The sequence below is a fragment of the Paenibacillus sp. FSL H7-0756 genome (assembly GCF_038006765.1).
GTDB lineage: Bacteria > Bacillota > Bacilli > Paenibacillales > Paenibacillaceae > Paenibacillus_AQ.
Genome location: NZ_JBBOVT010000001.1, coordinates 230,687 through 288,357, shown reverse-complemented (window position 1 = coordinate 288,357; position 57,671 = coordinate 230,687). Strand labels below are relative to the sequence as shown.

General features: G+C 52.0%; 46 protein-coding genes, 1 tRNA gene and 2 riboswitches (2 of these 49 running past the window's edge). Of the genes, 37 read left to right on the top strand and 10 right to left on the bottom strand.

Going from position 1 to position 57,671, the window contains the following annotated elements; translation table 11 throughout:
• From NST04_RS01240 to NST04_RS01195, 10 genes are all read left to right on the top strand, one after another.
• Positions 1 to 1,502, top strand: partial view of a cellobiose phosphorylase gene (locus NST04_RS01240; protein WP_341182841.1) — the 3' portion only. Its footprint begins 1,726 nt before the window's first position; the window shows 1,502 of its 3,228 coding nt (coding positions 1,727-3,228); the start codon falls outside the window, past its left edge; the stop codon is at positions 1,500 to 1,502.
• Between the two features lie 213 nt (positions 1,503 to 1,715).
• Positions 1,716 to 2,381, top strand: a complete 666-nt coding sequence (locus tag NST04_RS01235) for a hypothetical protein (RefSeq protein WP_341182840.1) — start codon at positions 1,716 to 1,718, stop codon at positions 2,379 to 2,381.
• Positions 2,382 to 2,542: 161 nt separating this feature from the next.
• Positions 2,543 to 3,532: an ABC transporter permease gene (locus NST04_RS01230; RefSeq protein ID WP_341014930.1), complete on the top strand. Its 990-nt coding sequence runs from the start codon at positions 2,543 to 2,545 to the stop codon at positions 3,530 to 3,532.
• A gap of 18 nt (positions 3,533 to 3,550) precedes the next feature.
• Complete coding sequence (locus tag NST04_RS01225) at positions 3,551 to 4,441, top strand: carbohydrate ABC transporter permease (RefSeq protein ID WP_341182839.1); 891 nt, start codon at positions 3,551 to 3,553, stop codon at positions 4,439 to 4,441.
• 99 nt (positions 4,442 to 4,540) lie between these two features.
• Positions 4,541 to 6,223, top strand: coding sequence for an extracellular solute-binding protein (locus NST04_RS01220; protein ID WP_341182838.1), 1,683 nt, complete (start codon positions 4,541 to 4,543; stop codon positions 6,221 to 6,223).
• Positions 6,224 to 6,290: 67 nt separating this feature from the next.
• Complete coding sequence (locus NST04_RS01215) at positions 6,291 to 8,189, top strand: cache domain-containing sensor histidine kinase (RefSeq protein WP_341182837.1); 1,899 nt, start codon at positions 6,291 to 6,293, stop codon at positions 8,187 to 8,189.
• A complete protein-coding gene (locus NST04_RS01210; RefSeq protein WP_341182836.1) occupies positions 8,186 to 9,769 on the top strand; it encodes a response regulator in 1,584 nt (527 codons plus the stop codon). Before NST04_RS01215 ends, NST04_RS01210 begins: the two co-directional genes overlap by 4 nt.
• Positions 9,770 to 9,981: 212 nt before the next feature.
• Positions 9,982 to 10,785 carry an aminoglycoside N(3)-acetyltransferase gene (locus NST04_RS01205; protein ID WP_341182835.1) on the top strand — a complete coding sequence of 268 codons (804 nt, stop codon included), beginning with the start codon at positions 9,982 to 9,984 and terminating at the stop codon, positions 10,783 to 10,785.
• 93 nt (positions 10,786 to 10,878) lie between these two features.
• Positions 10,879 to 11,514, top strand: coding sequence for a histidine phosphatase family protein (locus NST04_RS01200; protein ID WP_341182834.1), 636 nt, complete (start codon positions 10,879 to 10,881; stop codon positions 11,512 to 11,514).
• Positions 11,515 to 11,655: 141 nt separating this feature from the next.
• On the top strand, positions 11,656 to 11,970 hold the full coding sequence (locus tag NST04_RS01195; RefSeq protein ID WP_341182833.1) for a hypothetical protein: 315 nt from the start codon (positions 11,656 to 11,658) through the stop codon (positions 11,968 to 11,970).
• Between the two features lie 9 nt (positions 11,971 to 11,979).
• Here NST04_RS01195 and NST04_RS01190 read toward each other — a convergent pair whose 3' ends face one another.
• The 3 genes from NST04_RS01190 to NST04_RS01180 all read right to left on the bottom strand — a co-directional run bounded on the left by NST04_RS01190 (position 11,980) and on the right by NST04_RS01180 (position 15,765).
• Positions 11,980 to 13,110, bottom strand: a complete 1,131-nt coding sequence (locus NST04_RS01190) for an IS4 family transposase (RefSeq protein WP_341182832.1) — start codon at positions 13,108 to 13,110, stop codon at positions 11,980 to 11,982.
• A 472-nt stretch (positions 13,111 to 13,582) separates the two neighbouring features.
• Positions 13,583 to 14,854, bottom strand: coding sequence for an MFS transporter (locus NST04_RS01185; protein ID WP_341182831.1), 1,272 nt, complete (start codon positions 14,852 to 14,854; stop codon positions 13,583 to 13,585).
• Between the two features lie 5 nt (positions 14,855 to 14,859).
• Complete coding sequence (locus NST04_RS01180; RefSeq protein ID WP_341182830.1) at positions 14,860 to 15,765, bottom strand: ArsR/SmtB family transcription factor; 906 nt, start codon at positions 15,763 to 15,765, stop codon at positions 14,860 to 14,862.
• A gap of 169 nt (positions 15,766 to 15,934) precedes the next feature.
• Between NST04_RS01180 and NST04_RS01175 the strand changes: the two genes are divergently transcribed.
• Positions 15,935 to 16,537, top strand: a complete 603-nt coding sequence (locus NST04_RS01175; protein ID WP_341182829.1) for an RNA polymerase sigma factor — start codon at positions 15,935 to 15,937, stop codon at positions 16,535 to 16,537.
• Positions 16,524 to 17,675 (top strand): DUF4179 domain-containing protein, encoded by a 1,152-nt coding sequence (locus NST04_RS01170; RefSeq protein WP_341182828.1) that lies wholly within the window; start codon positions 16,524 to 16,526, stop codon positions 17,673 to 17,675. The genes NST04_RS01175 and NST04_RS01170 overlap by 14 nt, the downstream gene beginning before the upstream one ends.
• 185 nt (positions 17,676 to 17,860) lie before the next feature.
• Here the strand turns inward: NST04_RS01170 and NST04_RS01165 are convergent, their stop codons facing one another.
• A complete protein-coding gene (locus NST04_RS01165; protein WP_341182827.1) occupies positions 17,861 to 22,990 on the bottom strand; it encodes an S-layer homology domain-containing protein in 5,130 nt (1,709 codons plus the stop codon).
• A gap of 905 nt (positions 22,991 to 23,895) precedes the next feature.
• Entirely contained in the window at positions 23,896 to 25,167 is a 1,272-nt protein-coding gene (gene serS / locus NST04_RS01160) for a serine--tRNA ligase (protein ID WP_341182826.1), read from the bottom strand.
• 417 nt (positions 25,168 to 25,584) lie between these two features.
• On the opposite strand from serS, the gene ssuE reads away from it, so the two are divergent.
• The 8 genes from ssuE (at position 25,585) to NST04_RS01120 (ending at position 32,135) form a co-directional block, all read left to right on the top strand.
• On the top strand, positions 25,585 to 26,133 hold the full coding sequence (ssuE, locus tag NST04_RS01155; protein ID WP_341182825.1) for an NADPH-dependent FMN reductase: 549 nt from the start codon (positions 25,585 to 25,587) through the stop codon (positions 26,131 to 26,133).
• Between the two features lie 306 nt (positions 26,134 to 26,439).
• Positions 26,440 to 26,697, top strand: coding sequence for a hypothetical protein (locus NST04_RS01150; RefSeq protein ID WP_341182824.1), 258 nt, complete (start codon positions 26,440 to 26,442; stop codon positions 26,695 to 26,697).
• Between the two features lie 59 nt (positions 26,698 to 26,756).
• Positions 26,757 to 28,148 (top strand): radical SAM protein, encoded by a 1,392-nt coding sequence (locus NST04_RS01145; protein ID WP_341182823.1) that lies wholly within the window; start codon positions 26,757 to 26,759, stop codon positions 28,146 to 28,148.
• Positions 28,145 to 29,242, top strand: a complete 1,098-nt coding sequence (locus tag NST04_RS01140) for a radical SAM/SPASM domain-containing protein (RefSeq protein WP_341182822.1) — start codon at positions 28,145 to 28,147, stop codon at positions 29,240 to 29,242. The genes NST04_RS01145 and NST04_RS01140 overlap by 4 nt, the downstream gene beginning before the upstream one ends.
• Entirely contained in the window at positions 29,218 to 29,988 is a 771-nt protein-coding gene (locus tag NST04_RS01135) for an ABC transporter ATP-binding protein (protein ID WP_341182821.1), read from the top strand. The genes NST04_RS01140 and NST04_RS01135 overlap by 25 nt, the downstream gene beginning before the upstream one ends.
• Positions 29,989 to 30,224: 236 nt before the next feature.
• Positions 30,225 to 30,617: a hypothetical protein gene (locus tag NST04_RS01130; RefSeq protein ID WP_341182820.1), complete on the top strand. Its 393-nt coding sequence runs from the start codon at positions 30,225 to 30,227 to the stop codon at positions 30,615 to 30,617.
• Between the two features lies 1 nt (position 30,618).
• Complete coding sequence (locus tag NST04_RS01125; protein ID WP_341182819.1) at positions 30,619 to 31,302, top strand: hypothetical protein; 684 nt, start codon at positions 30,619 to 30,621, stop codon at positions 31,300 to 31,302.
• 17 nt (positions 31,303 to 31,319) lie between these two features.
• A complete protein-coding gene (locus NST04_RS01120) occupies positions 31,320 to 32,135 on the top strand; it encodes a S41 family peptidase (protein ID WP_341182818.1) in 816 nt (271 codons plus the stop codon).
• A 274-nt stretch (positions 32,136 to 32,409) separates the two neighbouring features.
• On the opposite strand, the gene nrdG is transcribed toward NST04_RS01120, so the two are convergent.
• Both nrdG and NST04_RS01110 read right to left on the bottom strand, forming a co-directional pair.
• Positions 32,410 to 32,937 carry an anaerobic ribonucleoside-triphosphate reductase activating protein gene (gene nrdG, locus NST04_RS01115; RefSeq protein ID WP_341182817.1) on the bottom strand — a complete coding sequence of 176 codons (528 nt, stop codon included), beginning with the start codon at positions 32,935 to 32,937 and terminating at the stop codon, positions 32,410 to 32,412.
• Positions 32,934 to 34,919, bottom strand: a complete 1,986-nt coding sequence (locus NST04_RS01110; RefSeq protein ID WP_341182816.1) for an anaerobic ribonucleoside triphosphate reductase — start codon at positions 34,917 to 34,919, stop codon at positions 32,934 to 32,936. The genes nrdG and NST04_RS01110 overlap by 4 nt, the downstream gene beginning before the upstream one ends.
• A gap of 309 nt (positions 34,920 to 35,228) precedes the next feature.
• A riboswitch (cobalamin riboswitch) is annotated at positions 35,229 to 35,459 on the bottom strand.
• A gap of 340 nt (positions 35,460 to 35,799) precedes the next feature.
• On the opposite strand from NST04_RS01110, the gene NST04_RS01105 reads away from it, so the two are divergent.
• From NST04_RS01105 to NST04_RS01090, 4 genes are all read left to right on the top strand, one after another.
• Complete coding sequence (locus tag NST04_RS01105; RefSeq protein WP_341182815.1) at positions 35,800 to 36,108, top strand: MTH1187 family thiamine-binding protein; 309 nt, start codon at positions 35,800 to 35,802, stop codon at positions 36,106 to 36,108.
• 47 nt (positions 36,109 to 36,155) lie between these two features.
• Positions 36,156 to 36,935: a sugar phosphate isomerase/epimerase family protein gene (locus NST04_RS01100; protein WP_341182814.1), complete on the top strand. Its 780-nt coding sequence runs from the start codon at positions 36,156 to 36,158 to the stop codon at positions 36,933 to 36,935.
• Positions 36,936 to 37,033: 98 nt separating this feature from the next.
• Positions 37,034 to 37,105: transfer RNA gene (locus NST04_RS01095), tRNA-Thr, on the top strand.
• A gap of 148 nt (positions 37,106 to 37,253) precedes the next feature.
• Positions 37,254 to 38,402, top strand: coding sequence for a hypothetical protein (locus tag NST04_RS01090; RefSeq protein ID WP_341182813.1), 1,149 nt, complete (start codon positions 37,254 to 37,256; stop codon positions 38,400 to 38,402).
• On the opposite strand, the gene NST04_RS01085 is transcribed toward NST04_RS01090, so the two are convergent.
• Positions 38,381 to 39,130 (bottom strand): YukJ family protein, encoded by a 750-nt coding sequence (locus tag NST04_RS01085; protein ID WP_341182812.1) that lies wholly within the window; start codon positions 39,128 to 39,130, stop codon positions 38,381 to 38,383. The genes NST04_RS01090 and NST04_RS01085 overlap by 22 nt on opposite strands.
• A 99-nt stretch (positions 39,131 to 39,229) precedes the next feature.
• On the opposite strand from NST04_RS01085, the gene NST04_RS01080 reads away from it, so the two are divergent.
• Positions 39,230 to 39,652, top strand: a complete 423-nt coding sequence (locus NST04_RS01080) for an ASCH domain-containing protein (protein ID WP_341182811.1) — start codon at positions 39,230 to 39,232, stop codon at positions 39,650 to 39,652.
• 362 nt (positions 39,653 to 40,014) lie between these two features.
• Here NST04_RS01080 and NST04_RS01075 read toward each other — a convergent pair whose 3' ends face one another.
• Complete coding sequence (locus tag NST04_RS01075) at positions 40,015 to 40,392, bottom strand: hypothetical protein (RefSeq protein WP_341182810.1); 378 nt, start codon at positions 40,390 to 40,392, stop codon at positions 40,015 to 40,017.
• 748 nt (positions 40,393 to 41,140) lie between these two features.
• A riboswitch (cyclic di-GMP riboswitch) is annotated at positions 41,141 to 41,234 on the top strand.
• A gap of 82 nt (positions 41,235 to 41,316) precedes the next feature.
• On the opposite strand from NST04_RS01075, the gene NST04_RS01070 reads away from it, so the two are divergent.
• From NST04_RS01070 to NST04_RS01015, 12 genes are all read left to right on the top strand, one after another.
• The gene (locus NST04_RS01070) at positions 41,317 to 43,446 is read left to right on the top strand and encodes a choice-of-anchor A family protein (RefSeq protein WP_341182809.1); all 2,130 of its coding nucleotides are present in this window, start codon (positions 41,317 to 41,319) and stop codon (positions 43,444 to 43,446) included.
• Complete coding sequence (locus NST04_RS01065; RefSeq protein WP_341185153.1) at positions 43,422 to 44,336, top strand: LPXTG cell wall anchor domain-containing protein; 915 nt, start codon at positions 43,422 to 43,424, stop codon at positions 44,334 to 44,336. Before NST04_RS01070 ends, NST04_RS01065 begins: the two co-directional genes overlap by 25 nt.
• Positions 44,337 to 45,065: 729 nt before the next feature.
• Positions 45,066 to 46,031 (top strand): alpha/beta hydrolase, encoded by a 966-nt coding sequence (locus tag NST04_RS01060; protein WP_341185152.1) that lies wholly within the window; start codon positions 45,066 to 45,068, stop codon positions 46,029 to 46,031.
• A gap of 516 nt (positions 46,032 to 46,547) precedes the next feature.
• On the top strand, positions 46,548 to 48,062 hold the full coding sequence (locus tag NST04_RS01055) for an HD-GYP domain-containing protein (protein WP_341182808.1): 1,515 nt from the start codon (positions 46,548 to 46,550) through the stop codon (positions 48,060 to 48,062).
• A 299-nt stretch (positions 48,063 to 48,361) separates the two neighbouring features.
• Complete coding sequence (locus NST04_RS01050) at positions 48,362 to 48,751, top strand: NusG domain II-containing protein (RefSeq protein WP_341182807.1); 390 nt, start codon at positions 48,362 to 48,364, stop codon at positions 48,749 to 48,751.
• Entirely contained in the window at positions 48,735 to 49,298 is a 564-nt protein-coding gene (locus NST04_RS01045; protein ID WP_036700635.1) for a Gx transporter family protein, read from the top strand. The genes NST04_RS01050 and NST04_RS01045 overlap by 17 nt, the downstream gene beginning before the upstream one ends.
• A gap of 19 nt (positions 49,299 to 49,317) precedes the next feature.
• Complete coding sequence (locus NST04_RS01040) at positions 49,318 to 50,184, top strand: ATP-binding cassette domain-containing protein (protein ID WP_341182806.1); 867 nt, start codon at positions 49,318 to 49,320, stop codon at positions 50,182 to 50,184.
• Positions 50,160 to 51,068, top strand: coding sequence for an energy-coupling factor transporter ATPase (locus NST04_RS01035; RefSeq protein ID WP_341182805.1), 909 nt, complete (start codon positions 50,160 to 50,162; stop codon positions 51,066 to 51,068). The genes NST04_RS01040 and NST04_RS01035 overlap by 25 nt, the downstream gene beginning before the upstream one ends.
• On the top strand, positions 51,061 to 51,852 hold the full coding sequence (locus NST04_RS01030; RefSeq protein WP_341182804.1) for an energy-coupling factor transporter transmembrane component T family protein: 792 nt from the start codon (positions 51,061 to 51,063) through the stop codon (positions 51,850 to 51,852). Before NST04_RS01035 ends, NST04_RS01030 begins: the two co-directional genes overlap by 8 nt.
• A 21-nt stretch (positions 51,853 to 51,873) precedes the next feature.
• Entirely contained in the window at positions 51,874 to 53,799 is a 1,926-nt protein-coding gene (locus NST04_RS01025) for a peptidase U32 family protein (RefSeq protein WP_341182803.1), read from the top strand.
• A 124-nt stretch (positions 53,800 to 53,923) separates the two neighbouring features.
• A complete protein-coding gene (locus tag NST04_RS01020) occupies positions 53,924 to 55,207 on the top strand; it encodes an aspartate aminotransferase family protein (RefSeq protein ID WP_341182802.1) in 1,284 nt (427 codons plus the stop codon).
• 17 nt (positions 55,208 to 55,224) lie between these two features.
• Complete coding sequence (locus NST04_RS01015) at positions 55,225 to 56,109, top strand: UbiA-like polyprenyltransferase (RefSeq protein WP_341182801.1); 885 nt, start codon at positions 55,225 to 55,227, stop codon at positions 56,107 to 56,109.
• Positions 56,110 to 56,950: 841 nt separating this feature from the next.
• Here the strand turns inward: NST04_RS01015 and NST04_RS01010 are convergent.
• Positions 56,951 to 57,671 carry the 3' portion of a polyprenyl synthetase family protein gene (locus tag NST04_RS01010; protein WP_341182800.1) on the bottom strand. It continues 260 nt past the right edge of the window, so the window shows 721 of its 981 coding nt (coding positions 261-981); its start codon lies off the right edge, out of view; it ends in the stop codon at positions 56,951 to 56,953.

The following is a 57,671-nucleotide window of genomic DNA, read 5'->3' as shown; positions in this document are numbered from 1 at the left end:
TCAGCGGCGGCAAGGTACGGCAGTTCGGAGCCCTGCTGGAGGACGAGGAGAAGCTGCACAAGCTGAAGCGCAAGGCATCCGGTACCGAGTGGCTGCGCACGCAAGGCGGGCACGGTGAGATCTACCGGACCAGCCTATTTGTGAAAATGCTGTCGCTCGCTCTGAATAAATTCGCCACGCTTGATCCCTACGGTATGGGCGTGGAGATGGAGGCGAACAAGCCGGGCTGGAACGATGCAATGAACGGGCTGCCAGGCCTGATCGGCTCCGGGATGAGCGAGACGCTGGAGCTGAAGCGGATGCTGGTCTTCATGGCGGAAGCGCTGGAGAACAGTGCGGAGCTTCCGTCCACAGTTGCCCTCCCATCGGAGATCGCGGCGCTGCTGACACAAGTAGGTCAGGCTGTAACGGAAGTGCTGGACGGCTCGCTGGACCCATTCGCGTACTGGGACCGCGTGGCCTCGGCGCGTGAGGCATACCGCGCGGACATCCGTTTCGGGATTACTGGTGAGACCAGCGATGTCTCCCTTAAGGTGATTCGCGGAATGCTGGAGCAATGGCTGCGCAAGACCGATCAGGGGATCGCGCGTGCGGTGGAGATGGGCGGCGGACTGGTTCCTACCTATTTCCGGTTCGAAGCCACGCGCTTCCGGCCGGTCACGGATGCAGCCGGCGAGCCGGTCATCAGCGGCTATGGACTGCCGAAGGCAGTCGTAGAGGAATTCGAGGCCTCGGCGCTGCCGTATTTCCTGGAAGGCCCGACCCGCTGGCTCAAAACGCTAGATGATCTTGAGACGGCCAAGGACATATACAGCAAGGTGAAGCAGAGCGGGCTGTTCGATCCGGTCACCTCGATGTACCGCACTTCGGTATCGCTGGAGGAAGAGGGGCATGAGATCGGCCGCATCCGGGCGTTCACCGCAGGCTGGCAGGAGCGGGAATCGAACTTCCTGCACATGTCGTATAAATACTTGCTTGAGCTGCTGAAGGCGGGGCTGTATGAAGAATTCTACAGTGAGCTGAGAACATCGCTGATTCCCTTCCTTGACCCTGAGGTCTACGGACGCAGCACGCTGGAGAATTCCTCGTTCATCGCAACGGGCGGCAACCCTGACCCGCATACACACGGACGGGGATTTGTAGCGCGGCTGAGCGGCTCTACGGCCGAGTTCCTGAGCATGTGGAGAACGATGATGGCAGGCAGCAGCCTGTTCGCTATGGAGGATGGCGAACTAACACTGGCGCTGCATCCGGCCCTGCCCGGCTGGCTGTTCGACGGGCAGGGAGAGGTCTCCTTCAAGCTGCTGGGCAGCACGGAAGTGACGTACGTGAATCCGCGTCATGCGGATACCTTCGGCGATAGCAAGGCGGTTATTCAGCAGATGAAGCTGGAATTCCGCAGCGGCGAGGAACGCAGTGTATCCGGCGGCCTGCTGCGCGGCGCAGATGCCGAGGCCTTGCGGCGCGGGGAGATTGCCGCGATCCGTGCGGTGATGGAATAACGGTTATAGAATGTATGGAGAGGAGGTCCTTGGGGGCCTCCTTTCTGATTGTCTGTTGTGAATAAGGCGAGTAGGCCGAATGTACTTGGAAAACCGATCACAATCGCAACGTGCTGACGCGGAGGCCTGCATAAGTGCAAATCCTGTCAAGCAAACAATTAGCTTATAATAGTGGGTATATATCTGTTAACAGGAGAGGAGCAGGATGAAGAAATGAGCGAGCTTAAGATGGGACTGATTGAGAAATACTCTATGATTGTTCCGGCCGCGCAGCGGGAGGAGTGGGAGTCAAAGGGCTGGGTGGAAGAACCTGCGTTCAGGGATTTCCACTATGAGGCGGAAGAAGGCGAGGCGATGATGACCGCCAGACCTCATACCCTGACAGAGATTGACACGGACTCGCTGCTGGGCAGCAGGGCAGTGGGATTCTCTACCCATTTGGGAACCTATGGCATGGGCGGTCCCGGGTTCTTCGGATTGTTGCTGGAGAAGGAGGGTATCAGGCAGTATCTTGTGTATGCCGTCTGGGCATCGGGCCAATATATTATGCTGGACGGCAGAGTGATTGAATGCCACCTGAGATATAACGGGAGCCACCGGCCGTGGTTATCCAGCTGGGCAGGGGAGCCTGAGGAGCAGCAGTGGGATGAGCTTACCGGGAGAGTGACGGAGAGCGTGGTGTCCGCTGTCCAGCTGACGGATGAGGAGCTGCGGCTTGAGCTGACGCAGGAAGGCACGCGATCCCAGCTTATTTTCTACAAATACCATCAGGATCTGCCGCCGCTCGGAAACGGCCAGCCGCGCAAGCCTGCCTTTGAGGACAGCGTGATCGGTGATTATATTGTACTATCGGAGGAGCAGGCGGTTCTGCATGTGTAACTGGCCCCGGCTTGGGGAGTTCAGAAGAATGCTCCAAGCCGAAAAATGAGCCCCTAAATACGAAAAATGAGGCCTTTTACCGTATACCTAAAACGCATACAATACTTACATAGAGATGAAAACGCTTCACAATAAAGATAGGTATTTTGGAGGTCCATACGATGGAGAACAAACGTAACACCAAGCCGAATCCGGCTATGGGGCCGCTCATTCCGGCGTCAATCGAAACCGGTTCAGGTCGCAAAAACACACTGTGGAGAAAGTTTGTAGCCCAGCGTCATCTGCAGACCATGGCCCTGCTCGGCGTAGTCTGGATGATCATTTTCAACTACATCCCGATTTATGGCTTGATTATTTCCTTCAAGGAATATAACATCGTCAAGTCGATTGCCGAAGCCCCATGGGTAGGGCTGGAGCATTTCAGGGAGTTGTTCGCTGACGAGGATCTGCCGAATGTCATCCGTAACACGCTTGGCATCAGCTTGATTAAGCTGTTCATCGGTTTTCCGCTGCCGATCATATTCGCCCTGTTCCTCAATGAGGTCCGTTCCATCAGATACAAGAAGGCTATTCAGACGATCTCCTATCTGCCGCATTTCCTGTCCTGGGTTGTGCTTGGCGGGATTCTGGCCACCTGGCTGGCTGATGTAGGGATTATCAATAATATTCTGCTTGCACTCAATCTGATTGACAAGCCGATTACCTATCTGGCTGAGCCCAGTTACTTCTGGACCATTATTATTACTTCCGACATTTGGAAGGAGCTTGGCTGGTCCGCCATTATCTATCTCGCGGCCATCGCCGGCGTATCTCCGGAAATGTACGAAGCAGCAACGATTGACGGAGCGGGACGCTTCCAGAAAATGTGGTTTGTCACACTGCCGGCAATCCGGGCAACAATCAGCATTCTGTTCGTTCTGGCCGTCAGCGGGGTACTGAATTCCAACTTCGACCAGATTTTGGTCCTGCGGAACTCACTCAATGACAGTGCTTCTAATGTAATTGACTACTATATCTATCAAACGGGTATTGTCTCCAACCGCTTCTCCTATTCTGCGGCGGTCACCCTGGTCAAAGCGGTTATAGCACTGATTCTGCTGCTGATTGCCAACCAGGTATCCAAAAAAATCAACGACACGTCGCTGTTCTAGGACAAGGAGGACCTATATATGTTCGCTCTAAAACGTAAAACCAAAGGTGAAGCCATCTTTGATATCGTCAATAATCTGGTCATGCTCTGCGTCTGCTTCCTGACGCTGTATCCGATCTGGTATGTGCTGGTCAATTCCTTCAATGACGGGAACGACGCCATGCTGGGCGGGATCTACTGGTGGCCGCGGATGATCACGCTGAAGAACTTCGAAGCGGTATTCGCAAGCCCGGGCATTATGCTCGCCATGGGGATTACGGTAGCCAAGACCGTGCTTGGTGTCGCTGTCCATGTATTCTTCACTGCAATGGTGGCGTATGCTTTATCCCGCAGGGATCTGGTAGGCGGCAAAATCTACATCCTGATCGGCACTATTACGCTGTTCTTCAACGGCGGTCTGATTCCGACCTTCCTGCTGAACCGCGACCTTCATCTGCTGGATAACTTCCTGGTCTATATCATTCCGGTGATGTTCAGCTTCTTCGATCTCATTATCTTCATGACCTTCTTCCGGGAGATCCCCGAGGGTCTGGAGGAAGCGGCCCGGATTGACGGGGCCAATGACTGGTCTATCTTCCTGCGTATCGTTCTTCCGGTCTCCATGCCGGTCATTGCTACCATTGCGCTGTTCCACGGCGTGTATCAATGGAATGATTATTTTGCCGGAATTATCTATATCAACAATGTGGATCTGCAGCCGATTCAGACGTATCTGTTCCGTGTAGTCGCCCAGTCCAGCTCCAATACCATGATGGTGGCTGTCCAGGGTAACGCGGCAACGAGATCGGTAACGTCCCAGTCCATCAAGCTGGCAACCATGGTTGTCACTACGCTGCCTATCGTATTCGTCTATCCGTTCCTGCAGCGTTATTTCGTCAAAGGCATGATGATCGGCTCCATCAAGGGCTGATGATCTCCTTGCTACCAGGTAACTCCTCCAGCGCCCGGGTGTCTTATGGGCAACGGGGTTGAGCTTATAATTATTATTTTCTAGAAAAGGGGTAAACAAATGGGTATGAAACATAAGCCAAAGAAAATGGGCCTGCTGCTTGCAGGGCTAATGCTGACCTCCTTGGCGGCAGGCTGCTCCAGCAGCAATAACGCAAGCGGGAGTAATACACCGGCGAATGCGGAAGCTACCAAAGCACCAGCCACAGAAACAACAGCACCTGCACTGAACGCAGATGAGCCTGGCTGGAAAAGCGATACTTCACCGATCACCTTCGACTGGTACCTGAACTTTGCCTGGTTCGCCAACAAGTGGGGCGTTGACCCGACTTCGCAATATATTACGAAGAAGACCGGCGTTAACGTGAACTTCATCGTTCCTGCCGGCAATGAGAATGAAAAGCTGAATACGCTGATTGCTTCCGGCAAGCTGCCAGACTTCATCACGCTCGGCTACTGGGAAGATGCAATCAAAAAAATGGTGGAAGGCGAGCTGGTGCTTCCGCTGAACAAGCTGGCTGAGGAATATGACCCGTACTTCTTCAAGGTCTCGGATAAAGATAAGCTGGGCTGGTACACACAGCCGGACGGTAACGTCTACGGCTATCCTAACTCCTCCTCTTCTCCTGCCGACTACGAGAAATATGGTGATACTTATATCTCGAACCAGACCTTCGCAGTCCGTAAGGATATCTATGAAGCGATCGGCAGCCCGGATATGCGCACACCTGAAGGCTTCCTCGGCGCTCTGAAGGCAGCCCAGGAGAAATTCCCAGAAGTGAACGGACAGCCGCTGATTCCGCTCGGTCTGCATGAGTTCACCGAGAACGGCAATGATTCCCTTGAAGGCTACATTCAGAACTTCCTGAATATCCCTTGGGAAAAAGACGGCAAGGTCTATGACCGTGAGACGGACCCTGAGTATGTCCGCTGGATGAAGACCCTCCGCCAGGCGAACCAGGACGGACTGATTGCGAAGGATATCTTCATTGACAAGCGTGCTCAAATGGAAGAAAAGATCGTACAGGGCCGCTACTTCGCCATGCTCTATCAACGTACGGACTTTGCTTCCCAGCTCGGTACGATTTTCCAGAAGAACCCTGAGCAGGTGTACATTGCAGTAGACGGTCCGGCTAACACCAAGATGGATCAGCCTGCACTGAACGGCCCCGGGATCTCCGGCTGGACGGTAACCCTGATCTCGAAGGATGTTAAGGATAAGGCGCGTGCGATTAAATTCCTCAGCTATCTGAACAGTGAAGAAGGCAACAAGGATCTTTATCTGGGCGAAAAAGGGGTCAGCTATGATACAATTGACGGCAAGGACCAGTTCCTGCCTGAAGCGCATAAGCTCATGAACTCAGACCGTGCAGCCTTCGATAAGCAATACGGCTCCTCCTTCACCTTCTGGATGCTGCAAAATACGAATATTACCGACCAGTGGAAACCGGAATCCGTTGAACCGTTCAAGCAACTGGAAGACTGGACCAAAGGCAAATCGATCAATACTTCAGAGTTCCAGTTAATCGATCCTACGGGTAACTCACCGGAAGGCATTATCGCCACCAAGCTGAAACAGCTCCGCGGCAAGACGATGCCGAAGCTGCTGATGGCTGATTCCGATGCGGAATTCGACAAGATCTGGACGGAATATATTGCGAAGAAGGAAAAAGAAGGCCAAGCGACCTTCGATGCTTACCGCCAGACGAAATATGAAGAGAACAAGAAAAAACTCGGAATGTAAGTTTTAAAATATAAGACCCAAATGGCCCGCATACTGCGGGCTTTTGGGCTATTTTCAAGAGGTGGGCATGAGAGAGAGAACAGGGGCATTATGGAACTCCTTCCACTACTGGTGGGGGCGGAGGTCACTGCAGAGCCGGCTGATTGCGGCCTATATCTTCATTATTCTGGGACCCAGCCTGCTGGTGTCCTTCTATTCGTATAAGGAAATCAACAACACCTATATGCGGGATTCAATTGAGAAGAACAGCTATCTGCTGCAAATGGAGAGAATGCATGTACTCAACCAGATTGAGGCCATGGAGCGGGCGCTTCAGATGGCGTATAACGATAAAAGTGTGCGCGATTATCTGATCAGTGAGGATGACCCGACCCTGGGCGAGCTGATTGATTTCAATACGACTACCTTTTTGAATTTCAGCCAGATCCAGTTCAATAACCCCAACATCGAGCATCTGTATCTGTTCTCTGCCAGTCCGAATGTATATGAGATATGGCCGGTTATTTTCCGTGAATCCCGGGTGTCGAGGGAGCCCTGGTTCCAGCAGGCCATGAAGCTGGAAGGGAGGCGGAATCTCTGGTCCTTTCAGAATACGGACATCGATCTGATGCAGCGCTCCTCGGGGGGATCCGGACAAGGTCAGCCGAAGGTATCCGTGCTGCGGGAGATCAGTATTCCGGCAGGGAATCATATCGGGATGGTCCAGGTGGATATGCTGCTGAGCAAATTCACGCCCAAGACCTATACCTCTGTACAGGATAACGAATCCCAGATGGTCATTGTCGATGATGCGCTGAATCTGTTCACACGTACCGACAACTCCTTCCTGACCACTGATTCCGGGCTGAGCGCAGCGATCAAGGAGCGGCTGGCCGTCTACCGCAAGACCGGGGAATGGGAGATGGATTACAAGGAGAACGGGAATTCGTACCTGCTGATTCAGGCGCCGGTGGAGCAGATCGATGCCTCCCTGGTCACGGTGGTCTCGATGAAAGGTCTGATGAAGGATATTTCGCGGACCCGCAATTTGATTATCGGGGTAAATATCGGTTTTATTTTCCTGGTTACGGCGATTACGTATGTGCTGAATGCATTCATTCTGAAGAATCTCCGCCGTCTGACAGAGACGATGAAGAAGGTACGCCGGGGCGAGCCGTATGGCAGCATTAAGGTCAGCGGAGGCGGAGAGGTCGGAGAGCTGGCGCATCATTTCTCCAAGCTCATGAATACGATCAATACGCTGGTTGCCCAGGCGGTCTATAAGCAGGCCCTGTCCAAGGAGGCAGAGCTGCGGACCCTGCATAATCAGATCGATGCCCATTTTCTCTATAATACACTGGAGAATATCAAGATGCTGGCCGAAATTGAGAACCAGCGAACCATCTCGGATGCACTAACCCGGCTGGGCGGGATGATGCGTTATAATTTCAAGTGGACCGGGGAATATGTGAAGCTGAGAGACGAGCTCCGCCACATTGAGAATTATATAGAGGTTATGAATATCAGGTTCGAACACACCATTCAATTGGAGCTTCATATTGACAGCGCTTATCTGGAAGTGGAGGTGCTTAAGATGTCATTGCAGCCGATTGTTGAGAACAGCGTGAAGCATGCCTGGAATGCAGACGGCGTGGAGTTAACGGACCGGATTGTGAAGATTGAGCTTACAGAGGCGGAGGGCGATATTTTCATTGTCTTGCGCGATAACGGGCTGGGGCTGACGCAGGAGCGGCTGGTAGAGCTGCATGAGGCGATCTATGCGAAGGAAGAGCCTGGAGCAGACGCTTCCGGGATCAGCAGCGGAGGATATAAGGCGGGAGGCGTCGGGCTGCGCAATGTGCATCAGCGCCTGCAGCTCTTTTACGGGGAAGCCTATGGACTGGAAGTGCAGAGCGAAGCAGGGAAGTGGACAGCGGTGTATATGTCTCTGCCCAAAGTTCTATTGACGGGGGATAATCAGCGATGACAAATCTGATGATTGTGGATGATGAGAGAATGATCCGTCAAGGTCTGAAGGCGATGATCGAACGGGAATATCCGTCGGTCTACAATATAGCGATGGCGGGAAACGGTGCAGAGGCACTGGAGCAGCACAAGCGGGAACGGCAGGATGTGATTATTACCGATATCCGGATGCCGATCATGGACGGGATTACGCTGCTGGCTCGGCTGTCTGCGGAAGCAGGGGCGGGCGGAGCTCCGGCTGTCATTATTCTCAGCGGCCATGATGATTTCGAATATGCCAAAAGCGCGATCCGCTACCGCGTCAAGGATTATCTGCTGAAGCCGATCCGCCGCGAGGAGCTGTTCGAGATTCTCGAACGCATAGCCAAGGAGGGGGAGGAGCGGGAATCCAGCAGCCATAAGCAGCTGCAGGAAGCAGAGGGCTACCGCCGCGAGCTGCGGGCGGCCCGCCTGCGCAGCCTCCTGTTGCAGCAGGAGGGCGAGGTATCGGCTGCCCAGCAGGAGGAGCTTGCGGGGCTGACGCTGCCTTTTACAGTAGGGGTGCTGAACTATTATCACAGTGACGGTACACGGATGAAGCCGGCAGAAGTGCAAGGGCTGCTGGAGCAGCTGGGCGGACCGCTGGAGCACAAGTTCACGGAGATTCTGACGGACGGGGACGGGAAGCTGGTGCTTGTCGGAGAGGGGGAGAGCTTCCTGGAGCTGGCAAGTAAGGCAGAGTCCAAGGAGCTTACGCGGCTGCTGCTCGGAATCAGCAGGGAGAGCCGCAGCGCCGACCAGTTCCGTGCCTGTTATCTGGAGGCTTGCCGGGCGCTGCAATATACCTTCCTGTCGCCGCAGGCCAGCTTCGTGGACTATGCGGATATTCAGGCTGGACGGCTGAGCTTCCCGCACCCGGAGGAGGAGCTGCGTAAGCTGCTCAATATGCTGGGAACCGGGCGCGAGAAGGAGATCAAGGCGTTGCTTGCGGTTATTTTTCAGACGGAGCATCTGCTGAGGCTGGATCTGAGTTACCTGGAGAATGTAGGGCGGAGTATGAATGAAAGAGTATTGGATGAGGTATTCCGAACACACGGCGAAGCTTCGGTGGAGGTACTGAAGCTCTACCGCCAAGTGGGCAACCTGCATAATTTCCGCCATTTCCACGACTATTACCGTGCGCTGGAGCATCTGCTCCTAAGCGTTAACGATTATATTATAGGCATCAAATCCGCTCACACCGAGCATGCCGATATGGAGGAAGCAATGGCGTATATCGAAGCGAACTACGCCCGCCCGCTGAACATGGCGATGGTCAGTAATTACGTGTCCCTCAACTATTCTTATTTCAGCGAAGCATTCAAGGCTTATACCGGGGAGAGCTTCGTGCTGTATCTCAAAAAAGTCCGCATCGGCCACGCCAAAGAGCTGCTGGCCGATAACCGGGTCAAGCTGGCCTCCGTCTCTGAGTCCGTTGGCTTCGAGAACAGTAAGCAGTTCGCGCGGGTATTCAAGGAGCTGGAGGGCATCTCTCCCGGGGAATACCGGGCCAAGCTGCTGATGGGACGTTATCCCGGACAGGCTGAGGATAAGGAGTCTTAACGCTGGAGCAGGTGCAAGTGCAGGAGTAAGGAGCAGGTGTAGGTGCAGGAGCAGGAGCAGGAGCAGGAGCAGGTGCAGGTTCAAGTGCAGGAGCAGGTGTAAGTGCAAGTGCAAGTGCAGGAGTAATCACGGGCGTAAGATGTGGGCCGGGTGGCAAGGCTGCCGGTTCTGGTCTATGATAGGAGAGATGAACGGCTGGGAGGTGACTTACCATGGAGGAAGTACAAGGAACATTGATTACAGTAGATAGGCTCGCCGCCGATTTCCGGCGGTTGGGTGTGCAGGAGGGAATGACGCTGCTAATGCATTCCTCCTTCAAATCTCTCGGGCAGTGGGTGGCAGGCGGCCCCGTTGCCGTGATCCTCGCGCTGGAGCAGGTGCTGGGTGAGGAAGGGACACTGGTGATGCCAACGCAATCCTCGGATTTGACCGATCCGTCAGGCTGGAGCAGACCGCCGGTGCCGGAGGAATGGTGGCCGGGCATCCGCGAGCATATGCCGGCGTACGACCCGGACCTCACGCCGATTCGCGGCATGGGGATTATCCCGGATTGCTTCCGCAAGCAGCGGGGGGTGCGGCGCAGCAGTCATCCGATTGATTCTTTTGCCGCCTGGGGGAAGCACCGGGATGTCATTATTGACGGGCATGGCCTGGAATATGCCTTCGGAGAGCAGTCGCCGCTGGCCCGGATCTATGAGCTAGGGGGAAGCGTTCTGCTGCTAGGCGTGGACCATGGGAACAATACCTCGCTGCATCTGGCGGAGCACCGGGCGAATTATGCCGGGAAGCAGGAAGTGATCGCAGGCGCTCCGATGCTGGTGGACGGTGCGCGTCAATGGGTGGAGTTCAGTGATTACAACTGGAATTCGGATGATTTCGCTGAGCTTGGCGCGGACTTTGACAAGGAGACCGGGCAGATTGCCAAGGGCTTCATTGCAGCATCTGCGGCGCAGCTTGTCCCGCAGCGGGAGATCGTCGATTATGGGGTGAAGTGGCTGGAACGCAGCCGCAGGTAGACCCTACGGATACGGCGGGCAGAGGCTGATGTGATGCCGGAGCGGGACGATGTAAACATCGATACATACTTGGGTAAAGGGGAATCAGAATTCATGACTACTACGGTGTATATTACAAGACACGGGCAGACGGAATGGAATGTGCAGAAGCGGATGCAGGGCCATCAGGATTCTCCGCTTACGCCGCTGGGGGTACAGCAGGCAGAGTGGCTGGGCAAGGCGATGCAGGATGTCCATCTGGATGCGGTATATGCCAGCTCCAGCCCGCGGGCGCTGCGGACGGCAGAGATTATCCGGGGAGACCGGGAGATTCCGCTTACCGCCTATGACGAATTCAAAGAGATTAACCTCGGCGTCTGGGAAGGCCGGGAGGCCGGTGAACTGGAGGAGCAGTACCCGGAGCAGCACCAGTTGTTCTGGGGCGACCCGGCGCTGTTCAGCATCAAGGGCGGCGAGACCTTCGCCGCCGTGCAGGAGCGTGCGCTCGGCAAGCTGCGTGAACTGATAGACCTGCATGAAGCTGGCACGATTCTCATTGCCACCCATACGGTGGTGGTGAAGGTACTGATGGCTTATTTCGAAGACCGGGCGATGGAGAAGCTGTGGGATCTGCCCTACATTCACCCTACCTGTCTGTGCAGAATTGATATTACAGACGGCGAGCCGGAGATTGTGCTGCACGGAGATACCAGTCATTATGTGACTAGTGAGGGCGGCCTAGAGTCCTAAGCAGCAGTTACTGGATAGCAGCACAGCAGGTGCAGTTACGATAAACAGGCGATGCGCATGTGGCATCGCCTGTTTGGCGTGGGGCGGCTTGCGGCGTGTGACAGTTGCAGCGTGTGCGGAAATCCTGCATAAAATGCAACAATGGGGCTAGATAGGGGCGACCTGCGCAGAAATTCCTGCACGAAATGCAACAAACCAGCTCCCGCCAGCGCAGAATCGTCTGAATTCCTGCAAAAGTTGCAACAATCCAGCTCCCGCAGCGCCGAATCGCCGGAAATCCTGCAAAATGTGCAACAATTCGCCATAACCAGTAACAAATTTAGTGAAATCCTGCAAAATATGCAACATTATGGATTGATAGGGGCGACGTGTGTAGAAATGCTGCACGAAATGCAACACTGTGGCTCGATAGGAGCGGCGTGTGCGGAAATGCTGCACGAAATGCAGGCGTGTTGATTACCTATATTATGGGATTTCAAAAACACCTATATGATCTTTACGCCTGAGCAGACTCAACTGAATCTGCCACTCCAGCGGAAGATTAAATATACGCCAGTACTGCATAAATTCCCAAAGAGTCAGCCTAGCAAAGACCGGTACCTTCGGATGAATTTCATCAAAAATGTATTTCAGAAGCACATACGCGGTAAGGGCCACAAACAATTGGCTATATACTGCATTTTCGGTGGTTCCAAATAGACATGGGACATTCAAATGCTGTTTCACCCAGCGGAAAAAGACTTCAATCTCCCATCGTGCTTTGTAAATTTCAGCAATCACCTGAGCGGACTCTTTTCTCAAATCGGTCACGACACGTACGACTTCACCCCGGTCATTTTCAAATTCAACGACGCGGTGGCGCTGGGCGGATTGGTGTTTCCCTTGACCAATATAACAGGTGATATCGCGTACGATTTGGGTGTCTCCCTCCGCCGGTCGCCGAAGCTTTCGCGGCATCACCAAATGGAGGTTGTCTTTCAGACGAATCACAAAGGACTGACCTTGCTGCACATATTGATCCAATCGACCGATTTTGCCATACGCCCGATCCTGAACTAAAAGGTAGTCCTTATCGGCCAAGACTTCTCCAAATGGAGCGTCATTACGCCGGGCAATCGATTCGACCACCTTCACGGGTGAATGCTGTCCCTGCGAAAAAGCAACGTGCAGTTTAATGCCACCTCTAAATTTTTTATACGGAGCCCAAGACATGCGGGAGTTGGCTGCCGTAACCGTCGTAGAGTCAATCAGCAGCAGATCTTTAGGCAGATTCAGGTGCCGCCGGGTTTGCCGGTTACATTTCTGGACGAGCATTTGAAACAAACGCTTGAAGATATCGTAAGGCACTTCACCGGCTTTGCCCGAAAGGGTGGAGTAATGAACCTTGGGCAAACCGTAGTTCGAGCCCACCCGAGCACTTTGACGAAAGCCATCCCATTGGTGGTAGCAGGCTTGGACAAAGTAGTCGAACAACACACCGACGGTCATTTTGGTTCCCGTATCCTCGTAGTCCTTGGTTTGCCCGCTTACCTTTTGGACTTCTTCCGAAGTTAATACTTGTTTGAACACGGCCAAGAATGGGGTATATTTATTCATGAGGTCGCCTCATTTCGGTTTGGTTTGGTCGTACTTACCATTACCCGAAATGGCGGCCTTTTTTGTCCCTTTTTATGGGAAATCAACACGCTTACACGAAATGCAACACTGTGGCTCGATAGGAGCGGCGTGTGCGGAAATCCTGCATGAAATGCAACACTGCGGCTCGATAGGGGCGGCGTGTATGGAAATGCTGCATGAATTGCAACACTGCGGCTCGATAGGGGCGGCGTATGCGGAAATGCTGCACGAAATGCAACAAACTAGCTCCTGCCAGCGCAGAATCGTCTGAATTCCTGCAAAAGTTGCAACAATCCAGCTCCCGCCAGCGCCGAATCGCCGGAAATCCTGCAAAATGTGCAACAATGCGCCCTAACCACCAGCCGCAAACGGTAATCACTATAGAATCCCATCCGCAGACCGTTCTCAGTGCGCCGCCCCAAGCCCATAACCCATAATAAGTGTGTTTAATTTACAAAGAGATATTGCCTGTCAGTGCAGCCTCCTGGCGCTGGCGGTCCCGCTGCTCCAGCACAGACAGGTCGCCGTCTAGCATTTTCAATCCAGGCAGGCGCAGAGCCACTCCGGCGTAGAGCACCGGAAGCAGGCCTGCGGCAAGCAAAAGCACAGGCACCCCATACAGCTCGGCGACCGTACCGGCGGCCAAGGCGCCAACCGGGGACAGGCTCCCGCCAATCAGGAAGCGGACCGAATTCACCCGGCCCTGAAGCTGACCGGGCACGAGACGTCCGTGTAGGGAGGAGCTTAAGGAACTGAAGAACGGCCCCATCAGTCCGGCGGCGAATACGGCGAACAAGGCGAAGGCATAGCTGGGGATGAAGCCCCACAGCATGGTGACGATGCCCGAGCAGCCCAGGCTGCCAAGCATGACGGCGCGCCGCTGCTTAATCTCGCCCATGAGGGAGATGGCCCCGAGTCCGGCAAGGTAGCCAAGCGCAGACACTGTAGATAGCGTGCCTACAGCCGCCGCATCGCGGTGCAGCACCTCGCGGACATAAGGGACCATCATCGTCCATATGGCAGTGGAGCTAAGGTTACTGACGGCAGCCATCATCATGATCGTCAGCATAGCGGGGAAGCGCCGGTAGAACGAGAAGCCTTCGGCCACCTCCCGCAGATAGCCGGACACGGAGATGCCAGCGGCAGGCGGCCCGGCGGGCTTCCCCATCCGGGGCAGCCACAGCAGCATGGCAATTGCAGCCATATAACAGACGGCGTTGACCCCGAGCGCCGGCAAGGCCCCGCTGGCCGCGGTCAGGATGCCGGCAAGCGCCGGTCCGAGCAGCGCAGCGGCACCCTTGCAGCCGTCAATGATGGCGAAGGCGCGCATCAGCTTTCCGGTCCCTGCGATTCCGGGGATGACAGCCATGGCCGTCGGCAGGAACAGCGCGGAGCAGGCGCCGCTCAGGCTGGCGGCCGCGAACAGCTGCCAGAGCTGGAGATGGCCGGCAAGACCCATGCCGAGCGGAAGCAGGAGTGCCAGCAGCCGCAGCACGGCGAGGCAGGCCATGAACCGCACACGGGGCAGCCGGTCGGACAGCGGCGAGCCGAGCAGGCGCAGCACCTGCTCGGGAATCATGGAGCTGAGGGCAAGCGCCCCCATCGCTACCTTGGAGCCGGTCAGGTCATAGACCAGCCACTCCATGGCCAGCAGCCCAAAGGCATCGCCGAAGGCGCTGAGTGAAACTGTGGATAACAATCCGTAATAGCTCCGTTTCTGCAACCCGCTCACCCCTTCAGATAGTCCTCAATTTGCCCGGGCAGATCATCCAGCGCCTCCAGCCGCAGGCTGTAGGAGACAGTTTTGCCGCTGGTGTGAACGATGACCAGACCTGCTGCGCGCAGCGCGATCAGGTGGTAGTGAATCGTGCTTTTGGACAGCTGGACCGCCTTCACGATCTCCGTGAAATTCATCTGACGTCCGGTAAGCTGCCGGAGAATGAACAGCCGGGTCTCATCCGATAACGCCCGGGTAAGCCGCAGGAGCGCGGCAGCAGGCCGTCCTTCTCCGGGAGGGAGTGCATCGCAGGAGTAGCTGGTGAACACAAACTCATCATATTGAGAGGAGATGACCAGCGGACGGGCATGATACTGCGGAGTGATAATAACCTGCTTCAGCGTCTCCGACGGATAGAGCCGCATCCCTCCGGTAGCTGCCTCGTACACTGACATATCATTCTTGCCGTCCAGCATCGCTGCCCGTACTGCGGCCTCCTGCCGCAGCCCTTCTATAATGGCCGGATCAATACTGCTGAAATAGCTGTCATTCCACACCCGGATTACTTCAGCCGCTGCATCCCGCAGACCGGCAAGATTCGCAGGCACACTCTGCCCGAACCGCCCGGCAATGTCGTACAGCTCTCCCGGAGACAACCCCTCGAACCAATCCAGAAATTCCTCTGCCGTACGTTCTCCGGGACAGCTCCAAATGTAGGGAGAAAGACTGAAATTATCGGTGAGCTTCATCACTTCCTTCATACGCTGGAGCATGACAGGGGCGAACTGCGTCTGGACCTGGCGGACCCAGAGGGTCCCGGCATCCATAGCCGTATGGTTTTGCTTGCCGATAAAAGCGTTAAGGCTGGTAATGCATTCATAGATAGGCGCGAAGTCTACGGTTACTTTATAATCCATAAGGTATTCCTGCTTTCTGGTGTAGTAGAGTTAATTGTTCTATAAACATAGAACTTAAATTTGTTTTATCATAAACGAACAATTCGGGTTTGGCAAATAATTCTTTTTGGCGGGAGTGTCACAAAACACAGCTTTTTGCAGTTATACAGGCAGAGAGGAGAGAGAAGCTGTGGAACAAGCAGAAATCAGCGGGCCGGATAAACGGCCAGAGCAGGAAGCAGCACCGGAGCCGGCAGTGGAGCAGACGGTAAAGCAAATCCAGCAGGGGGATGTACAGGCATACACCGTGATCATTAGACATTTTCAGCGGCCGATCTACTTGTACTGCTACTACTTGCTGGGGAACCGGGAAGAGGCGGAGGATGCGCCGCAGGATATTTTTATCAGGGCACTAGAGCGGCTGCAGCAGTATTCGGAGGAAGTCTCTTTCTCGGCTTGGCTGTACACTATTGCGCGCAACCATTGCCTCGACCGGATTAAGCGCAGGAATAAGAGTTTCAAGCTGCTCAGTCTCTACAGGCAACATCAGCAGGAGGAAGAGCAGGCCGGAGACACAAGATATACAGAGATTGTCCACGGTCTGCTGGAGAAGCTGAGTCTGGAGGAGCGGCAGATTCTGCTGCTGCGGGCGCTGGAGGAGCATAGCTTTGAGGAGATTGGGATCATCATGGACATGAAGGCCGGGACGGTCCGCAAAAAATATGAACGGCTGCGCAAAGAGCTCGGACGCCGTCAAAATAGTGGAGGGAGAATCGCCCATGAACCAAGTTAAACGGGAGGAAGCCGAACTGGAGCGGATTGGACGCATGATCCGGGAGACCCCGGTTCAGATTGATCTGGAGGAACGCATCATGCGCCGGGCGCAGGGCGGGCAACGGTCAGGCATGAAGGCAGAGCCTAGAAGGCTAAGAAGAACAGGCCGGATGCTGCGGAAAAGCGCGGGGATCGCAGCGGCTGTACTCCTGCTTACCCTGCTGATTGCAAGCACTGAATGGATCTCGCCTACGCTGGCGGCATCCATTAAGCAAATACCGGGGATGAACTCAATCTTCCGGCTTGCCGGGGATCTGGGGCTGCAGAGTGCGGATGAGCAGGGGCTCGCAGCAGTACCGGAGCGCAGCGATACCCACGGCGGGTTAACGCTCAAGGTGTCTGAGGTGATGTACGACGGAATCCGCGTATCCCTTGGGATGGAGCGCCAGACGGATGTGAAGAAGCTGCAGCAGGGCGATATCAGCGGCCTGATGACAGATATCAAGCTGTCGGTGGACGGCGAAGATATTAACACCTATGGTCCGCTTGGCGGCAGCGGCGGCGGTTCCTTTGGTCCGTTCCTGCTGCGCGGGAAGGATGCCGATTCCAGGATCATTCAGTTCACGGATCTGCAGAATCAGGGCGGGCGGGCCTTCCCGGACACCTTCGATCTGACGCTGACTGTTGATATCCAGGGCATCGCGGAGCCTTTTGAAATCACGTTGCCTGTGGTCAAGAAGACCTATCGTAACAGCATTGCGGAGCCCATTGTCCGCAGCAGCACCGGCATGACCTTCACGCTGGAGACGCTGGAGCTTACGCCGATTACTACAAGACTCAACACACGGATTGAACGGCCTGCGGGGCAGCCTGTCGATGCGGTGAAGGACTTCTTGGGCTATGATCTTGTAGATGATGAGTGCAACGTATTGCAGGAGATTAATGGGGGGACCGGCTGGAGCGCCACGGGAGGAAACACTCTGCTGTCAGCAGCCCTATTCGAACCGCTGAAGCATCCGGGCGGACAGCTTACGGTCAAGCCCTTCCGGACACTGTCCATCAACAAGGACGGAGTGCGGGAGAAGGAGTATATCCCGGAATTTGAAGTGACTGTGCCGGTATCAGTGCCAGTACCATTGCCGATCACGGAGAAGTAGTCTTATGCTTCACAAAATAACCACAAAGCGGAGCTCCAGCTTCGATGATGACTCAGGTACTTTGCGGGGACCCCAAACATAAAAATTCTTATCTATCAAAAAAGGCGGTTCCCGCCAGCGCATCATGCGCCTTGGGAACCGCCTTTACTGATTTAAACCTCGTATAACGCTGTGGCGTGCGTGTGTTAGTTAATGAATTGCAGCGACTTCAAGGTCTTCTCCAGCATCGTAGCCGCTTCCGCACGGGTAGCCAGCTTCGCCGGAGCGAACGCACCATCAGGGGTTCCCTGAATGATGCCTGCTGAGGCGATCTCCGCTACCGCTGCTCTGGACCAGGCCGGGATGCTTGAGGCATCACGGAACTTAGCCAGCACAGCCGGATCTGCCGTCAGGGTCTTGCCGGTGTATTTCATGGCTTTGGACAGAACGGCTGCCATCTCCTGCCGGGTAATCGGACTGCCTGGCTTGAAGCTGCCGTCTGTGTATCCGGTAATCAGACCTGCGGCAGCGGCTGTCTGTACGGCCTCTGTATACCAGGCACCTGCGCTAACATCCTTGAAGGAGGTTCCAGAAGCTGCCGGGGCAAGGCCCAGGGAACGGGTGATCAGTGCCGCGAACTCTGCCCGTGTTATGGACTGTGCAGGCGAGAAAGCAGTATTGCTGGTGCCGGTAATCACCAGCTTCGAGGCCAGCAATTCAATGGCGGATTGTGCCCAGTGCCCGGTAGTGTCACCGAAGGTCTTGGACGACTTCACCACAGTATAATAGCTGTTGCTGTTGCGCTTAATCGTTACTTCCGTATGTCCGTCTGCCGGACTACCAAAGACGGAGGGCACGAAGGATAGCTTACCTGTGGCCGGGTCAAAGGCGACACCAGTCGCACCCTTGGCATCAACTGCACCAGTGGCCGTGATTGTCCGCTTCACATAAGTGCTGCCGAAGCTGTTCAGCGGAACGCTGGTGGTACCTGCCTGGGCACTGATGCTGAATTCAATGACGGGCGCAGCAACAGTGATCGTACCTGCCTGCGCGGCGATGGCCTTGTTCAGGCTGTCCAGTATAGCGGTATCTGCCTGAAGCAATGAGACCGTAATTGTGAAATCACTGGTGCCAAGCCGGGCGGCCAGAGCCGTTCCGTTAATTAGACTTAGCGGCAGGGAATAGGAAGCACCGCCGGTAGAGATGAAGGTCAACACTGTGTCCGGATGTGCCGCCGCCTGCTGCACCAGCACACTGCCTGGCAGTACAGCCTGCGCGCCGCCAGCTGAAGCCGTGAGCGGGAGCTTCAGCTCATTAGTACCGGCAGGCAAGGCTGCAAACTGAGCGGTGAGATCCGCTGCAGTGAATGTGGTAACCTGCGGCGCTGCTCCTGCGCTTGGAGCAGGGGTGGCCGATGGCGTTGCCGTAGGAGTCACTCCCCCGGTTCCACCTGGATTAGATCCACCCGGATTGGTGGTTGGTGCTAGTGTTGTAGTCGGACTTGGGTTTGGAGCGGCACCCTTCAGATCAGTGATCCGTCCTTCAACGCTGGAAGTCACCTTAAGGTGCTTCTGGAGATAGGCCAGCAGAACTTCGAAGTCGGGAAGACCCAGTTCGTAGTAACGTCCGTCTGCCTTGGCAGAGGCCAGCGCGCGGTAGAAGTCTCCACCACCTGCCATGAAGGAGTTCGTAGACAGAATATAATAGGCTGCCGGATTAATCGGCAGGTAAGAACCGTCTGCCTGCTTGATATCAACGGAGATTATGCGTTCTCCCGCTTGCGTGACCTTACCGGTTAATGAATCGATAATCTCCGGCTTCTTGGTAGAGTCATACGTGTATTTCATCCCCGAGACATGGGCGAAACGTCCCTGGTCGGATTCCAGGCCGCTGACTGCGTTCTCCAGGGAGGAGATGATCTCTGCGCCGGTAACCTTCAGGGCTGCCAGGCTGTTATTGAATGGGAGTGTGGTCAACACCTCACCCATCGTAATATCGCCCTTGTCGATCGCTGCGCGGATACCTCCGCCGTTCTGGATAGCGACGACCCCTTTGATCGTACTTTGGTCCTCCTTGGACACAAAGTTAGGCATTAGCTCGGTTACTTTCTCCGCAATACTGTCAGCAATCATATTGCCGATTGGCGTCTCTTCCTTACGCACCACGCGGACGGATTTCCCGTCAATGTCGCGGTTGGTGTAAAGGTCAACGTCTGAGTAGCCTACTACCTGGCTGCGGACCGTTGCCAGTTCGGCATCGTATGGGGCAAGAATTTTTTTGGCAGCAGCATCTTCACCGAACAGATTGACATCCAGCAATTTGCCTTGATAAGCCTTGACCTCGCCATTCTTATCGAAGGTAACATCAAGCTCACCCAGGAACTGGCTGTATTCACCAGTCTGTACAATCAGGACCTTCTTGTCCGTACCTGCAATCACCACAGGAGTTGGAGGGTTATCGATCTTCGTATGGGAATGTCCGCCGACAATAATGTCGATCCCCGGAACGGCCTTGGCCAGCTCCTGATCCACGGTGTAACCCAGATGGGTGACGGCAATAATCTTGTTGATGCCCTGGGCTTCGAGCGCCTGGACAGTCCGCTTCGCGCTTTCTATATGATCTTTGAAAATAATCTTGTCGCCAGGAGACGCGAGGCCAACAGTATCCTCAGTCGTCAAGCCGAAGATACCGATCTTCTCTCCATATACATCCTTGATGACAGAAGGATAGATGTGGCCGTCTTTTGCGGTACTTGTGGACTCATCCGTCTCAAGGATACCGGTCATCTCTTGATACAGATCGGCAAGCTCACTGTTCTTCGTAGTGAAATCAATATTGGAGCTGGCAAAAGGGAACTTAGCCGCCGTCACGAAATTCCGCAGGATTTCCGGATTCTCCTTATTCATATCAAACTCATGATTGCCGAAGGTCATCGCATCATAGCCGATATTATTCATGAACTTGATGTCTGCCTGACCCTTGAATTGGTTGAAATACAGAGTTCCTGAGAAGACGTCACCCGCATCCAGCAGTACCGTATTGCCTGTACGTTCGCTGCTGATGGCGGAGGTCCGCTTGGTGATATTCTCCAGATGGCTATGGGTATCGTTCGTATGCAGGACCCGCAGATTGAAATCTGCCCCGCCGAAATTAATCTGTGCGAGCAGCGGATCATGGTCACTGATCCGGATGCCGTCGGCATCCGATACAGTGCCTTGCGGATAATCTCCCGGATCTGCAAAATCGGCATTAATATGCACGATATCAAGCTTGCTGGCAGAAGCCAGCCGGTTATTGACGAGGATATGATCCAGCGTCTGGGAGTTTCCCTGGAAGTTGTAGGAATACCGTTCATTCAGCGGCAGGGTATTTACAAGATTCGTAAGTGCACTGCCCTTGAGGATATTCAGCGTGTCTGAGAACTGGAAGTCGTTCAGATCGCCGAGCACGACAAGGTTGGCATCAGGGTTCTTCTGAAGCACATCCTCAGCGAAGCTGCCAACTACCTTGGCGATCTTGGCTCGCTGAACTTCAGTCGAGAAGACTGGCGGCTGAACGGAGCCGAATAGATAGTTGTCGCTGCTCTTGGAGTTGAAGTGATTGGCAATCACGATGATTTCTTGGCCCCCGAACAGGAACTCGGCAGCCAGCGGCTTGCGCGACTCCTTGAAGGCTTCATTACTTGGGTCAATGCGACCCGGATTCAGACTGAGCCCAGAATCAGCAGTGTAGCTCACAGCTTCAGTGGCTGTACCGGGAGTGCCTGGTTTCAGTGAGACACGGTTCATATTGTACAGGAAGCCGGAGCGGATATTGCCGTCGGGAACGCCGCCATCCTGGTTGTTCTGCGGTGCGATATCCGTGTAACCATAGTTAGATGCACCGCCGTCAATAGCTGCAATGGCAGCAATCAGCGCTGTGTAGCTTTCGCTGGCTTCTGTTCCGCCTTTGCCGGTTCCATCATTATCCTGCACTTCTGTCAGGCCGATAATATCGGGTGTTTTGAGATTAACCACGATATCTTTGGCGACATTGGTGATTTTGGCCGGATCATTCTGCTTGGAGAAGTTCTCAATGTTAAAAGAAGCGATGTTCAGCTTATCCGCATCTCCCGGGGAGAGCGAGGTCACTTCTCTCTTCAGTTTGCTTGGGGAGACATCCGGCAGGCCGTCTGTTTCCGTAGAAATCAGGAATTTGCCGTAATCATAGGTCAGAATACCATTGACATTGCCCAAGAATTGTTGGCCTGTGGTGAGTACCGGAGCGGTCTTCACCGAGAGAATCAGGCGCTGCGGGTTGAAGTCGGCCCCTGTCAGTACCAGTCCACCGGCAGGGGAAGTCACTTCAGTCGTGTTGCCCGTACCGTTGATGGTCACCACCGGGATTTCAAAAGTATTGCTGGAAGCATAGTAGACTGCCGGGCCTACAGTGGTTGGCTTGGCAATCTCCAGCCGCATGCCTTCCAGACTCTCGTAGAAGTCTATGGCATCGGTGGCGGGCTCGAACTTGGTCGGATTCAGGCCATCATCGTCGATTACAGCCGTTGGGATGAGGCGTCCGCCGGTGCCCAGCAGGGTTGGGGCCGGAAGCGGATTACCGCTGCTGACAACCGTGGTTTGGCTGGCGGTAATCTGTGTGGTAGATAATTGTCCGGTGCGGCCGAATTCCTTGACAACTCCGTCTACCGTGACAGCATCGCCTGGTTTAACGGCACTGCTTTTTCCCTTCTGATAGATTTGAATGGCTTCCGAGGTCTTGATATCGTTATCCATATCAGCGGCTGCAGACTGGATATAGAAGCTGTCCGCATCCTTAATGTAGCTAACAATCCCCTTGACTTCAGTGACCATAGCATCCACATAAGGGGAGATATGTCCTGCGCCTTGAATTTGGTTAATCTTCAGACCTGTGATTGCAGGGGCGACACTGTATTCAAAAGTGGATGTTGGACCTTTCTCAGAATCGGGTAATGAGGCATAAGCTGTAATCTTAAGCGAGGTAATATCGGAGTGAACGGTGATTGGGGCAGTATACAGCTGGTCTGCCACTTCTGCAGTAGTACTCTTGTTGGCGTAGACGCTGTAGTAGACGCTTGCCGTTACAGGGGTGCTTAAAGTAACTTTAGATCCTGCTCCGATCTTAGTGCCAGAGACAGGGGATGCCGTAACCGGTGGAGCTTGGATGGCGGCAGTGACCGCAGCAGTGTCGGCTGCTATGATCGGCTCTGCCGAGGCCGTCCCTGAGCCTGTGGACAATCCCGGGAAGATCCCGGTTAATAGTAAGGCTACCGCCAGGAATAGACTAAGCGGCTTCCTGCATTGTGAAGAAAGTTTCATGTGAGTATACCTCCCCATAAAATATCATTCGTACTCTATTATAATAGAGATAATATGAATCTAGCGCAATTTTTCGTCAATATTTGTTAAATGCGCATAAAATCATAGTAAAAGATAATGAATTATATAAAATTTTAAAATTTTTTTAGAAAAATTTAGCCATACTTTCTGAAAAATATGTAAACTAGATGTTACTTATATGCTGAAAGATATGCTCAAAAACGGCTCTTATCTCCTGAACGGGAGGAGAGGCGTTTTTTGTTGAGTGCGCTTTGAATCATCCGCAGGATAAATGTGTTGGATGTAGGAAGGGAGGGAAAGAAACCTTGTGTGTGCCGCCGGGAAGCCAGGGCCGTGTGAAAAACCAAATACAATGTGCTGGCGTGAGGGTGAGTGGGCGGGATGCGAGTATCGAGTATAAGGGCTTGTGCGAAGGTTAGTAGGCCGAATATATGCGAAAAACCAACCGGTCGCTCCTAGCGAGTCGCAGTGTTGCACTTTTTGCAGGATTTCACTAAATTTGTAGCTGGTTATGGCGAATTGTTGCAACTTTTGCAGGATTTCGGGCGAGTTCGGTGCTGGTGGGAGCTGGATTGTTGCATTTTGTGCAGGATCTCCGCCTAAGTCGTTCTTAACTAGCTTCAAGGTTGCATTTCGTACAGGATTTTCTCCCAAGTAGCTGCTGATGGGGGGAGGTCCAATGTATTCGAAAACCGAATACAATATGCTGATGCAAGGCTGTGAGTGCGGGATGTGAGTATAAGGGGCTTATGCGAAAAATCGAATACGAGCGATGTGCTGGCGGGAAGGTGCGGGGCGCGGTATGCAGCCCAAAGGGAAAAAAGGGGCAGAAGTGCCCCTGATTTCGCCGGGTGCCCCGGAATTGGGCGGATGGGAAGGGGAGGTTACTTGGCTTCGATCCGCTCTAAGCCGCCCATATAAGGCCGCAGCGCCTGCGGAATATAGATCGAGCCGTCCTCCTGCTGGTGGTTCTCCAGCAGTGGGATCAAAATGCGGGGCGTGGCCACCGCTGTGTTGTTAAGGGTATGGCAGTATTGCAGCCGCCCGTCTTCATCACGGTAGCGGATGCCCGAGCGGCGGGCCTGGAAGTCGAGCAGATTGGAGGCCGAGTGGGTCTCTCCGTAAGCTTCTCTGCCCGGCATCCAGGTCTCGATGTCGTACTGCTTGTGGGTCTTCATCGCCATGTCTCCGCTACAGACGGCGACTACCCGGTAAGGCAGCTCCAGCAACTGGAGAATATGCTCGGCATTGCCGAGAATCTCCTGGAGCATCTGCTCCGATTCTGCCGGATCGTTCTTGCACATGACCACCTGCTCGATTTTCGAGAACTGGTGGACCCGGTACAGCCCGCGCACATCGCGGCCTGCCGAACCCACCTCGCGGCGGAAGCAGGCCGACATCCCGGCCAGCCGCAGCGGCTGAGCCAGCTCCAGAATCTCATCGCTGTACAGTGAGACCAGCGACACCTCCGAGGTCCCGGCCAGCCAGCGCTTCTCGCCGGTCAGCTCGTAGGTCTGATCCCGGCCGCCGGGGAAGAACCCGGTCCGCTCCAGCGCCTCCGGCCGGACGATCACGGGGACGTCCATCGCGGTGAAGCCGCGCTGCATCAGCACATCCAGCGCCAGCCGCTGCACAGCAAGGTGCAGCAGCAGTCCGGCCCCCTTCAGCACATAGCTGCGGGGCCCGCCTGCCTTGACGCCGCGCGGAAGGTCCATAAGGTCGTGCAGCTCTCCGAGCTCGACATGGTCCCGTGCGCGGAAGCCGAAGACCGGCGGCGCGCCATGCCGCCGCAGCTCCACATTCGCGCTGTCATCCGGTCCGATGGGCGTATCCGCCGACACGGGATTCGGCGCGAGCAGCAGCAGCTCTCCGCAGCGGCGTTCTGCCTCCAGCAGCTCCGCCTCCAGCAGAGTCAGCTGGCCGTTGATCACCCGCACCTGCTCCTTGGCCAGCTCGCCCCCCGAAACGTCGCCCCCGCGCAGCAGGCGCTCCACTTCCTTCGTCAGCGCGTTGCGCTCCGCCCGGCGCTGCTCGGTCTCCCGGCGGGCCAGCCGCCGCCGGTCATCCCACTCCAGAAGTTCCTCCAGGGGGAACTTCAATCTTTTCCATTCGGCAGTCTTCCGTACAATGTCCTCATTCTCCCTGATCCAATTCATATCCAACGTATGCATCCGCTCCTTAAGTTTGGGTGAAAAACGCAAAAAACGCCCTCATCCATGGGACGAGGAGCGTCAGCTCGCGGTGCCACCCAGGTTGACCCGATTCACATACAGCAGCCTTCGCTATGCGGAAATGGGGTCCTCTTTGGTCTTCGCGGTAACGGGCGAAACCCGGTAAACTTAGGGAACAGGAAGCTGCTCCGGTCGCAGACGCCTCGCGGTTGGATGCCGGTCGTTGGCCTGGTCGGGATATAGGTTTGCCGTTTATTATAACCAGAGAGGCAGCGGTTTGCAAGCAGATATGGGGTTTGACAATATTCCTTGTACTCTGCTAGGATTATTACTAATTTAAAGTATTGGCGCCCGGCGAAACAGCCCGGCCCAGCCTATCATGCGGACGGAAGAGGTGCGGAAATGGCCAAAATAGTCGTAATTAACGGAACACCCTCCTTGGTCTCACGGATCAATGCCGTGATTGAATATGCAGAGGACGCTCTGCGGGAGCGCGGGTATGAAGTGGAGCGGATCAATGTGGCAGAGCTTCCGGCGGAGGATCTGATTCACACCAAGTTCGAGAGTGAAGCTATCGTCAAGGCGAACGGGCTCGTGGCAGAGGCCGATGCGGTAATTGTAGTCAGTCCGGTGTACAAGGCGTCTTATACGGGAGTGCTCAAGACCTTCCTGGATCTGGTACCGCAAAAAGGGCTGGCCGGCAAAATCGTGCTGCCGCTCTTCATGGGCGGAAGTCTCGCGCATCTGCTGGCGATCGACTATGCGTTGAAGCCGGTACTGTCCGTGCTTGGCGCCCGCTACATTCTTGGCGGCGTCTACGCCGTAGACTCCCAGGCGGTGCGAAATGACCAAGGTGTAGTTGAACTGGCGGAAGAGCTGAAGCTCCGCCTAGACAGTGTGCTGGAAGAGCTGGCGGAAGAGACGGAGCATAAGGTGGGGCGGAAATCTTAAGACAAAAAGCAAAAGAATTATAAATGGTAGTAAAGAACTCTTGCATATTATGCAAGAGTTCTTTGCGTCGGAAATCAAAACTTATAGTTCAGTAGATTGAAAATCTTTTTTTATTAAATATATATTTTAATATTTCAAACGAATAAAAACATAAATATTATAGTTAATAACATTATTTGTAAAATAGATAAAAAAGTCACATCTAAAAAAGTAGTTATATGTAATATTTGAGTTGTCTTTAACATTAAATGTATTTTTAAGGCAGTTAGGGAGGGCTAAGGGAATACATATCAAGGAGGTGAGAAAATGAATCAGGATGATTATTTCTCAATTTCTAATCTAGGTGAAGAATTTCAGATTGGTGAAAAAGAAGAAATTGCTGCATGCATAGCCTGTTTAGGATGTGCAGCTTGTGCAGCCTGTTTAGGGTGCGCAGTTTGTTTTGCATGTCTCATACTAGGTCCTGCAACTGCAATCGTTACTCTTGCGGCAGCGGGTGAAGTAACAACGGTTGCAACAGGTGCAAGTGCTGCTGCTGCGGTTGCCATCGGAGTAAATTCATAGGATCTAGAGGGGAGGGGAGAACGAAGAGCTTTCCTCCCCATTTTAAGGAGGATAATCGAATGAAGGGTATCCATTTTGAAAGCAGAAGGAAGAATAAATACTATTATGATGATGAAACCGGACAAATTGTCAGTGCTGATGATGATCCGGGATTACTCGTTCTAAAGGATAAATTTAATTTGCCGTCACAACAAAAAATTGAAAAAATTGAGAGTTCGCAGCTTAATCAATATTTGTACGTTGAAGCAAATGGATTCAAACAATTAATTCTGGAAATATCTTCAGCATGTAATCTTAGATGTAAATATTGTATCTATTCCGAGCACTATCCTTATACACGAGAACATGGAACAAGCAGGATGACTTGGGATGTTGCAAAAGCTTCAGTTGATTTTTATTATTATAATTTCAAAAAAATTTATGAGCGAAATCCGATGAGAAAAGCAATTATAAGTTTTTATGGGGGCGAGCCTCTTACAAATATCCCCTTATTAAAACAGGTCGTAAACTATATCAACCAGGAATATGGTGAATATGAGGTTCTCTATAATATTACAACCAATGGTCTTCTGCTTACACCTGAGATTCAAAAATTCCTTTTTGAAAACCACTTTTCTGTGCTTGTGAGCCTGGATGGATATCCTGAAAATCATAATAGAAATAGAGTAGATGTTAAAGGAAGAGATACGGCGGATATAGTTTTAAAGCATATCGATCAATTTAGGGGAACTTATCCAGATGCAAGCTTATCCATTGCAACCTGCTTTGATTATAAAACTGACTTTGAAGAAATGGCTGATTTCTTTGATAGTAATCAGTTATCTGTAATTCATACTGGTCAAGTTCAAACACAAAACAGTACGTATTATTCACAGTTTAACGAGTCGGACGAAATTGTTTTTTTTGAAAAATATAATAAGTTGAAGGAAGAGTTTTTTAAGAAGAGCGTTTCAAATGATATAGATAAAAGTAAATTTTTATATCGTTTTTTTGGGAGTATATACGCAACCCTTGCATTTCACCCAATGATTAGAGAGGCATCACCGTTAATTAGACCTTATACAGGAACGTGTGTACCAGGAGAAAAAATATATGTTACAACTGAAGGGAAATTTCAAATATGTGAAAAAATCAATAGTGCTTATGAAATAGGGAATGTTCATGATGGGCTGGATCTGGAGAGAATTACTAAAGTTTTGAATGACTATAATCAGAATATTTGTGTTCAATGCCAGGAGTGTCCCATATCTAGATTGTGTAATCTATGCTTTAAAAATTTTGAGACGGAGAATGGTTTCGAAAGTAACTCTGACATATGTCTGCAACAGAGAAAGACTATGGAAAACCTATTAGGCGAATTTGTAAGTATGCTGGAGGATAATCCTAGACTTTATGATGAAGTGACATCCGATTATTTTAAAACTATGAGTGAAGTAGGGGAGTGTATATGAGTTATTTTAAGTTGAAACCAGAGGTCTACTTAATTACTGGGAAAAAAAAATCAACATTGCATAACTTGGTAGATGAAAAGTTGCTTTGGATTGATAACCGTTTGGCGGAAGGCATTAGAAAGGCAGAAAGGGGGGAAGCCATAACAGAGCTTGAATTTGAGATGTTGAAATCATTTTTTGCTAAATATAACTGGGGAGTATTCTCCGACAAGCCTGTTTTTATGGATAAATTCAGATCTATCAATATATACAATGAGAAAAAAATGCACAAAAACACCCCTTTTATTGAGACTGCTACGCTACAGCTTACAAATGAATGCAATCTAGATTGTGAATTTTGCGGCAAACTTTTTTGCCCCAGCTGCAGAATAGTAGAGGAGAGAGAAGCAGCATTGAGTCTCGAAGACTGGATGCTGGTTGTAGATAAGCTAAAAGGATTTGGGGTGAAAACTATTCTGCTGACAGGTGGGGAGGTTGCGACAAGTCCTTATTTTAAAATATTGGCAGAATATGTTATTACTAATGGTATATCTCTTTCTGTCCATACTAATGGTATGGTGAAAAATAATGATTTGCCTGAAGACAGTCATCTTATTATATCTGTATTTCAGCGAAATCAGTTAGAACATATTATTAAAAAATACAAGAAGAAAAAATTGGTTTCCATTATTCTTTATGATTTGGTAAGTAAAGAAAAACCGAAATTGATTCCGGAATCCTGGCAAGTTGTTTTTTCAAGAACTAGCCCCATTCCTATTACCAACAAAAGTATGGTTAATGTGGATTTTGATTCGTTTTTTTCAAGGAAATTAGGGGATCACTGTCTTGATAAAAAATTATTGGTGACTTATGATGGTTCTATCTATCCTTGTATGGAATTGAGATACAAAGTTGGCAATTTCAAGAACAACGGATTTCATCTGGCAATACAAAAACTTGTATCAGAATACTGGAAGAAGGGTGTAGACAACTACAACAATAAATGTACCAGTTGTGAATTTCGTTATGCTTGCAGTTCTTGCTCATTTTTTGATACTGAGAATTGTCAATATGATTTGGAGGAAGGGAAATGGATATCGTCATTAACCAATTAAGTAAAACATTTGGATCATTCTCTGTTCTTGAGGATATTAATCTAACGGTTAAAAAAGGACAGGTTTATGGTTTGATTGGCCCAAATGGCGCAGGTAAAACAACCTTGACCCGAACTATTCTTGACATCTACAGACCAACGAGCGGAACGGTTATTGTTAATGGAGTAAACAGTATTGATTCTTCGTTTAATGAAATCAGAAAGCAAATAGGTTGTGTCCTTGATCAGTTAGGATTATATAAAGGCCTGACAGCATGGGAAAATATAGAGTTTTTTCATCGAGTGTTCTTTCCTAAAGCCTCCAGACAACAAAGAGAGAAAGACATCATTGAATGTATAAGAATGGTTGATTTGGAGCAGCACAAAGATAGCAAAATAACTTTTTTCTCCCGGGGGATGAGACAAAGACTAGCTTTGGCCAGAGCTTTTATCGGTAAGCCGCAATTATTAATTCTGGATGAACCGACCAGGGGGTTAGATGTGGAAGGTAATTATATGCTAAGAAAATACATTACAGAAATGAAACATAGAGGTCTAACTGTGTTAATCAATTCACATCATTTAAGCGAACTGAAAAAAGTTTGTGATCTGTATGGTTTTATTAAGAACGGGAAGATGATGGAGGAAGGGACCTACTCCGAACTTGCTTCAAAGTATCTTGCCGAAAATGAAGAAGCGGATATGGAAAAATTATATCGAATTATATTTGATATTGAAGAAATGAATGAAATGATGGAATCATCATGAGACTATTTCATAATCCGGTGCTTTGGCTTTGTATCAAAATGTTCAAGCGAAGATGGGTTACCTTTGTATTCTATTTCTTTATACTCATAAGCCTTCTCCAGATACAGACCTATTTTAAATCAATTGTGTTATTGCCTTATTTGTGCTTTCTTGCTGTGTTGAAAATGCTCAGTAATGAGTACTTGCGCGGGCATGAGGAGACGCTGGTCATTCTTGGATTCACGATAGAAAAAGTGTTGATCAAAACCGTTCAAGCTGTATTTCTTTGTTCTTTTTGTATGAGTATTGTAGCGATCCTGGTATCATTAACGATTTTATACAATACGGGTAACATGCCTGAAATAAATATCTTGGAAATTATGTTTATTGGCGGATTGTATATGCCGTTATTACCAGTGGGGAGATTCCTTCTTAAGAGGCTGATTTTGCATAAATCTAAAGGGGGCGGCGGCTGGAGTTATATAGTTGAAATTGGTCTTGCCCTTTTCATCGTACTCTTACATGAATTGCTTCCAGTGGTCTTTTGTTTAATAATTTTTCTTGTATCATCTATTCTTGTTCTTGGTTTCGAAAAGCGTCTTTTTCCAAAACAGGAATGGAATATGTACTTTGAAAGGAGTATGAGATAGAATGAATGCTCTTTTATGGAAACGGTATAAAGAGATACGGAAAAATAAAATAAAATTGTTCATTGCTCTTGTTTTTCCGATTATTTATTTCATCTTATTAAAGGTTTTCTCCGTTCCCGACTATATAATAGTATCCTATTTCTCAATGTCGTGTATGTTAATTGGGAATCTGGCGCATTGGAACGTTGAGGATCTGGTGCATGGTGAAACTTTGCTGACAACTCCCCTGACACCGTTTAAACTTTGGCTTGCCAATTGGATGCTTGTAACCATATCAGGATTTATCATTGCACAACTGTATTTACTAATAATTTCACTTGGAAGCCTAATGTTTGAAGGACGACTTTATTCGGTTTATCTTCACCATTTTGGGAATAATATTTCTATTTCTTTTCTAGGATTTTCACTCCTGGCCGCAGCGACAGTACATAATGTGGATTTTACCAAATGGAAGCAATATTTGACTAGTGTGTTCAGTATATTTAATTTTGTGTTTCCTTTTGCCCCCTTTCTATTTGCTCATTATTTGCCTACAAGTGTTATATTCACCATAGAAGCAGTAGCTTTAAGTACATTATTGATAGCCTGTTCCTTATTTATTGCCAGAAGTGCAAGAAGGGAACGATTAGTCATGAACATTCAGAAGCTCTCTGAAGCTTACGAAGTTCAACTGATCAATGACTGAACAAGGGGGGGCAAACGATGTTGTTTTCGCATAAAAATCATGATGAATTAGAGATAATTAAGGATTGTCTGGAATATTATGAGTTGAATGACCTGTTCCTAAATCAAGATCAGCGTTACCAATATTTAAAAATGGAGCTGCTCAATTCAAATGTAGTGGACTTCAAGGCATTTAAAGAGTTTATTCAAAATACCAGGGGGAATAATTATACTGATTTTCTAATAGGAACAGCCTATTCAAATAGCATTAATATAAAAGAGCATAAGCATTTCGAGTATAGATTGTTAGAAGAATTTCTTTACATAAAATTTTCATTTTTCACAAAAAAATCAGTTGAACAGGCTTTAAAGATCATAAATCAGTATAAAGACCGGCCATATTTAATTTTAGATTTAAGAAATTCTCCAGGTGGATATATTGATGCATGTATGGCTTTCTGCAGATTTTTCATAAAAGATATAAAGGAGCTAGTCACCCTTTACTATAAAAATAAAAATACAACTTATTATTCAGAGAATAGGACACCCGTAGGGTTCAAGAGAATAAATATCTTTGTTAACGAACAGACAGCTAGTTGTAGCGAAATTACTGCCTTGACATTAAGGACAAATTTGGATTCGGTTCGGCTGATTGGTGGAAGAACAAAAGGAAAAGAGTGTGGCCAGGAAATCATCGTAAACAAGTCTAAAAAGTTTTCTTTAATTATAGCCTCTTTTATTTGGAAGTGTGAGAATAATGGGATTAAAGAACTTCAACAATTAATTCATAACGATGTTGAGGATTCAGTGCAGTTTGTTACAGAAGATGATTTTTTCAGTACGGTATTAATTTAATTAGGGGGGATCTTTTGAGTGATAAAATAAGCGGTTTAGTCTGGTTACTTGTCGCATACTTGCTTATAATGGTGGCTGGTTTGATAGTCGGTAAAAGAAATGAGACCTTTAAGACCGAGATGAAGAAGACACTATTAACTATTGGTGGAATTTTTTTGATTGTTGGATTTTTCGTACTATTCATATTTTAAATTTGTTTATTGTTAAAACTATAAAATAAAAAAGGCACTAAGCACCCGGATGCGGGCGTTTAGTGCCTTTGTTTTTTACAGAATTATACCCCTTGAAAGCTCAGCTCTGGCTCCCACAGAACCACCCTATCTCCCGCCAGACTCGCCGGAATATCGATAATCCGCTGGTTGCTGCTTCCCCGGTAGGAGAGGGTAAGGTCTTTGAGCTCTTCGACGAACCGTCCGTCGATCACGACCTGGCACAAGGCCAGCAGCTTCCATTCCGCAGAGCCCGGTGAAGCCGTAAGCTCCTCGTACGTATAGCCGGTATAGATCCATACCGGGAAGTCCGGCAGCTCGGCGCGCAGCTCATGAATGAAGCCAGCAGCCTCCTCAGCCGAGAAAAAAGGGTCCCCGCCCGCCAGCGTCAAGCCGTCCAGCAGCGGATTGCCTGCAATCTCCTCTATGATCTCCCGCCGCCGCTCCGGGGTGAAGACTTCCCCGAAGTTAAAGTTCCAGGTCTTCGGGTTGAAGCAGCCCGGGCAGCGGTGGCGGCAGCCGCTGAAGAAGAGGACGGCCCGCAGGCCTTCCCCTTCATTGATCGACTCCGGGTAATATCCGCAGATGTTCATAGATGCTTAACACGGTCCCGGACTTCGGCTTGCTTGGCGGCATTGAAGCGGGTCTGATAGTCACCGGTCAGATACCCGGTAACCCGGCGCAGACGGCGGATATGGGTGGTATCCTCATGGGCATTGCAGGTCGGGCAATTCGTGCCGATGACCCCTTCATAGCCGCAGCCGGAGCAGCGGTCAATCGGATGGTTAATGCTGAAGTAGCTGATGTCCTGCTCCAGCGCGTATTTGATGATTTTGACGAAAGCTGACGGGTTGCTCCGGGCATTGCCGTTCAGCTCGACATAGGAGATCGCTCCGGCGTTGCAATATTCATGGAACGGAGCTTCCAGGCTAATCTTCTTGGCTGCGCTCAGTTCATGGTAGACCGGAATGTGGAACGAGTTCGTATAGTATTCACGGTCGGTTACGCCAGGGATAGAGCCGAGCACGTTGCGGTCGATCTTCGTGAACTTGCCGGAGAGACCTTCGGCCGGTGTTGCGAACAAGGTGATGTTGAGGTTAAGCTCCTCGCTCTTGCGGTCGCAATATTCACGCATGTGGCGGACGATGGCTACAGCCTTGGCGTGAATCTCCATATCTTCGCCGTGGTGCTTGCCGTACATAGCTTTCATGCATTCTGCCATTCCAATGAAGCCCAGCGACAGACTGCCGTGCTTCAGCAGTTCGCCTACGCTGTCATCAGGGGCAAGCTGCTCGCCGCCCTCCCAGACGCCTTCACGCATCATGAAATCGGAGGCTTTGGCCTTCTGGGAAGCCTGAATACGGAAGCGGTGCAGCAGGCCGTCGAGCGCAATATCCATATAGTGAGTGAGGTCATCGAAGAACCCTTCTTCATCAGCAGCGAGACGGCGGTTGGTTATCGTGCCGTGGGCCAGACCAAGACGCACCAGGTTGAGCGTGTTGAAGGACAGGTTGCCTTTGCCGGAGCAGTGGTTACGTCCGAAGCGGTCGCCGAGCACACGGGTGCGGCAGCCCATGGTAGCGAATTCGGTATCCGGGTCAGCCGGATCATAATATTGCATATTCAACGGAGCGTCCAGGTTGGCGAAGTTCGGATACAATCTGCGCGCCGAGCACTCGGCTGCCTTCAGGAACAGCTCGTAGTTAGGATCACCCGGCTGCTGGTTGATGCCTTGCTTACATTTGAAGATCTGAATCGGGAACACCGGCGTCTCTCCGCTGCCCAGTCCGTTCATGGTGGCCGTCAGCAGCGAGCTGATCACAAGCTGGCCCTCCGGGGAGGTACAGGTGCCGTAGTTGATGCTGGTAAAAGGAATCTGTCCGCCGGAGCGGCTGGACATCGTATTCAGGTTATGTACCATACTCTCTGCGGCCTGCAGAGTCTCGCTCTCTGTCTCCTTAAGGGCAAAACGGAAGGCGCGCGGATACTGCTCAGCCAGATCGCTGCGGCTCATCGTAATCTCCCCAAGCTCAGACACTTCTGCATTCTCCTCGAAATACTCCAGACCTTTGCGGAAGAGCTTGGAGAAGGATTTGGTAACATAAGGGGCCAGATCATAATCCAGCTTGTTGGCGGATACGCCGCCGTATTGCGCATTCTGCTGTGACTGGAAAATAATCGCCACCAGCGACATCGCCGTCATAATCGAGTTGGGAGGCCGTACACTGCCGTTGCCGGTATTGAAGCCTTCACGGAGAAGCCGTTCGAACGGAATGAAGATGCAGTTCGTGGTTCCAATGGCGTATTGATCAAGGTCATGTACATAGACGACATTATCCAAGGTAGCCTGTACCAGCTGTGGCGGCATGGTGAAGTTGCGGGCATACCATTTGGAGTATTCACTGCCGAACTTGCTCATTTTGCCGGAAAAGCTCTCCCCGTTCAGGTTGGCGTTCTCGCGCAGCAGATCCAGATCCCGGCTGTCGATAATATCCCGTCCCAGATGAATGACCTCTTCCAAAAGATCCTCCTGTGCAGCTTGTCCTTCGTTATAACGTTTCTCCAGCAGTGTCATTATATAACTCTCTCCTCTCGGGTATTGTAAGCGTTAAAAAAGCACCTCCGGCCGGGAAGGCCGGAAATGCCCGAATGCAGGATGCAAAGCTCCGGAAAGCGGAAATTTGCCTGTGGTCTGGGTGGAATATACGAGCAGACAAGGGGCGAATAGCTTTCGCCCGTTCTTGTATATTCCGCAGAGCCGATACCTGAAGATAATCCGCGATCATCCTCAGGTATCGGCAGCCTCTGGCCCGATTGACGGAAGGCTAACTCTGCTATGGCAGGCCGCATACGGACACCTCCCCTGTTCCTCGCAGGAGTCTAAGCGGTGCCACCGAAACAGGCAGGTCTCCTGGCTTCCGGCAACTCCTCCGGCGCCTTCCCGGGGGGCTTATTCTGCCCCTTAGTGGCAATTAGCCGGAGAATGCGGCCCTGGGCATCGCACCCTGGGAGCATCCGGTTACAGTGGCGGGACCGCAGCGGCTTTGCACCGCGCTTCCCTATTAAGTCTCACCTCTATTACTAGGGGTGAAACACCTGTTTCTACTATATTTTGATATCGTTCAATAAACGTACCGCAATATATTGTGTTTGTAAATGTTTTTTTGCAATCCCGCACGGGGAGCGGGTTCGGCGCTTTTACTCACAGCTGATCCACAGTTAGTCCACAGGTAATCCACAACTTTCCTCTAAATCTGCCTTGAATTTTTCATAAATTCTCCGAAAATACGCCACAAAGAATCCATAAATAGAGTGCGTCTAATCCTCGTAATCTTTTTAACGAATATTGAGAGAGTAGCGGGGCGGGCAGGGGATTTGTGGGAAGCTTGGCGAAGCGGTACAATAAGAGGATAATCAGGGGGCAGGCAGATCAGATAATCAGGAGGGTGATTACGATGGCAATTGGCGAAGTGACCGTTATTCCGGTTGGCACAGGCAGTACCAGCCTCAGCAGCTATGTGGCCGAGATGCAGCGCGTGCTGGAGACGGTGGAGGGCATAACCTACGAGCTTACTTCCATGGGAACGATTATTGAAGGGCCGGTAGCGCGGATTCTGGCTGCGGTAGAAGCGCTGCATGAGTCGCCGTTCACCGCCGGGGCGCAGAGAGTCTCAACCTCGCTCAAGATCGACGACCGGCGCGACAAGCCCTCCACCAGCCGCAGCAAGCTGGAATCCGTGGAGCGCAAGCTGCAAGGAGAGTAACCATTATAGTATCTAATCAGAATTAACCGATAAGGAGCGGATTCTTCATGACAGAAGCAGCACAGCAGATCGGAATTCAAATGTATACATTGCGTGACCAGACGGAACGCGATTTCCTCGGTACACTGGCCAAGGTGGCAGAGATGGGGTACCACGCAGTGGAATTCGCCGGTTATTTCGGTGTATCTGCAGGGGAACTGCGCCGTAAGCTGGATGAGCTTGGCCTGGCTGCCCCTTCGGCGCATGTAGGCCTGGACTTCAGCAGTCTGGATAAGATGGAACAGGCATTAGCCAAAGAGATTGAATACGGTATAGAGCTCGGACTGCAATATATGATCACCCCGTCGGCACCGCTTCCGCCGAACCCTTCCATAGAGGATGTAACAAGAATCATTCCATTCCTGGAGAAGGCTTCCGCGATGGTCCGGGCGGCAGGGATGCAGTACGGTTATCACAACCATGATTATGAATTCGCAGAGGTTGACGGCAAGGCGGTCATCGATATCTGGCTGGAGCAGATTCCTGCGGAGCAGATGCTGGCAGAGTTCGATCTGGGCTGGGTATACAGGGGCGGAGCTAACCCGGCTCAATATGTATCACGGTACGCCGGACGTGTTCCGCTGGTCCACATTAAGGATTTCGGAGCAGACAATGAGGAGACTGATCTTGGAAAGGGAGAGGTAGATTTCCGGAGCGTCTTCGAGATCGCGGAACAGAGCGGAATTCTCTATTATATTGTAGAACAAGAGGCTTATGAGGTATCCTCCCTAGCAAGCGCTAAGCTCGCGCTGGATTATTTCCGCGGGCTGGGACTGATGCACGGCTAATGCACGGCTGAGGATACAGCAACCAGCGGAAAAAGGGGTTGCGTTTTCCGCTGGAAGAGTTATAATATTTTTTGTTTGGCAGACACAGAGGTCTGTAGGCTGGTGTAGCTCAGGGGTAGAGCAACGCACTCGTAATGCGTAGGCCGGGGGTTCAATTCCCTTCACCAGCATCTTAACAAAGTCGATAGTGGCGCGGGTTTCCGGTTTTTTGGAACTGCGCCTTTTTTCTATGCAAGCATCAACATCTACCATTCTTCTACCCTTTAGTTAAGTAGAGTGGGGAGCATATGGTTGGATGCTAGGAGGCAAGGATCTTATATGGGAAACCGGACATTCCTGGTTGTTACCAGTGCCGATACAGAGTGGATTGATTATGAGAATACAGCTTTCGAGACGAATAATTTTCTCGCTCCAGTATGGTTTTGTCTGGTCAGCCAAGACCAGTTTCAGCGCTATAGCAGCCAGCTTATGCAAGCTTGGAGCAAGATTCAACCCCATATGGACCAACCGGATGTGGAGGATTTGCCGGAGTGGGAACATTTTTCCGAGGCCTTCCAATGGCAGATTCCATGGGCGGATGCTGCAGAGCAATTGCGCCTGAGTTTACCGGGCACGCTGGCCCGTTTCCCGGCGCTTGCCACTCCTGTACAGGAGTGGCTGGAAACCTTATCGACCCATGTACAGCGTTATTCTGCTGCCGTTATTCATCTGGAGCTTTCGCAATATTTCTCGTTCACGGGCGATCCTGCCCTATATCTGAGAGATATTCAAGAGTACGTTACCCTCTGGCAGTCGCCGCAACCCTCGCAGGAGAAGGTCTGGCAGGGAGCAGCCGATAACTTTTATATGCTGAGTGGGGAGCATTTGCCATGGAGAGAACGAACGGCGGCTCAACCGGAGCAAGCTACCGATATTCAGCCAGCACAGTCCATTCCTACAGCATCCGGGAAGCGCCAGTCCAAATGGCGGCAGGAGCTCTACATCTGGTTACTTGCGATTCTATCCGCAGCCCTCTTATTTGCCGTCTATGTCAAGACCTCCAGGGGTTGGTTGGCGGTGCTCTGCTTCTTCATCCCCTCTCTGAGTATCGTTTTGTGGAATATAATTATCGGTCGTAAACAAACCTCCCGCCATCAGCTCGAAGCGGCTAGGACCTTGAAGAGGAACAGTCCCCCTTCTGATGCTGTGCTCAGAATTGAGTATTTCGACGGGCGTTCACCTATTGGGGCGGATGGCATGGAAATGGGTCCTTCGGAGGATAAAGCGTTACCGGATCTTATCCCCTGGCTGCAAATCCTGCAAGCAAAGGTGCTTTCATCTCATGAGGTTGAGCTCATCGTTTCTGCTAACCATTCACCAGTTGCTACCTTACAACTTCATTTGAGGCTGGATGAACAGTTGGATGCCAAGGCTATCGTATCAGCGGTTAATGCGATGGTGTTGGCTCATGACAAAGCATTGGTATGATTACATTCACTAACCGGCTTAGTGGCATCTCCCTGGTCGTTAGTACACCAGGATTGGGATTGGAAGGCCAGGAAGATAGCCACCCATCTGTTCGTGTTCTGGAAATGAATAAGCACTCCGCCGTCCTGCCATGTACCATTTTCTCGGGCGTACCCGCCCGCATTGCCTTGATTCATGTGGATATTATGAACGCCCTGTCCAGGAGAGAAGCCGAAGTATTTGTCGGGTTTATCCACAGGCCCCCAAGGTTCGCCGAACGCATACAGGGTGGCCCTCTGCTTGTGTGCTTCCTCGATGTAAGAGGTTATTTTGTCATAGAGATTATTGTGAGGATCGCTGTCCTCCAGTTCATTCCCGCCTGTATTAGGCAGAGCCACCATCTTGTTAGGGATCACGAGGTTTCCCCGGATGTAGTCAAGGGCAAGGCTCCGGTTCTCCCTGGTGATCTTCGTGAAGCCGGACTCAAGCTTGAGCCAGTGGGCTGTTTCTTCCGATTTTAAATCTTCGCCCACATAATAAAGTACCTGATTGGCAGTGTCTTCCGGTAAATGCTCGGCTTTATTGCTTGATTGGATGTTGATGGCTAATCTATACTTTTTGTGGTCATCGTCTTCAACGTCAACCAGCACCTGGATATGATTGTTTTTGTAGCCTAGCTTATATATGGTATTCTCATTGGATAATTTGCATTTTAATACCCCATACCCTTGATCTAATCCGTTACCCATCGCTCATCAGTCCTCCTTCATAGCTATTATTCTTTCCCATAGGAGGCCATAGTAATTCTTAGTAAAAAGTTGATCAAGATAAGGAGGCAAGCTGCACCTATGAAATGCCTAACCATTCGCCAGCCGTGGGCCACCTTAATTGCGCTGGGAGAAAAACAAATCGAAACCCGGAGCTGGCGGACCGCTTACCGGGGGGAGTTAGCCATTCATGCCGGGATGCAGGTGAATAAGGCGATCTGCCGGACGGAGCCGTATCAGTCGTTGCTGGCCCGTCACGGCTACACTGCGGACAATCTGCCAACCGGCAGGATCATTGCGGTCAGCCGCCTTGCGGATTGCTGTGAGGTGACGCCGGAGCTTGCGCAGCAAGGCTGGCCGGGTGGCAATGAATATGTATTCGGCAATTATGCCGAAGGAAGGTATGCCTGGAAGCTGGAGGAAGTTGTTCCGCTGGTACATCCTATACCTGCTAAGGGACGTCTGGGTTTCTGGGAATATCCTGTGCTGGAAGAGGAATTGTGAATTTCTTGCCGGCATTTTGAAGAAAAATTGCTCTGGATTGGTTATCAGCTGGTATAATTGGGATATTCGGCGGGAAATCTTCCTATATATAAGGATAGTTGTGCTCTGAGGCGGTCTACCGCTGGAGAGGGGCAGAAATGCCGGGAAGGAGCGTATGCATAATAGATGGGAAGCCTTCTAATTGCATGGCTTTGTATGCTTTGTTTGTTTCTTGCGTTCCGGGATCAGGTGAGCCGGAGAATCCTGTATCCGGTAGCTGTGGTGGTTATATGCGGCACGTTAGGGTATTGGACGTTGTTAATGTAACCGCATCCGGGTGATCATTTCATGCAGAAGTCTGCCGCTTGCGGCAGGCTTCTTTGTTAGCTCTGCTTCGGGCCCTGCTCCGTCTTCTCCATACCCAGATATCTGCGCATATGCAGAGTGGCCTGGGCGGCAATCACATCATCCAGCAGCAGCATCCGCTCGTGATAACCCCTGCAGACGAATCTGGCTTCAACGCCCGCCTCCAGCCGCTGCTGTTCATAGACCTTCAGACCACGGGCGCGCATCCCGGCACGGGTCTCCCGCAGATCGGCAGAAGCGGCATGGACGGCCCTCTGGATCACCTCCAGATAAGGCGCAGGCGTGCGCAGCTCTGAGGATATAGCAGAAGCATCGCGCTCGAAGGCGGATAGAATAAGCGGCAGCAAAATATAGGATTTGACCAGCAGGTTATCCTGGCTCTCTGCTCTGTGCATCCCTCTCAACTCCTTGAAGAGAACGTATATTCGCATTGTAACTCACCTTTCAAAAATTAATCAATGGGTTTTATAAATTAACTTAAATAATGTGATATTTTTCACAAAAAAATAGAACGAATTATTATATATTAAAATTGAAATAATAAAGATTGAAAAATAAATCAGCTCAAAGGAGAATGGCAATGAGTCATGAAGGAAGTCTCCGCCGTGGTTTGGTATTCGGGATCATTCTAAGTGTTCCGCTATGGGTATCGATGATTGGCTGGATTCAGCTATTCGGGTCTGCCTAGGCGACATTTTATTCAAAATATATGAATTCTATTAGCAGGTGTCGTCCCTATGGGCGGCACTTTTTTTAGAGCTGACATGCCCGCAAATAGGTAAAATTGCATTGAATAGGAGCGGACAGTAAGCCGAGACGGGGTGAGACTAATAAAATAGGACAAATGCATCAAATTTTAATAATATAAATTCATATAATTATAGAGAAGAGAGATAAACGGCTGCAGCCAATTCTCTGATTTCTCGACTTTTTTCGTCGGCGGCTAAAAAGAGACTCGCCCATAAACCCTTATGGTACAAGGGTTAAATGAGGAGTCATCGCGAAAATAATTTCAAGAAATATACTGGGAATGGATTGACAATAGGGTGGGCGAGCGGATAAACTGAAATTAGTACAAAAGTAACAAATGTCATAGACTCAACAACGAATTTACATAAGCAAATCACAATTTCATACCGAAATCATGTACAAACGCAAACCGTATCGAAAGAACGGGACGCAAAGTCAGGAATCTACTGTCTCTATAAGTTGAGGCTAAGGTCGTCCGGCCGCCGTGAAGCTAACCCTTCGTGGCGGTCTTTTTTGTTGTTATAGTCGCGTGACAGATTCATAGAATAGTAACTAGGAGGTGTGGACTATTGAAAAAAAGAGTACGTAAAACAGCCGCCATCATAATGGCGGGCCTATTGACCTTATCCAGTACCTTTACGTGGGGGACAGATGTTAGAGCAGCTTCAGGGGTACCGTATACTCCAACACCGGTTTTAGGAATCGCAGGGAATTTTAATGCTTTTATTCTCGGGGATTTTACGCAAGGCAATGATCAGATTGAAGGCCGCCTGGCAGCGGCAGGGAACATTACCCTCACCGGAGGTTACGGGGTAGCCAGAGCATACAGGGATGCTGCGCCGACGGATGTACTTGTGGCCGGCAAGAATTTTGTACATTCAGGCAGTGGAGAGATCTATGGAAATGTGGTATTTGGGGATAGCTTTACCGCCAATGAGCCTGGTGTCAACATCAAAGGCGGGAAGAAAAATGCCAGCCCGATTGATTTTGCCGCCGAGCAGCAGATGCTGATCTCCCGATCTACAGAGTATGGGGCCTTGGCCGATACGAAATCGGTAGCCAATAACTATGGGACACTAACCATAAATGCGCCGGATGCCTTCAATGTTGTTCATCTGGATGCCCCGACTCTGGCAAAAACAAATAATATCCAGTTTAACATTGCCCCGAACGCTACGTTGATTATTAATATTAGCGGGTCTACAGTCAATGTGCCTAGTTTTGCAATGAATAACGGCAGAGCCAGTCAAGTGTTGTTCAACTTTTACGAGGCTTCTGAGGTGAATATCGCTTATACCTCTTTCTATGGTAGTATTCTCGCCCCCCAAGCGGATGTTCATTATGCCGGAGCAGAGCTGTACGGGACCCTGATTGCAAAATTTTTTAGCGGCGGGGTTGAGATGCACCTTGGAATGTACGAGGGAGAGGGGCCGCCGCCGAGTCCGACGCCGACCGCAACGCCGACACCTAGTCCATCACCGACACCAACGGCTACACCAACGCCGACAGTGAAACCTACACCGACAGTAACGCCAACACCGACAGTAACGCCTACACCGACAGTGAAACCAACACCGACGGTAACACCGACTCCAACAGTAACACCGACACCGACAGTGAAACCAACACCGACCATAAAACCATCACCTACACCTGTGTGCACTCCAACTCCAAAGCCAACGCCAACAGTGAAGCCGACGCCAACGCCAACTGTGAAGCCGACGCCAACACCAACCGTAAAGCCGACGCCAACACCAACAGTGAAGCCGACGCCAACACCGACAGTGAAGCCGACACCAACACCAACAGTGAAGCCGACACCAACGCCAACTGTGAAACCAACACCAACGCCAACAGTGAAGCCGACGCCAACACCAACTGTGAAACCAACACCAACGCCAACCGTGAAGCCGACGCCAACAGTGAAGCCGACGCCAACGCCAACAGTGAAGCCGACGCCAACACCAACCGTGAAGCCGACGCCAACACCAACAGTGAAACCGACGCCAACACCAACAGTGAAGCCGACGCCAACACCAACGGTAAAGCCGACGCCAACACCGACAGCGGTGCCAACACCAACAGTGAAGCCAACACCAACGCCGACCGTGAAGCCAACACCAACGCCGACAGCGGTGCCAACACCAACACCAACAGCAGTACCGACACCAACGCCAACGGCAGTGCCAACACCAACGCCGACAGCGGTGCCTACGCCAACACCAACGGTAGAACCTACACCAACGCCGACAGCAGTACCGACACCAACACCAACAGCAGTACCGACACCAACGCCAACGGCAGTGCCAACACCAACGCCAACGCCGACAGCGGTGCCTACGCCAACACCAACGGTAGAACCTACACCAACGCCGACAGCAGTACCGACACCAACACCGACAGCAGTACCGACACCGACGCCAACGGCAGTACCGACACCAACGCCAACGGCGAGCCGACACCAACGCCGACAGCGGTACCAACACCGACGCCAACGTCAGAGCCGACACCAACGCCGACAGCGGTACCAACACCGACGCCAACGTCAGAGCCGACACCAACGCCAACGGCAGTGCCAACACCGACACCGACGCCAACGGCAGTACCGACACCAACGCCAACGGCAGAGCCGACACCAACGCCGACGGCCGAGCCGACACCAACGCCGACAGCGGTGCCGACACCAACGCCTACGGTAGAACCAACACCGACGCCAACGGCCGAACCAACACCGACGCCAACGTCAGAGCCGACACCAACGCCAACGGTAGAGCCGACACCAACACCAACGGTAGAACCAACACCGACGCCGACAGTAGAGCCAACACCAACGCCGACGATAGAGCCAACACCGACACCAACGGTAGAACCGACGCCGACGCCAACGGTAGAACCAACACCGACGCCAACGGTAGAACCGACGCCTACGCCGACAGTAGAGCCAACACCAACGCCGACGGTAGAGCCAACACCGACACCAACGGTAGAACCGACGCCGACGCCAACGGTAGAACCAACACCGACGCCAACGGCAGAGCCGACACCAACGCCGACGGTAGAGCCAACGCCAACACCGACGGTAGAGCCAACGCCGACACCAACGCCGACACCGACACCAACACCGACGCCGACACCAACACCGACACCAGAGCCAACACCGACACCAACGCCAGATCCGACACCAGTAACAACGCCAGCGCCAACATCGCCGCCGTTCAGTTTCCCTCCAGTGCCTACGCCGACTCCGATCATCGGATTTATCGTGAGTAATGATGTGGTTGTGAATGATGATCCGTTGCCGCTTGGACCTGTAGCAACTCCGATAGCTACCACAGTACCGGCCCCAACGCCGACACCGGTTGTAGCAGTTGCGCCAATAGCAGCAACACCGGAGCCAACACCGTCAACGGAACCGGCACCCGATGTAGTCCTTATTGATGATGAAGTTCCTCTAGGCGGTGTGCCTGTGGATGGAACTCTGCCGAAGACGGGTGAATCCAGTCCTGCACCTTATTATTTTGCCGGTTTGGCACTCGCGGGTCTGGGCTTGATTCTTAGAAGAACCACCAGAAACAGCACACGTAAGTGAATCACCGGAACTGAGATTTATATAAACAAACGATGACCCTGTAATTTGACAAGGGCTGCTTTCGGAGAAGAAGTTCTCCTGGAGCAGCCCTTTTTTCGTTGTTCAGGAAATTATGATTTACGTCCAATGAGGATAAGTTGTGCATAAAGTTGGGGATAAGTGTCTTGGAGCATCGGCAGGATGACTATATTCTGGATCAGTAATAGGAATGACTTCGCTAATTTCACCGAACACATGGACAGGCGTGTGGGCCGAATGTGGTCAAAAAACCGACCACATTCAATGCGGCGGAGGCGTGTGGGCCGGATATGGTCGAAAAACCGATTACATTCGGTGCGGAGGAGGCGTGCGGAACCGGATATGGTCGAAAAACCGATTACATTCGGTGAGGCAGAGGCGTGTGGGCCGAATATGGTCGAAAAACCGATTACATTCGATGAGGCAGAGGCGTGTGGAACCGAATATGGTCGAAAAACCGATTACAATGGCGATACCGCAAGCCTTTTGTTCCTTTTGATACTTAAACAGCGGAGCGTGCTCCCAAGCGTCGCCGTAATTCATACATGAGCCGTTACTGTTACTGTAGAGAAAGAGGTTCGACTGAATCTTGCCTTAGCCCCGGCTGAATTTTCAGTTGGCCTTACTCCCGTGCTATACTAGGCTCAAATTACACTAAGCAGTTCCCTGGCTGGGGAATGGTTGCTTACTGAAGGAGGAACGTTGATGTGGATGATAACCCTGCTTGTGGTGCTGATCGTGGTGGCCGCAGGGGTGGGCTATGCCGGATTCTATTTTTATGGAGTAGCCATTAAGCGGGCCCCTAAGGAATTCCTGGCCAAGACCCCAGACCTTAAGATCGATCCGCCGCCGGTGGCTGGAGCCTCGTGGGGAGAAGGGGCGGAGTGGATATCCCGGCAGACCTTCCGTGAGGTGGAGCTGGTGTCTGAGGATGGCCTCAGGCTGCAAGGCTATTATCTGGCGTCAGAGCGTGCTGCCGGACGGACGGTCATTGTTGCCCACGGGTATTCCGGGAAGGCCAAGGATATGGGAGCGACCGCTAAGAACTATTATGAGAATCTGGGGTATAATGTGCTGCTGCCTGATGCCAGAGGACACGGGAAAAGCGAAGGAGATTATATCGGCTTTGGCTGGCCGGAGCGCCGGGATTATCTGAAATGGATCGGATTTGTCCTGCAGGAGAACGGTCCGGACGCACAAATCGTGCTGCATGGCGTATCTATGGGCGGAGCCACGGTGCTGATGACGTCCGGCGAGGAGCTTCCTCCGCAGGTCAAGGCGATTGTCGCCGATTGCGGCTACACCTCGGTCAAGGCACAGCTGTCCTATCAGCTGAAGCGGATGTACCATCTGCCGAGCTTCCCGTTTGTGCCGGTAGCCAGTCTGGTGACCCGGATGAAGGCCGGTTATTCCTTCGGGGAGGCGTCTGCGCTGACACAGGTACGCAAGGCCAAGGTGCCGATTTTGTTCATCCACGGAGATGCGGATAAGTTCGTGCCTTATGCGATGATGAATGAGCTGTATGAGGCCTGCCGGAGTCCGAAGGAGCAACTGGTAGTGCATGGAGCGGGGCATGGCCTATCCTACGATACGGATAAAAGCACATACATCCGCACAGTAGGCGAATTCGTAGAACGCTATGTACACAGCCCGGTTACCGCTGCATCTGTAAGATAAAAGTCCCTAGAACGTAGACGCGCCCGATATCCGCTGACAGCGGTTATCGGGCGCTAATTATGTTCCACACATGGGGCCTTTCCCTGAAGAACAGGGAAGCAGCAAACCATGTCTTATCGGTATATAAATCCCCCGCCGTTTGTGAGCGAAACGGGTGTCGTTATTCCTTGTTATTTCCAGCAGCCGTGTGGCGAGAGAAATCCTTCCAATACGACAAAAGCCCTACCTCTCTTTTGTCCTTGCGGCTCCGTGGCCGCGCCAGTGTGAATCGGAATGCTATGTTCGAATTTAGTCTCATAAAAAGGAAAAGTACTGCAAGAAAACGTAAGATATTGTGTCCAAACCGCCGATAATATAGAGAAGTGATTCATCGGCCTGACATCTTCTTGGTGGGGATATACATACTCGAAAACAAATATTATTTTATTATAGCACGGGTATAATAAATATGCAACTGTACATTGGGCTGCGGCCGGGATGGAAATGAGGGGACCGATGGAACTATACAGAATTTTTTTGAAGAAACAGATCCGGAACTATATCTTCGGCTCAGCTGTAGCGGTACTCGCGGTCGGGAGTCTGCTTATGCTATCTTCCCTGGAGATCAGCCGGGTTGAATATTACCGCCTCCTGCTGGTGCTTCTTTGTTCCTTTGTGATTATGGCGTCCATAGAGATTACTGTCTTTCTCAGACAGACCAGACCTATACGGGCTGCGCTGATTCAGGAGCATGCTGCGCTATCGATGCTGGAAGAAGCATATCTGCACACGCACCAGCTGCCCAAACGGGCCATTCAGCGGATTATGGGGCCGCATCTGCTCGGATTATCCGTTCCGGCTCTGCTGCTGACCTTCTGGATGATTCATGCCGGCTGGGTTACGTTCCCTTATTTCTATCTGATCCTGGCCATGTGTTGCGCTGTGCTTGTGGCCTGTATGCATGCCCTGATTGAATTCTTCCTGACCTGCACCTCCATAATTCCGCTGATTAAGGAGTTCAGGAACCGTGCGCTGGAGCAGTATAGTGTTGATTTTTCCCTGGAGGGCTATGTGTTCGTGCCGATACGTCCCAAATTCCTGGTGAGCTGTATGCTGATCGGCACCTTCCCGCTGTTCCTGTTTATTATGGCGACACACATTCGTATGAACGGTGAGGGGGATTCGATAGTCGTCGTCGGGCTTCAGAGCTACTGGGCCTGGGCAGGGATGGTGCTGCTGATTGGCACGCTGTTCTCCTCCATTGCGGCCTGGCTGCTGACGAACAGCGTACAGCATCCGATCCATGAGCTGTATCAGGCGATGAACCAGGTGAAGGACGGCAATCTGGTCCAGGTGCAGGATGAGTACTCCGATGAGTTCTCGAAGCTGGTGGCAGGCTTTAACATGATGGTCCGCGGGCTGCAGGCACGGGAGCAGCAGAGCCGCCAGCTGCTGGACAGCTACTTCTCCACCCTTGCCGTGGCGCTGGATGCCCGCGATTCGTATACGGCAGGACACTCGCTCCGTGTAGCGGAGTATTCGGTGATTATCGGCCAGCTGGCCGGACTGAGGGGGCAGGAGCTGGATGATCTGCGCAAGTCAGCTCTGCTGCATGATATTGGTAAGATCGGGGTGAGAGACAGCATCCTGTTCAAGGAAGAAGCCCTAACCGATGAGGAGTTCCTTCAGATTCAGAGCCATACGGTGCTGGGAGAGAATATTCTGCGCCAGATTGAACCGGCGGACAAAATGGCACCCTTTCTCGGCGGCGTCCGCTCGCATCATGAGCGTTATGACGGCCACGGCTACCCGGATGGTCTTGCCGGTACGGCTATCCCCCTGCATGGCCGGATTATTGCGGTAGCAGATGCTTATGATGCAATGACATCCAACCGGCCTTACCGGAAAGGGATGGACCATGAACGGGCGCTCGGCATTTTGGAGCAGGGCAGAGGCAGCCAATGGGACCCTGAATTCGCCGGATTGTTCCTGGGGTATTTCGGCCGGAAGCCGGAAGCCCTTAAGGATGCTCAGCCTATCCAGGCGGGGTAATACTTTAGATGAATGCATATCCTAATATTCCTTGAAATATAAGAATTTATATGTTTCACCTGATAAACTGTTCTTCTATTTCTCGCTGAAACGGTACCGTCCTTTAAAAGGACGGTACCGTTTCCACTTGCCGAAGCGGATACTATCCAGTTTATGGAGGTTCCGCTTCAGCTTTGCGTGCCTATTTTGTGAACTGACAGGGAAATGCGACAATTAACGACTACATTCATTGAAGGATTGAGAGCGGACCGTTATAATTATTAAGTCTGGATTTTAATTAAAAAATAAGGGAGATTTCTATGAAACGCGCAGATGTGCTGCTGATTTCTGTCGTTCTGATTGCTGCGCTCGCTTTTCTCGTGCCAAGATGGCTGTCAAACGATGCTGATAAAGGTGGGCCGGGCAAAGAACTCAAGGCTAATATAACAGTAGATGGTAAGTTATTCAAAACGATAACCCTAACCAAAGAAGAGCAGACTATTGAGGTCCGCACCGAGCGGGGCTATAACATTCTGAAGGTGCATGATTACGGGGTTGAGATGTTCGATGCGGATTGTCCGGATAAGGTGTGCCTCGGCTTCGGCTTCATCACGCTGCCCAAGCAGACGATCGTCTGTCTTCCGCACCGGGTATTGGTTGAGATTGCAAGTGCGGCCGGGGAGGATGAAGTAGATGGCTATGTCCAGTAGTGAATCGGCTACAGCGCTGAAGCGGACCGTAATAATTGCTATATTCGCTGCCGTTGCTGTGGTGCTGAGTATTGTGGAGGCGCAGATCCCGCTGGCCGGAGTGGGGCTGATGCCCGGGGCGAAGCTCGGCTTCGCCAATATTATGATTTTGACCTGTATATACTTTTTGCGCGGACGTGATGTCCTGGTGCTGGTGATCCTGAAGACACTGCTGACCGCCTTCCTGCTCGGCACGCTGTCCAGCCTGCTGTTCAGCCTGTTCGGCTCCCTGTTCAGCTTCATTGTAATGTTCGCGCTGGTGAAGCTTGGCCGCAGAAAGTTCAGTGTCATCGGTATCAGTATTGCGGGAGGATTGGCCCATAATACGGGACAGCTGCTGGCAGCCTCGTTCGTATTTAATTCAACCAGTATTTTCTATTACCTGCCGGTTCTTCTGATCACCGGTATTATTACAGGCATTGCTGTCGGCTTCGCCGTCCGGTATGTGGTTGACTCGCTATCCAAAATATCCTTGTTTGAAGAGTTCCTGAACGGACCGGGTCACTAGCTGCGGAAGGATGAGTAACATGAATCAAGCGTACAACGATACAAAAGCTGGTGAGAAGCCGGCAGTTATTGCCCTTGAGGGCGTATCCTTCGGCTATGATCCGGAGCATCCGATTCTCCATAATATCAACGTGTCGATCCCGCAGGGTCAATGGGTGAGCATTGTAGGGCCTAACGGCTGCGGCAAATCGACCCTGGTCAAGCTGCTGAATGCGCTGCTTCCGAAGAGCGCCGGCCATATCTCTGTCTGCGGACATACGCTGCAGGAAGAGACGATTCAATCCATCCGGCAATGCATCGGAATGGTCTTCCAGAACCCCGATAACCAGTTCATCGGGCAGACGGTGGAAGAAGATATTCTCTTCGGCCTGGAGGGTCTGTGCCTGCCTTACGAAGAAATGAAGGAGCGGCTTGAATTCTATACCGGTAAGCTCGGGATCAGCCATCTGCTGTCCAAGCATCCCGGAGAGCTGTCGGGCGGGCAGAAGCAGCGTGTAGCCATCGCCTCGATTCTCTCTATGAAGCCAGGCATCGTCATCTTCGACGAGGCCTCTTCTATGTTGGACGAGGGCAGCCGCGATGAGCTTATGGGGATTCTGCGCGACATGCAGGCAGAGGGCAGCTACACGATCCTGCTGATTACTCATGATGCCGATGAGATTCTGGCGTCGGACCGGGTGCTGGCGCTGCACGGGGGAAACATCGCGGCAGATGTATCACCTGCTGAGCTATTCCGTGATGAGGAGCTGCTGGAGAAGTGTCATTTGCGGGAGCCTTATACTTGGCAGCTTGCCCGTGAACTGGAGAGCCGGGGAATTACGGTGGATGTACCCGCCAGCGAAAAGGAGCTTATAGACACACTATGGCAATACAACTACAGCAAGTAAGCTATACGTATGCTGACCGCAGTATGTGGAAGCAAACGGCGCTGCACGGGATTAATCTGGAGATTGCCGGGGGTTCGCTGACCGGAATTGCCGGAGCCACCGGCTCCGGCAAATCTACGCTGCTCCAGCTGTTCAACGGCATTCTCAAGCCGACAGAAGGCACGGTGCAGGTGCTGGATGTAACGATAACTGCAGGGGAGAAATCACCGAGGCTGCTTCCGCTGCGGCGGAGGGTAGGCCTCGTCTTTCAATTCCCGGAGCAGCAGATGTTCGAAGATACGGTGGAGAAGGATCTCTGCTTCGGGCCGCTGAACTTTGGAGTCAGCCTGGAGGAGGCCAAGGAGCGGGCGCGCAAGTCCATGACGGATATGGGACTGGATCTGGAGCTGCTGGAGCGCAATCCCTTCCGGCTCAGCGGAGGACAGATGCGCAAGGCGGCCATTGCCTCGGTGCTGGCGATGGACCCGGATATTGTGGTGCTGGATGAGCCGACAGCCACCCTGGACCCGGTAAGCCGTGCGGAGCTGATCGCTCTGCTGGAGCGGCTATGCCGCGAGCAGGGACGCACGATCATCATCGTGACGCACCGGATGGATGAACTGCTGCCTTATGCTGACAACTGGGTCCTGCTCAAGGAAGGGGAACTCGCCTTTCAGGGCAGCGGCGGCGAGCTGGCTGCTGATCCGGCGATTCTTGAGCGCTGCGGACTGCGGGTTCCGCAGTCTCTGCGTTACTGGCAGGCTGCCGCCGGGCGCTTTGGCCTTAGAGGCGAGAAGCCGCTCCTTACAGCAGAGGGCCTCGCGGGGCGGCTTGCGGCCTTGCTGGAAGAGCGCCGCACGCTGAATGCCTCCGGTTCGGAAGAAATGGGGGATGGCCATGAATGAGCGTCTGCTGCTGGGACGCAGCATTGATACGGGCTCCTGGGTCCATAAGCTGGATGCCCGGTCCAAGATTACCGGAATGCTGCTCTATGTAGCCATCATCCTGCTGTCCACTTCGTGGATATCGATCGGGCTTGTCGCGGTCTTCTCCATCGTGGTGATGGCGACGACCCGCATTCCATTGAAATATTTCATTAAGGCTGCGAAGCCTTTACGTTATCTGATGTTGTTCATCTTCATCGTACAGGCGCTGTCCGTGAAGGAAGGGGAGGTGCTATGGTCGCTTGGCTCATTCTCGCTGCATGCGGGCGGTCTGCGTCTGGGGGCATTCTCGGTAATACGCATGCTGTTCCTGCTGACCTTCACCGCGCTGCTGACCTTCACGACAACGCCAGGCAAGCTGAACCAGGGGCTGGAGGGTGTGCTCGCCCCGCTGAAGAAGCTCAGGCTGTCACCCGACCGGATTACGCTGATGATCAGCATCGCGCTCCGCTTCATTCCGACGATTCTGGATGAGGCGCAGATTATTCTGAAGGCGCAGGCCTCGCGCGGAGCGGATCTGAAGGAGCTGCCGCTTAAGGAGAAGGCGCGCATGCTCGTTTCACTGCTGGTTCCGGTCATAGCCAGTGCGTTCCGGCGGGCCCAGGACCTGATCTATTCGATGGAAGCCCGGGGCTTCCGCATGGATGCGCCGCGCAGCCGGTATCACCGGCTCAGGTGGGGCGCGGCGGATACGCTTTTTGTTGCTATGTTCGTTGTACTGGGAGTTGCAGTAGCATTATTGTAAGACATTTAGGGGGATACGGAAATGGCACGTTATTTTAATGGTAAAGAAGTGGAGTTATTGGCACCTGCGGGAACCTTCGAGATCTTCAAGGCTGTCATTGAATCGAAGTGTGATGCGGTGTATTTCGGCGGTCCGGTGCTGAACATGAGAATGATGCGCAAGGGCTATAACTTGAGTCATGAAGAGATTATCGAAGCCTTGAATATCGCCCATAGTATGGATAAAAAAGTATATATCACGGTAAATAATCTGTTCAGCGAAGAGGATGTAGAAGAGGCCAGAGCGTACCTTAGCTTCCTGGACACGGTCCGCCCGGACGCGCTGATCGTGCAGGATATGGCGGTGCTGGAATTGATCCGCGAGATGGGGCTGAATCTGCCGGTTCATGCTTCCGTCATGATGAATGTGCATAATTTGGAGATGATCCACGCGCTGAAGGAGCTGGGCGTCAGCCGGGTCGTTACCTCCCGCGAGATGGATCTGCAGACCGCGAAGCTGCTGGGCGCAAAAAGCGGCATGGAGCTGGAATATTTCATTCATGGCGATATGTGCTCTGTCCACGGGGCGAACTGTTACTTTAGCTCCCAGGTGTTCGGAATGAGCAGCAACCGGGGCAAATGCATGAAGCCTTGCCGCTGGGATTACCGGATCAAACGTGACGGCTATGTCTTCCCTGCGGAATATCCGCTGGCGGTGAAGGATATGTTCATGTATGAGCATCTTCCGGAGCTGATTGAATCCGGCATTACTTCCTTCAAAATCGAAGGCCGTATGCGCGATAAAGACTTCATGGTGATGCTGTCCAACAGCTACGGCGATGCGATTGACCGTTATATTGATGATCCGCTGGGCTTCGACCGCACCAAGGATTCCAAAGAGCTGTATAACAACCGTAAGCGCGATTTCTCCACGGCGTATGCTTTTGGCAAACCGGGACTACCTAATATCAACCGCCGTTATGAGGGAACAGGCAAGTTCTACAGCACCGGCAAAGTGTTCAGTACGCCGACTGCCGAACGTGAGCTGTCTGCGGAGCGGGTGACGGAGCTGCGGGGGCGAATGGCTGAAGACAGACGCAGCATCCTTAACAAGCCTGAGCTGGCAGTACGTGTGAATAATATGGAGCAGGCGCGTCTCGTACTGGAGATGGGGGTAGACAGCTTGTATCTGCCGGGCGATGTGTTCGAGCCGGACCGTCCGTTTACGAAGCAGGATATTAAGGAGCTTGGAGCGGTAAAAGGTCATACCAAGCTCTATCTCGGCCTGCCGCGGATGATGAATGAGCTGCATTTCGACCAGTATGATCATCTGCTCAGCGGAGAGCGGCTGCCGATTGACGGCCTGATCATTACGAACCTGGGAGCGATCCGCCGTTACCGCACGACCGGTTATCCGATGATGGGCGATGCTAATCTGAATGTCTACAACCATCTGTCTGCCGGGCTGTATGCGGGACTGGGCCTTACTAAGCTGACCGTTTCACCGGAGATGACACTGGAGCATTTCGCCTCCTTCACCTCACGCAGCGACTTGCCGCTGGAGGTTGTGGTGCACGGAACGCCGGCGCTGATGTATATGGAGCATGATCTGTTCGAGAATACAGAGGTGATGGAGCCGATTGGGGAAGAAGACAACCAATATGTCCGCAATGATGTGCTGGTGCTTAAGACTGACAAGGGCGAGAACCCGGTCTACCGTGACCAATATGGCCGCTGCCATCTGTTGTTCGCCAAGGAACTATGTTATCTTCCGATGCTTAGTGAAATGAACGGCCTGGGGATTGCCAGCTTCCGGATAGAAGGCGCAACATACAGTATCAAGGAACTGCGCACCATTATTGCTGCTTATCAGGCTGCGATGGATGGAACGAAGCCGGAGGATGATCTGCTGGGCGGACTGAAGCCGGTATATGCGGGGTATACCCTCGGTTCACTGCAATTTAACTAATGCTAATAATTCAATTTTAAAATAACGCTGCTGCGAGTATAATAAGGGCATATGGCGCAATTATAAGTACCTTTTTTCACAAACTCATGTTGAATCATCAGCGATTGAAAGCGAGGGGAATCTCATGGAACAGAGCGTCATCATTGGAAGAGAAGCGGTAGCTGCCAAAAGAAAGCAGTATTTCTACCCGTGCACCGCACATTTTTACCGGGATGCCCCGCAATTGGTACGCGGAAGCATGCAGTACGTCTACGATGAGAACGGCAAGGAATACACCGACTTCTTCGCGGGAGTCTCTGTGGTTGCCTGCGGCCACTGTAATCCGGCTATTACTTCACGTACGATAGCACAACTGCAGCAATTGCAGCACACCTCGCCGATCTATCTGACCCAGCCGAATGTAGACTTAGCGGAACGTCTGGAAGAAGTGCTGCCGGGCGCGCTGCGCCGGACATTCTTCGTCAACAGCGGCTCAGAGGCGAATGAAGGGGCGCTGCTGCTGGCGCGGATGCATACGGGCCGCAAAGGCTTCATCGCTCTGGAGGCCGGCCTGCATGGCCGGACCAACCTCACCATGAGTGTGACCGGGCTGCAAATGTGGAGAACCGATGCTTACCTTGATGAGGATGTAACGTTCATTAAGCGCCCGTATCATCCGGAATTGACGCTGGAGGAAGCGGCGGCTCAGTCCATCCAGAATTTGAAGGAAGTACTCGCTGCCCAGGGAGACACCATCGCTGCTATGATCGTGGAGCCGATTCAGGGGAACGGCGGAATTGTCATGCCTGCGCTGTCTTACTTCCGTGAGGTGAAGGCGTTGCTTGAGCAGTACGGTGTACTGCTGATTGACGACGAAATCCAGACCGGCTACGGCCGGACGGGAGCAATGTTTGCGATGGAGCATTTCGGCGTCGTGCCGGACATTATCAGCATGGCTAAGGCGCTGGGGAACGGAGTGCCTATTGCTGCCTTTTCTACGACGGATGAGATTGCGGCATCGCTGAACAAGCCTTCCGCCTCGACGTTCGGAGGGAATCCGGTCTCTGCGGCTACAGCGCTGGCGGTGCTGGACTACATCCGTGATGAACGGCTGGCGGAACGTGCGGCTGAGCTCGGCGGGCAGCTGAAGCAAGGCTTGCTTGCTCTCCAGGAGCGTTACCCTGCGTTGATTACTGATGTACGGGGCAGCGGACTTATGCTGGGGGCTGAGCTGGCCGGCTCGGTGACTGAGGACGCTGCGGCTGTGACAGACTATGTGCTGGAAGAGCTGAAGGACCGCGGATACCTGATCGGCAAAAACGGGATAGGCCGCAACGTTCTCGCCTTCCAGCCGCCGCTAGTTGTCACTTCCGGGAATATCGATGCCCTGCTGGATGCACTCCGTGAAGTGCTGCAAGCGATCCACTAAGAAAGAGGCCTAACATTATGGTTATCATTAATGCTTTTAAACATACGGCGCTTAAATTGAAAATGTTCAGCGAGCTGGTGATGTTCTCCCATACGCTGTTCTCCCTGCCTTTTGCCATCATCTCGATGGTGTGGGCGGCTGGCGGCTGGCCTTCCGGCCATATGATGTTATGGGGACTGATCGCGCTGATCGGGGCACGCAACGGGGCGAATGCGTTCAATCGTTTGGTGGACCGCACCTTCGATGGCAACAATCCGCGTACCGCCCACCGGCATCTGCCGCAGCGTCTGCTCGCCGAGAAAGAAGTCATTCTGTTCATTATCATCAATTATGCTCTGTTCATTGTGGCTTCCGGCATGCTGAACCTGCTCTGTCTGGTGCTGTCACCGGTAGCCATTGTACTGATCTCATCCTACTCTTATACGAAGCGCTTTACCTTCCTCAGCCATCTGTATCTGGGCTTCGTGATTGCTTCGGCACCAATTGGCGCCTGGTTTGCGGTTACAGGGAACATCGCGTTCACGCCGTTCGTGATCGGAACCGTGGTAATGCTATGGATTGCCGGCTTTGATATCATCTACGGAACTCAGGATATTGAGTTCGACCGGAAGAACGGCTTATGGTCCATCCCGAGCTTCTTCGGCCTGGAGAAAGCGCTGCGGATCTCCAAGGGGCTGCATTTCATTATGGTAATGCTGCTGCTGTTCCTGTACCTCTGGCGTGATCTCGGCTGGATGTATCTGGTCGGCATCGGCATTGCTACGGTACTGCTCATGGCGGAGCACAAGATCATCAAGCCTGCTAACCGTAAGCTGATGAAGGTGGCTTCTTATAATTTGAATCAGGTGATCAGTATGGTGATATTACTTTGTACGCTGATTGATTATTTTTACGTTAATTAGAGGTGGGGGTGGGGGGCGGCGCGTCGGGTGCGCTGGAGGTTGGGGCGCTGCACTGCGCGGAATATTTGGACTTCCGGTCGCTGTTAACTTCGGATTCCCTGATTATAACCGCTGGCTGCGGTAGGAATCCGAAGTTAAAGGCGAACGCTTCGCTCCTCCAGTTCCAAAATTCCTCTCCGTTCCGTCCTAACCTCCCCAGGCAAGATTAACTTCAAAAAGACAACAGGCCTCCCCAGCAGGGGCAGGCAGCAAAAAAAGCGCGAAAAGCTTAGAGCTTCGCGCTTTTCTTCTTTTTGGGCAGCAACCTTAAGACCGAGACCGAGACCGAGACCGAGACCGAGACCGAGACCGAGACCGAGACCGAGACCGAGACCGAGACGAACCTCGAACCCGGAACCCCGAACCCCGAACCCCGAACCCCGAACCCCGAACCCCGAACCCCGAACCCCCCCAAACCTGTAACATCCCTGTAGCTAAACACGTTCACGTTCGCTTCGCTGCGTTCACTTGTTTAGCGAAGTGGCAGTAACCATTGGCATGGCAATTGCATTCCGTACATTAGAATCCGGTGAAATTAGTCTTAAAATCGCATCGGTTGCACTTTGTACAGTAGAATTTGCTCAATGGATGTGAAATGGGCACTTTTTACGAAATCAATGGTACAAAATACAACAGAACACGTTTGAGCTTAAGAATTGGTGGAATCTGTTGTACAAAGTACAATCATCAGCATTAGATTCCAAGGGTCCATCCCTTGAACCCGCCAAGGCAACAAAAAAGAGCCTGATTAAAGGCTCTTGATTGGGAAAATATTAAAACGTGCCGGCGGGCAAGACCCGGATCAGCGGTCACGCCCGGCGAAGTATTGCAGCAGGGTCTTCAGATCGGCATGTGCAGGGAAGCTGGAGAGCTGCTCCACAATTCCGGCAGCCTGGGACAGGTAGCCCTGGCTGAGGGCCTCTGAGCGGGCTAGGGCATCACTGCCTCTTACCAGCTCCAAGACCTGCACGATGTCCGCAGGAGAAGAGTCAGGGCCTATTCTGCGGATGACAGGAGCAAGCTCAGCATCCTGTAAGGCGAAGAGCACCGGAAGGGTAACCTGACCGTGGCGAAGATCGCTGCCGGCCGGCTTGCCGAGGACATCGGCCGATTGCGTGAAGTCCAGGATGTCATCCTGAATCTGGAATGACATCCCCAGCGCTTCGCCGAAATCATAGAGAAGCTGGGCAGTCTCTGCACTGCTCTCCGCCGACAGTGCGCCTACCCGCAGGCAGGTGGCCATCAGCAATGCGGTTTTGTTACGGGACTTCTCCAGATATTGCTCCAGTGTAAGATCATAATCGAAGGCATGCTCCAATTGCTGGTATTCACCGAGACATAGCTGGCCCGTAGCGACAGAGGACAAATCGTGAACGTAACGGTCCTTATCCTCGGTGTACTTGCTAAGCAGTTCAATAATGCGGGCAGACATATAATTACCGATATGGACAGCGGATAGAATCCCGGTCTTGATATGCAGCGCAGGCTCGCCCCGCCGCAGCTCGGCGTTATCAATAATATCG

What these genes read in the sequence shown, in the direction of transcription:
- NST04_RS01235 (WP_341182840.1), top strand. Translation starts at nt 1,716, where the DNA reads ATGAGCGAGCTTAAGATGGGACTGATTGAGAAATACTCTATGATTGTT.
- NST04_RS01230 (WP_341014930.1), top strand. Translation starts at nt 2,543, where the DNA reads ATGGAGAACAAACGTAACACCAAGCCGAATCCGGCTATGGGGCCGCTC.
- NST04_RS01225 (WP_341182839.1), top strand. Translation starts at nt 3,551, where the DNA reads ATGTTCGCTCTAAAACGTAAAACCAAAGGTGAAGCCATCTTTGATATC.
- NST04_RS01220 (WP_341182838.1), top strand. Translation starts at nt 4,541, where the DNA reads ATGGGTATGAAACATAAGCCAAAGAAAATGGGCCTGCTGCTTGCAGGG.
- NST04_RS01215 (WP_341182837.1), top strand. Translation starts at nt 6,291, where the DNA reads ATGAGAGAGAGAACAGGGGCATTATGGAACTCCTTCCACTACTGGTGG.
- NST04_RS01210 (WP_341182836.1), top strand. Translation starts at nt 8,186, where the DNA reads ATGACAAATCTGATGATTGTGGATGATGAGAGAATGATCCGTCAAGGT.
- NST04_RS01205 (WP_341182835.1), top strand. Translation starts at nt 9,982, where the DNA reads ATGGAGGAAGTACAAGGAACATTGATTACAGTAGATAGGCTCGCCGCC.
- NST04_RS01200 (WP_341182834.1), top strand. Translation starts at nt 10,879, where the DNA reads ATGACTACTACGGTGTATATTACAAGACACGGGCAGACGGAATGGAAT.
- NST04_RS01195 (WP_341182833.1), top strand. Translation starts at nt 11,656, where the DNA reads ATGGGGCTAGATAGGGGCGACCTGCGCAGAAATTCCTGCACGAAATGC.
- NST04_RS01190 (WP_341182832.1), bottom strand. Translation starts at nt 13,110, where the DNA reads ATGAATAAATATACCCCATTCTTGGCCGTGTTCAAACAAGTATTAACT.
- NST04_RS01180 (WP_341182830.1), bottom strand. Translation starts at nt 15,765, where the DNA reads ATGGATTATAAAGTAACCGTAGACTTCGCGCCTATCTATGAATGCATT.
- NST04_RS01170 (WP_341182828.1), top strand. Translation starts at nt 16,524, where the DNA reads ATGAACCAAGTTAAACGGGAGGAAGCCGAACTGGAGCGGATTGGACGC.
- NST04_RS01165 (WP_341182827.1), bottom strand. Translation starts at nt 22,990, where the DNA reads ATGAAACTTTCTTCACAATGCAGGAAGCCGCTTAGTCTATTCCTGGCG.
- serS (WP_341182826.1), bottom strand. Translation starts at nt 25,167, where the DNA reads ATGAATTGGATCAGGGAGAATGAGGACATTGTACGGAAGACTGCCGAA.
- ssuE (WP_341182825.1), top strand. Translation starts at nt 25,585, where the DNA reads ATGGCCAAAATAGTCGTAATTAACGGAACACCCTCCTTGGTCTCACGG.
- NST04_RS01150 (WP_341182824.1), top strand. Translation starts at nt 26,440, where the DNA reads ATGAATCAGGATGATTATTTCTCAATTTCTAATCTAGGTGAAGAATTT.
- NST04_RS01145 (WP_341182823.1), top strand. Translation starts at nt 26,757, where the DNA reads ATGAAGGGTATCCATTTTGAAAGCAGAAGGAAGAATAAATACTATTAT.
- NST04_RS01140 (WP_341182822.1), top strand. Translation starts at nt 28,145, where the DNA reads ATGAGTTATTTTAAGTTGAAACCAGAGGTCTACTTAATTACTGGGAAA.
- NST04_RS01135 (WP_341182821.1), top strand. Translation starts at nt 29,218, where the DNA reads ATGGATATCGTCATTAACCAATTAAGTAAAACATTTGGATCATTCTCT.
- NST04_RS01125 (WP_341182819.1), top strand. Translation starts at nt 30,619, where the DNA reads ATGAATGCTCTTTTATGGAAACGGTATAAAGAGATACGGAAAAATAAA.
- NST04_RS01120 (WP_341182818.1), top strand. Translation starts at nt 31,320, where the DNA reads ATGTTGTTTTCGCATAAAAATCATGATGAATTAGAGATAATTAAGGAT.
- nrdG (WP_341182817.1), bottom strand. Translation starts at nt 32,937, where the DNA reads ATGAACATCTGCGGATATTACCCGGAGTCGATCAATGAAGGGGAAGGC.
- NST04_RS01110 (WP_341182816.1), bottom strand. Translation starts at nt 34,919, where the DNA reads ATGACACTGCTGGAGAAACGTTATAACGAAGGACAAGCTGCACAGGAG.
- NST04_RS01105 (WP_341182815.1), top strand. Translation starts at nt 35,800, where the DNA reads ATGGCAATTGGCGAAGTGACCGTTATTCCGGTTGGCACAGGCAGTACC.
- NST04_RS01100 (WP_341182814.1), top strand. Translation starts at nt 36,156, where the DNA reads ATGACAGAAGCAGCACAGCAGATCGGAATTCAAATGTATACATTGCGT.
- NST04_RS01090 (WP_341182813.1), top strand. Translation starts at nt 37,254, where the DNA reads ATGGGAAACCGGACATTCCTGGTTGTTACCAGTGCCGATACAGAGTGG.
- NST04_RS01085 (WP_341182812.1), bottom strand. Translation starts at nt 39,130, where the DNA reads ATGGGTAACGGATTAGATCAAGGGTATGGGGTATTAAAATGCAAATTA.
- NST04_RS01080 (WP_341182811.1), top strand. Translation starts at nt 39,230, where the DNA reads ATGAAATGCCTAACCATTCGCCAGCCGTGGGCCACCTTAATTGCGCTG.
- NST04_RS01075 (WP_341182810.1), bottom strand. Translation starts at nt 40,392, where the DNA reads ATGCACAGAGCAGAGAGCCAGGATAACCTGCTGGTCAAATCCTATATT.
- NST04_RS01060 (WP_341185152.1), top strand. Translation starts at nt 45,066, where the DNA reads ATGATAACCCTGCTTGTGGTGCTGATCGTGGTGGCCGCAGGGGTGGGC.
- NST04_RS01050 (WP_341182807.1), top strand. Translation starts at nt 48,362, where the DNA reads ATGAAACGCGCAGATGTGCTGCTGATTTCTGTCGTTCTGATTGCTGCG.
- NST04_RS01045 (WP_036700635.1), top strand. Translation starts at nt 48,735, where the DNA reads ATGGCTATGTCCAGTAGTGAATCGGCTACAGCGCTGAAGCGGACCGTA.
- NST04_RS01040 (WP_341182806.1), top strand. Translation starts at nt 49,318, where the DNA reads ATGAATCAAGCGTACAACGATACAAAAGCTGGTGAGAAGCCGGCAGTT.
- NST04_RS01035 (WP_341182805.1), top strand. Translation starts at nt 50,160, where the DNA reads ATGGCAATACAACTACAGCAAGTAAGCTATACGTATGCTGACCGCAGT.
- NST04_RS01030 (WP_341182804.1), top strand. Translation starts at nt 51,061, where the DNA reads ATGAATGAGCGTCTGCTGCTGGGACGCAGCATTGATACGGGCTCCTGG.
- NST04_RS01025 (WP_341182803.1), top strand. Translation starts at nt 51,874, where the DNA reads ATGGCACGTTATTTTAATGGTAAAGAAGTGGAGTTATTGGCACCTGCG.
- NST04_RS01020 (WP_341182802.1), top strand. Translation starts at nt 53,924, where the DNA reads ATGGAACAGAGCGTCATCATTGGAAGAGAAGCGGTAGCTGCCAAAAGA.
- NST04_RS01015 (WP_341182801.1), top strand. Translation starts at nt 55,225, where the DNA reads ATGGTTATCATTAATGCTTTTAAACATACGGCGCTTAAATTGAAAATG.